Consider the following 45631-nt stretch of genomic DNA (forward strand, 5'->3'; position numbering starts at 1 on the left):
CTGAAGAAGCGGGCGGTCCCCCTCCCCCGCTTCGCGAGGGAGGATTTTAAGAAGGCCGCTCACGCCAGTACCCCCGCATAGCCTTCGCGCTCGAGCTCGGCCGCGAGTTCCGGCCCGCCCGAACGAATGATCCGCCCGGCCGACAGCACATGCACGAAATCGGGCGCGACATAGCTCAGCAGCCGCTCGTAATGCGTGATCAGGATCACCGCCTTGTCGGGCGCACGCATGATCCGGTTGATCCCGTCCCCCACGATCCGCAGCGCGTCGATGTCGAGCCCGGAGTCGGTCTCGTCGAGGATCGCGAGCTTGGGGTTGACGATGCCCATCTGCACCATCTCGTTGCGCTTCTTCTCGCCGCCCGAAAAGCCGACATTGACCGGACGCTTGAGCATCTCGGCATCCATCGACAGCGCGGCGGCCTGCTCGCGCGCGAGTTTCAAAAACTCGGCGCCCGACAGCGGCTTCTCGTCGCGCCCGCGGCGTTGTGCGTTCAAAGCCTCGCGCAGGAACTGCACGTTCGACACGCCGGGAATCTCGACCGGATATTGGAAGCCGAGGAACAGGCCCGCAGCGGCGCGCTCGTGCGGCGCCATCTCGAGCAGGTCCTGCCCCGCGAACTCGACCGAGCCCGCGGTGACCTCGTAACCGGGCCGCCCGCCAAGCACATAGCCGAGCGTCGACTTGCCCGCGCCGTTCGGCCCCATGATCGCATGGACCTCGCCCGCATTGACGCTGAGCGAGAGGCCCTTGAGGATTTCCTTGCCGTCGATTTCGGCGTGGAGGTCGGTAATTTTCAGCACGTTATTTCCCAAAAAAATGTAGCAGCGCGAACAGGATGCCAATCGTCGCCGCACCTTGTCCGACCACCCAGGTCACTAGTCTTGCCTCGGTTGCTTTCAGATCGCGCTGAACTTCCATGCGCAGCTTCTCGAGGTCGCCGTGTAGCGTATCGTCACCGAATTTCAGCTCCAGCCGGAGCTTCTCAAGGTCGGCTCTTAGTTCCAGCTTCACCCGCTCGAGGTCGGCTCTTAGTTCCAGCTTCACCCGCTCGAGGTCTGATTTCGTAGCAACCTCATCGTCGAACAGCCCAGCCAGCGCCATCGCCTGTTCGTCGGTGAAAGCCGGCTTGAGCCTGAGAACGTGCGCCATCGACATGAGCTTGAACTCCCTCCACCGACACCCGGGGTTACCCCACGCTGCCCTCCAGAGAAATCCCCAGCAATTTCTGCGCCTCGACCGCAAACTCCATCGGCAACTGCTGCAGCACTTCCTTGGCGAAACCGTTGACGATCAACGCCACCGCCGCCTCGGAATCGAGCCCGCGCTGCATCGCGTAGAACATCTGGTCGTCGGAGATCTTCGAGGTCGTCGCCTCATGCTCGATCTGCGCCGACGGGTTGCGCACCTCGATATACGGCACGGTATGCGCCCCGCACTGGTCGCCGAGCAGCAGCGAATCGCACTGGGTGAAGTTGCGCACGCCCTCCGCGGTCGGCGCGACGCGCACCAGCCCGCGATAGGTGTTGTCCGAACGTCCAGCCGAAATCCCCTTCGACACGATCGTCGAGCGCGAGCCCTTGCCGAGATGGATCATCTTGGTGCCGGTATCGGCCTGCTGGCGATTGTTGGTCACTGCGACCGAATAGAACTCGCCGACGCTGTTCTCGCCCGCGAGCACGCACGACGGGTACTTCCAGGTGATCGCGCTGCCGGTCTCGACCTGCGTCCACGACACCTTCGAATTCTTGCCCTGGCACAAAGCGCGCTTGGTGACGAAATTGTAGATCCCGCCCTTGCCGTTCTCGTCGCCGGGGTACCAGTTCTGCACGGTCGAATATTTGATCTCGGCGTCGTCGAGCGCGACGAGCTCGACCACCGCCGCATGCAGCTGGTTCTCGTCGCGCATCGGCGCGGTGCAGCCCTCGAGATACGAGACGTACGAACCCTTGTCGGCGACGATCAGCGTGCGTTCGAACTGGCCAGTATTCTCGGCATTGATGCGGAAATAGGTCGACAGCTCCATCGGGCAGCGCACGCCCTCGGGAATGTAGACGAAGGTCCCGTCGCTGAAGACCGCGCAGTTGAGCGTCGCGAAATAATTGTCGTGCTGCGGCACGACCTTGCCGAGCCATTTGCGCACCAGATCGGGATATTCCTTGATCGCCTCGGAGATCGACCGGAAGATCACGCCCGCGGCCTCCAGTTCCTTGCGGAACGTGGTCGCGACCGAGACGCTGTCGAACACGGCGTCGACCGCGACGCGGCGCTTGGGCTGGCCCTCGGCATCGAGTTCCTCGACCCCGGCGAGCATCTTCTGCTCCTCGATCGGGATGCCGAGCTTCTCATAGACGCGCAGGATCTCGGGATCGACCTCGTCGAGCGAGCCGAGCTTTGGCTTCACCTTGGGCTCGGCGTAATAATAGGCGTCCTGATAGTCGATCGGGTCCATCTGGAGCTTGGCCCAGTCGGGCGCCTCCATCGTCAACCACAGGCGAAACGCCTTCAAGCGCCAGTCAAGCATCCACTGCGGCTCGCCCTTCTTGGCTGAGATGAAGCGAACGGTGTCCTCGCTCAGCCCCTTGGGGGCGAAGTCCTGCTCGATGTCCGAATGGAAACCCCATTCGTACGTCTTGCTGACGGCTTCATAGGCTTCGGCGTTCTTGGTGGCCATCAGATCGTCTCCGCCGCGATGCGGCTGTCTAAATTCTCAGCCGCAAAGCGGCTCTCAAAAGTCTCCGAGTCTCCGCGTCTCCGCGTGAATCCAATTTTGTGTTCACGCGGAGACGGGGAGACGCGGAGAAGAAGCGGGTAAGGCGCTGCGCGCCTTTGATTCGTCATGCCGGGATCCTCGACAGGCTCGCCAGCGAGACGCCGTCGAGCGCGCCGCGGACCGCGCCGTTGACGACGTTCCAATGCGGCTTGACCCGGCAATCGCCCTCGAGCGCGCAGTCATGCCGCGCCTCATCGACGCAGGTGGTCAGCGCGATCGGTCCCTCGATCGCCTCGATGATGTCGGCGAGGCTGATCGCCGCCGCCGGCCGCGACAGGCGGAAACCGCCGCCCGTCCCGCGCGTGCTCTCGATCAGCCCACCCGCCGACAGCCGGCTGACGAGCTTCTGCACCGTCGGCAGCGGCAGTCCCGTCTCCTCGGCGAGCATCGTCGCGTTGAGCCGGCCCACGCTGCCGCAATGCCGCGCGGCGGCGGACATCATCACGACGGCATAGTCGGCAAGGCTGGAAAGACGCATCGGCTCCAATCAGATCAATTCGATCGGATTGCAAATGGGCGTACGGACGGCCCGGGTCAACCCCGGATCGCCCGAGCGGCGCGCGTTTACGTCCGGCTGATCAGCGGGCTGACGATCCCGTCGAGTGCAGTGCGGTGCGTGATCGTCAATTGCGGCAGGATACCCGGATTGGCACGGATCTGCCCCGGGGTCAGGCCAGTGAACTGCTTGATCTCGCGGATCATGTGCGATTGATCGTAAAAGCCGCGATCGACCGCATCGCCGACGCTTTCCTCGGCCGCGACCAAAGCGACCGCAGCGCGCAGCGCGCGATATTTGCGCGCGAGCAATTTGGGCGGGGCGCCGTAGAGCGCGTTGCATTTGCGCTCGACCTGACGGCGCGACAGGCCGGTCGTGGCGAGCAGATCCTCCATGTCGGGCGAAGGACTCGCGGCGAGCCATGCGTCGACCGCGCGCACGAACCCCATTGCGCCGTTGGTGCATTGGCTTTCGGCGCTGCGCACCAGGTCGCGGACCAGCCCTTCGCCGACGGCCGCGCGCGCGGTGATCCCCTGCGCCTTGCGCAACGCTGCGGCGGCGACTTGCAACCGTCCCGCGCCGAACAGGCTGGTCGCGTCGATCACGCGGTTGAGCAGGGTCGAGGCATCGGTGCCGATCATCGCCGCCCAGCCGACCGGCGTGAGGCCCATGCCGAACACCGCGATCGGCCCCTCGGCATGGACATGGACCGCGCCACTCGTCGGCCCGATCACATGGAAATCGGGCGAATCCTGCGCGGTGCCATCGGGAAAGCGATACTGCGCGCGACCGGGCAGGAGCCGGAAGCGGATCTGCGCATTATCGGCCCGCTCGACATCGTCGAACACCGCGACATCGGCGTAAAAGTCGTAGAATAGAGTAATATAGTCGGCGAGATCCGCTATCGGCACGGCATAGTCCAGCCGAATGTCCCCCACGATCGCGCGCCCCCTTTACTTGATGGCGAGCGTATCGCGTTCGTCCCATAAAGAAAAGTGGGCTGGACGGCGAACCGGCCAGCCCAAGGAAGGAAGCGCCAATTTGATGCTTCCCGGGTCGCACTTCCTCTTACGACGATCTGGCGCGATCTGTATTGGATAGACTCGCCAGCCTGCGTACCGCCGCATCTGGCATGTCGCGAGGAGGCCGGCGGTCGTTCCGGCTTTGACGCACGCGCGCTGCGCTGCCATCACGCGGCCATGCTGTTTCCCCTGCTCCGCCCCGCGCTCTTCGCGCTCGATGCCGAACGCGCGCATGAGATGACGCTCAAGCTTCTGGCCACGGCGAGTCGCGCCGGCGTCGGATTGGACCAGGGTCCGGCACGTTTGCGCACGACGGTGGCCGGACTCGACTTCGCCAACCCGCTCGGCCTTGCCGCGGGGGTCGACAAGAATGGCAGCGCGATCGACGGCTTCTTCGCGCTCGGCTTCGGCAGCGTCGAGATCGGCACGCTGACCCCGCTGCCGCAGGCGGGCAATCCTAAGCCGCGGCTGTTCCGGCTGGTCGAAGACCAAGCGGTGATCAACCGCATGGGGTTCAACAATGGCGGCATCGCCGCCGCCTTGCCGCGCGCGGTAGCGGCGAAGCGGCGCGGCGTGCTCGGCGTCAACGTCGGCGCCAACAAGGACGCGCCCGACCGCGTCGCCGATTATGCGCATGGCGTGGCCGCCGCGGCGCGCGTCGCGGATTACGTCACCGTCAACATCAGCTCGCCCAACACGCCGGGCCTGCGCGACCTGCAGCACGGCAACGAGTTGCTCGACGTGCTCGCCGCCGCCGACGAGGCACGCCGCGCGCCGATCGAGCGGCCGCGGCTGTTCCTCAAAGTCGCACCCGATCTGGATCCGTCGGCGATCGACTTCATCGCGCGCGCCGCTGCCGCGCACCACGTCGATGCGCTGATCGTCAGCAACACGACGATCTCGCGCCCAGCGCTGCGCTCGGCGCACGCGGGCGAAACGGGCGGCCTGTCGGGCGCGCCGCTGGCGGGCCTCGCGCGCCAGCGGCTCGCGGATTTCCGCGGCGCGACCGGCGGCGCTATGCCGCTGATCTCGGCCGGCGGGATCGACAGCGCCGACGAAGCCTATGCCCGCATCCGCGCCGGGGCGAGCCTCGTCCAGCTGTATACGGCTTTGGTCTATCACGGCCCCGGCCTCGCGCAGCGCATCCTGCGGGGCCTGGCGAAGCGGCTCGCCCGCGACGGCTTCGCGACCGTCGCCGACGCGGTCGGCACGCACGTCGGCTGAACGCCGGCTTCGCGCGAAGACGGCGCGCGCGCCGATCGCGTTCTTGCCTGTGCGGCGCAGCGCGCTACGGTCGAATCATGACCAGACCGCTTGTTGCTTCGCTGCTACTGCTGATCGCGCCCGCCACCGCGGATGCCGGACGCGCAGCCCCCACCCAGCCGGCCGCGCTTGGCATGGTCAGCGCAGCCGACCCGCGTGCCGCGGCGGCAGGCGCCGAAATCCTGCGCAAAGGCGGCAGCGCGACCGACGCGGCGATCGCGACGATGCTCGTGCTCAACGTCGTCGAGCCGCAGAATAGCGGGATCGGCGGGGGCAGCTTCATGCTCCATCACGACGCGGCGACCAACGCGCTCGCCGGCTTCGACGGGCGCGAGGCGGCGCCGGCCGCAGCCGACGCGAAATGGTTCTACGGCGCCGACGGCAAGCCGCTCCCGGTCTTCGCGGCGATCCCCGGCGGGCGCAGCGTCGGCGTGCCGGGCAACCTCCGGATGATGGCGCTGGCGCATCAGCGCTTCGGCAAGCTGCCTTGGGCGACGCTGTTCGGCCCCGCGATCAAGCTCGCGCAGGACGGTTTCGCCGTCAGCCCGCGACTGCACAACGGGCTCACCAATTTCGGCCGCCACATCGACCCCGCAGCCCGCGCGCTGTTCCTCGACGCGGATGGGAAACCGCTGCCGGTCGGCACGCTGCTCAAGAACCCGGCGCAGGCCGAATTGTTCGGCGCGATCGCAAAGAACGGCCCCGACTATTTCTACAAAGGCGCGGTCGCGCAGAAGATCGTCACCGCGGTCAACACCGCGGCGCAGAACCCGTCGAAGATGACGCTCGCCGATCTTTCCGGTTACCGCGCCAAGGAACGCCCGCCAGTCTGCACGAAATATCGCATCTACAAGGTCTGCAGCATGGGTCCGCCCTCGTCGGGCGGGATCGCGGTGCAGATGATCCTCAAGCAGCTCGAGCGCTTCGACATGGCCGGGCTCGGCAAGGACTCGCCCGTCGCCTGGCATCTCTTCGCCGAATCCGAACGCCTCGCTTATGCCGACCGCGACCTCTATCTCGGCGATCCCGACCTTGTCAGCATCCCGATCAAGGGCCTGCTCGATCCCGCCTATCTGGCCAAACGCTCGGCGCTGATCTCGCCCGAGCACAGCATGGCGAGCATTACCGCCGGCACCCCGCCCGGCGCACCTAAGCGCACGCTCGCCCCCAATGCCGACGTTCCCGGCACGAGCGACCTCGTCGCGGTCGACAAGAAGGGCAACGTCGCCGAGGTGACCACCACGATCGAAAGCTATTTCGGCTCAGGGCTCTCGGTCGATGGCGTGATGCTCAACAACGAGCTCACCGATTTCGACTTCATCCCCGCCAAGGACGGCTATCTCGTCGCGAACCGCGTCCAGGGCGGCAAGCGTCCGCGCAGCTCGATGGCGCCGACGATCGTCTATGGCCCCGACGGCAAGGTCCGCATCGCGCTCGGCGCGGCGGGCGGATCGACGATCATCGCGCAGGTGGCGAAGGCGCTGGTCGCCGTGCTCGACTGGAAGCTCAGCGCGCAGGATGCGATCGCGCTGGGCCTGCTTTACGCGCCCAAGCTCGACGCCGCCGCCGAGAAGGGCACCCAGCTCGATGCGATGGTCCCCGCGCTCGAGGCGCTCGGCGAGCATATCCAGATCGCGCCATTGGGTCTAAAAGCCAATGCGATCGAGCGCGTCGGCGACGCCTGGGTCGGCGCCGCCGATCCGCGCAGCGAAGGCGTCGCAGTGCGCGAGGACGGCCAGACCACGCAGATCGTCCGCGCGGGCGCGCTGCCCCGCCCCGCCGAATAAAGCGTTACCCCCCGCAGCCGAACACGGCGCGCCCTCCCCGGGAGAGTGAGTATGTCAGACGTCCGCCGCCTCGAACATTTCCCCAACCTCGTCGCGATGTTCCTCGCGCGCGCCGCCGAGAAGGGTGACGCGCCCTTCCTCTGGCACAAATCTGCCCCGGGGGCCGGCGGCCGCTGGGTCTCGCGCAGTTGGAGCGAAACCGCGCGCCAGGTCGCGAGCATCGCCGCCGCGCTGAAGGCGATCGGCCTCGCGCCCGGCGACCGCGTGATGCTCGTCAGCGAGAATCGCCCCGAATTCTGCATCGCCGATCTCGCGATCATGGCGGCGGGGTGCATCACCGTGCCGACCTACACCACCAACACCGAACGCGACCATATCCATATCCTCGAGAATTCGGGCGCCAAGGCGGTGATCGTCTCGACCGCCAAGCTCGCCCGGACGCTGCTCCCCGCCGCGATCCGCGCGAGCACCGCGCAGATCGTGATCGGCATCGAGGACCTGCGCGCCAACCAGGCGGGCGCGCTCGAATTTTACCAGTGGGACGCCTTGCTCGCCACCCATGCCGCCGACCCGTCGAGCATCGCTGCGACAGCGACGCGCGACGACACCGCCTGCCTGATCTACACCAGCGGCACCGGCGGCAGCCCACGCGGCGTGATGCAGCATCATGGCGCGATCCTCCACAACGTTCAGGGTTGCTGCACGATCATCTCGGAGGATTTCGGCTGGGACGACGAGATCTTCCTGTCGTTCCTCCCGCTCAGCCATGCGTACGAACATACCGGCGGACAATATTTCCCGATCGGGCTCGGCGCGCAGATCTATTACAGCGAAGGCCTCGACAAGCTCGCCGCCAATATCGAGGAGGTCCGCCCGACGATGATGATCGTCGTGCCGCGGCTGTTCGAGCTGCTCCGCACGCGCATCTCGAAGGCGGTCGAGAAGCAGGGCAAGCTTTCGTCCTATCTGCTCGCCCGCGCGCAGGCGCTCGGCGGCAAGAAGGCCGCGGGCAAGGCGGGCATGCTCGACAAGCCGATGGACTGGCTGCTCGGCGCGACGCTGCGCCCCAAGATCCAGCAGCGCTTCGGCGGGCGGATCAAGGCGTTGGTGTCGGGCGGCGCGCCGCTGACGCCCGAGGTCGGCACCTTCTTCGAGGCGGTCGGAATCACCGTGTTGCAAGGCTATGGCCAGACCGAGACCGCGCCGGTCATCTCGTGCAACCGCCCCAAGGCCGGGCTCAAGATGGACACGGTCGGTCCGCCGCTGCCCGACACCGAGGTGCGCATCGCCGACGACGGCGAGATCCTGGTGCGCGGCGAGCTCGTCATGCACGGCTATTGGCGCAACCCCGCCGAGACCGCGCGCGTGCTGCAGAACGGCTGGCTCCACACCGGCGACATCGGCGTGATCGACGCGCAGGGCCGGATCCGGATCACCGACCGCAAGAAGGACATCATCGTCAACGACAAGGGCGAGAACGTCGCGCCGCAAAAGGTCGAGGGGATGCTGACGCTCCAGCCCGAGATCGCACAGGCGATGCTGTTCGGCGACCGGCGGCCGTACATGGTCGCGGTCATCGTCCCCGACGCCGAATGGACCCAGCAATGGTGCGCGCGCGAAGGCGACGCCTGCAACTTCGCGCGGCTTGCCGAGAATAGCGAATATCGCGCCGCTTTGGGGAATGCGGTCGAGCGCGTGAACAAGGAGCTCGCGGTGACCGAGCGGATCCGCCGCTTCGTGCTCGCGGATGCGCCGTTCGCAATCGAGAACGAGCAGCTGACGCCGAGCTTGAAGATCCGACGGCACGTGTTGAAGGCGGTGTACGGGGCGCGGCTGGAGGCGTTGTACAAGGGGTGAGGTATCGGTTCAGGTGCGCGGCGACGCGGGCACCAGATACCCCCCCGATCGTCTTTCGCTTCGCATCCGACGTGGCTCGGTGCGTCACGGATAGGCCGCCAGGTTCAGTCCAACCGACCAAAAGCCTTCCACCATGCGCGCCGTCGCGCAGAGCGACCGAGAGATCCACGCACGACCATGGAAATCATCGCTCAGCAGAGGCGATGTTGGGCAATTTCGTCGAGGTCATGCGGCGCCGCCGACTCTCCTGATGGTCGCGTCGATGCTTACACTAAGCAGCGTCAGACTTCCGTCCCCACACTCTACGGCTGCAAAAGCAGCAAGTCCGCCGCTTCCCTAGCGTCCTTCAGAAGCGTGTTACGCGGCGCGCCGATCTGCGCATGCATCGTCAGACCGCGCGCAAGGTCGAGGACCTGGCGCGCGCGCGTGGTGACAGGAAAGTCAGCCGGGATTTCTCCCGCGCTGATCCCGTCGCAAAAACGGCGTTCCACGAGCGCGAGGCCGCCAGCCGCGGCGTCCTTCAGGAACTGCCGGACTTCCGCGTCATCGACGAGCGGCGCTACGCACACCATCAGGCATCCCGGGACGGCCCCTTCCTCGGTCGCAATTTCGACGGCATGCCGCAGGAAGCCAGCGATGGCATCGCGAAGCGCGGGCGGCGAGAAGAGCGCCTTTGCGGCACCCGCGCCCTTGCGCTCGGCATAGGCGCGGAGGACGCGCAGGAACAGCGTCCGCTTGTCCCCGAAGACCGAATACAGGCTTTGCCGTCCCACGCCCATGCCCGCGATGAGATCGTCGATCGCTACACCGTCATAGCTTTTCGACCAGAAAATCTGCGTCGCCTTTTGCAGCGCTTCGCTCTCGTCGAAATTTCGCGGGCGCCCTCGCGGCCTGCTCGAATTTGTCAGCATCTAGTCCAAAAATCCTTGACCGCGTCAATCGCCACCAATATATACGGAAGTAGTCCAGAATTAGCAAGCTGTCCCCCCGGGCTTCTGACCCGACCTTCTCTGAGCGTGGAATCAAATATGAGACAGTCAATCGCTCTCGTCACCGGCGCCACGTCCGGGCTCGGCTATGCGGCCGCCCGCTTGCTCGCGGACGGGGGTTGGCAGGAGGTCATCGTGACGGGGCGCAGCCTGTCCACGACCCAGGAAACGGCTGCTCAGCTCGCGTCGGAGACCAAAAAGCGGGTGTTCACGCCGCTGGCGCTTGATCTGAACAAGGCCGCCACCGTCAAGTCGGTGATCGCCGAGCTCGTCAAACGCGGTCGGCCGATCGATTTTCTGCTGCTCAATGCCGGATTGGTCCCGACCAAGCAGCGCGTGATCACTGCGGAGGGGGTCGAGGCTTCTCAAGCCCCGCTGGTCGGCCATCATGAACTGGCCGTCGGCTTGCTCAATGCCAATTTGCTGAGCCCCGACGCGCGGATCGTCATCACCAGCGCGGAGCCCGCCCGCGGGGGTGTCCCGATGTTCAAATATACCGACCTGCCGGCGTTCGCGGCAAAAGATTATGCGGGCGACTATACCGCGGCGGCCGAAGCCCTGATCCGCAGCGGACCAGAGGTGAAATACTCTCCCAACACGGCGTATGCCGATGCGAAGCTCATGATCGCGTGGTGGGCCGCGGCGCTGGCGCGCCGGCTCCCCGCCGGCATGGCCGTCTACGCTGTCTCGCCCGGTGCGTCGAACGCCACCAATGTCGCGCGAAACGCTGGCCCATTGTTGAAGTATCTGATGATTCCGATCGTGAACCTCATTCCCGGCATGAATCAGGCGCCGGAAGTCGCGGCCAGCCGCTATATCCAGGCGTCGGCGTTCGGCACCGACGTTTCGGGGCAATTCTTCGCGTCGGCCATGGGGAAGTTTTCGGGCCCGATGGAAGTGCAGCTTCAACCACACCTCCTCGATGGCGCCAGTCAGGAAGCCGCCTGGCAAGCCGTCGTCAATGTCACGGGCGTCGATTTGTCGCACCCGGAATGGTTGCGAGCGGTGTCCGGAACGAGCGCCGGCCGCGGCGCGCTGGCCGCCAACGCGAGTCCGCGCCCGCGAGGCTAACCGCCACAACGCCGCGAGCCGCTCGGCAACGGTGCGAGGACCATATCATAGCTATGATCAAACTCATCGTCGCCTGGCTTCCGGTCGCATTGGGCGTCGTGATGATCGGGACTGGCGCGGCCAACTTCGCCGGCCCTCCCCTGGCGCTGAAGAATTTCGCGCTGTGGGGCTATCCGGCCGGCTTTCACCGCGTCGCGGGAAGTCTGGGCGTGATGCTCGGCGTCCTTCTCATCGTTCCGGTGACGGCGCGAGTCGGAGCCATCGGGAGCACCATTTTCATGCTGGTCGCCATCGCGACCCTGATCCGCAGCCGCGACTGGGGCCACCTGCCGGGCGCTGCGGTCCTGATGGCAGCTTTGGTGGCGGCGATCGTGATCCAACATCGCGCATAATATCACCCAAAACCGTCAAAAATTAGCAACGCAATCCTAACCTTGCGAGGGAATTTCTACATGAAACGGTACCAAGACAAAAAGGTTGTGATCATCGGCGGCACCAGCGGCATGGGGCTCGCAACGGCAAAGATGCTGATCGAGGGCGGCGCTCGCGTTCTGGTGACGGGTCGCTCGCAGGCCGGTCTGGACTCCGCGAAGCAAGCGCTTGGGGCGGACGCCATCGTGGTTTCGAGCGATGCTCGGTCGTTGACCGACATCGATGCTCTCGCCGCTCAGGTGAAGACCGAGTTCGCCACGATCGACCTGCTGTTCGTCAACGCCGGCTTCAGCATCCCGACGCCGCTCGCGAACGTGACGGAGGAGATCTATGACGAGATGTTCAACCTGAACGCCAAGGGCCCGTTCTTTGCGGTCCAGAAGCTCTCGCCGCTGATCAATCGGGGCGGCGCAGTCGTCCTCACGACGTCGATCGCCAACGTCAAGGGTCTGCCGGGGCAGGCTACGTATGGAGCCGCCAAGGCTGCGCTGCGGTCCTTCGCGCGCGTCCTCGCGACCGAGCTGTTGCCGCAAGAAATCCGCGTCAACGCGGTGTCGCCCGGCCCGATCGACACGGGCATCCTCGACAAAGTGTTCCCGACCGACGAGATGCGCACGCATGTCAAGGAGCACACGCTCACCATGATTCCCATGAAGCGCTTCGGCACGTCGGAGGAGATCGCGAAGGCCGTCCTCTTCCTCGCGTTCGACGCGACCTTCACGACCGGCCTCGAGATTCCGGTCGACGGTGGCTGGTCCCAGCTCTGAGATCGATTCGGCGGCGTGGGGCCACCCTCGCCGCCGCTTCCCCGGCCCGTGATCGCGTCCACGGCGAACCATTCGCAACCTTAGCCGGTGGGGCTTCGCCGCCCTTTCACGTATCGGTCCTGCGCGGGAGGTTACATCTTGTAGCTGAGACGAACGTAGCCGAACTGTCCGGGCACGTCATAGGTCGTCGGGTCAAAATTGTTCAGGCTGCAACTGCTGCAGGCCGGCGGATCTTGGTTGAACAGATTGTTCACGCCGACGGTCAGCGAAGTGCGCCGTTCCATCCAGGACGGCGAGAAGGCGAACTGGACGTCGCCGTAGAAGCGGCTGCCAAGCCGGTTCGCGCCCGCATTCTCGGTCACGCCGCTGATATAGCGGCCGGTGAAGGACGCTGCGAAACCGCCAATCGACCAATCGATCGTGCTGTTGCCCTTGAACTTCGGGAAAGCCTGATCGGGGCTGCCGCGCTCGGTGCCAACCCGCTCGATCACGACAGCGCCGTTCGACGCGGTCAGCGTGTACTTCAACAGCCAGGTTGCATTGGCCGACAGGCCGAATACGCCGAAGCCTGTTTCCGGCGAGCGGTAGCGGAAGGTCGCGTCGATCCCGCGTGTCTTGATCCCGTCCAGATTGTCGAGCGTCGCGTCGATTTCGTTGATGAGGCCGTTGCCGGTACGAATGACCTGCGAACAGGCGGTCGGATCACCGAGCAGCGCGCAATTGTTGAGCTTCACGTTGGCGTCGAGGGCGGCGATCGCGTTGGTGACCTCGATGTCGTAATAGTTGACCTCAAGGCTGAGCGCGCGGGAGAAGCCGCTCGTCCGTGCCCATGCCGGCGAATAGACGGCGCCAAACAAGAGGCTGCGTGATCTTTCCGGCTTCAGCTTGCGATTGCCCTTGGTCAGCACCGGTAGCTGCCCGCCCTGGTCCTCGGCGTAGCTCCCATTCGCCGGCACGCCATTGGCGATGCAATTGGCGCGGACCGTCGCATTGCTCTGGAACAGGCCACCTGCCGCGCTGGTGCAGGGGTCGTTTGCGGGGAGATCGAACCGCGAGCGATCGCCGAACAGCTCGCCAAGGCTCGGCGCGCGGAAGCCGGTCGCGTAGGAGCCACGCAACAGCAGATCCTCGACGGGCTTCCACAGGCCGATCGCGGTGTAGGTCGTGCTGCCGCCGCTGATCGAATAATCGGCATGGCGGACCGACCCGTTCACTTCCAGCGAATTGAAGAATGGCCGATCCTTCAGCAGCGGGATGCGAAGCTCGCCGTAGACTTCATTGGAATAATAGCGGCCTGAAGCGGGCTTCGACGGGATGTCCGCGCCGAGCCCGGCGGCGATGATCGGATCGGGATCGAAGCTGCCGATCTGGATACGATGCTCATAACCGACCGCGAAGCCGATCGGGCCAGCGGGCAAGTCGAAAATGTCGCCGCTCAGGTTGGCGGTGTAATCGTAGAGTTGCTGGTTGCTCTTATCGCGCTCGGTGAACCCGATGTAGTTGAGCATCGCCGGCGTGATCGATCCCGCGCCGCCGAACAGGTTGAGCGGTACGCAGGCGCCGGTGCATTGCGCGACCGGGCCGAGCGCGAGCGCGACGCGGTCCGCACGAAGGTTGCCGGTGAAGCTCTGGTGCGCGTCGTTCACACCGAAGGCCGCAGTGGCGTCCCAATACCATTTGTGTTCGCCGACCGTGAACGAGCCGTCGAGCGTGGCCGAGCCGGTGAACGTGTCAACGCGCTGGTCGAAGGTGCGCTGACCGGCCTCGACGACGCGGCGGGCGATGAAGCTGTAATTCTTGTTGGGGCCCGATCCCTGCAGCGTCACCCCGAATGGATTGTACGGGTTGCTCGCGTCGACCGACAGCGTGTCGAACACGCTGCCCGCGCCGTTCCCTGCGTCGGGGCCGATGAACAGCGGCTCGAACGCCGCCTGGTTCTCCGAATTGCGACGGTTGTACGCGGCCTTTACGCGCAGGTTCACGCTCGGGCTGAACGCCTGTTTGAAGCTGAACCACGCACCATACCGCTCCGACGGCGTCAGGATGTAGTTATACGGCGCGAAGTTGAAGCGATCGGCGGCGGTGAACGTCCGCAGACTGGCAAGGGTGGGGTTGTTGTTGGGCGGATTTGCAATCGTGAAGTTTCCGAACGCCAGACCCGGAATCGGGCCTGCGTTGGTACGGGTATCGAAGCGCCCGTTCACCGCCGCGCTGCTGCACCCGCCGACCGGATCGGTACAGGCGGTCTGCCCAGGGTTCGGGAACAGCGAGATCGATCGATTGCTCGAGCGCACCGCTTCCTGCTTCACATAGGTTCCGCCAAACACGAAATTCGTGGTCGGCCCCTTAATGCCGTAGCTGAGCGCGTAATCCTGCGTGTGGCCATCGCCCTGGCGGAACGTCCCGAACTGCGCGGAAGCTCGCAGCCCGACCTGCTGTGCAACGGTGATGACGTTGACCACGCCAGCGATCGCGTCCGACCCGTAGAGCGACGACGCGCCCGACTGGAGAACCTCGACCCGGTCGATCATGTTGGCGGGGATGGTGTTGAGGTCGACCGTAGCGGGGATGCCGCTGCCGCTCGTGCCCGGCACATACCGGATCCCGTCGACCAGCACCAAGGTGCGTTTCGAACTGAGGTAGCGCAGGTCGATTTCGGCCGAGCCCGCCCCCACGCCGCCGCCGTCGGGCGGGTTGCCGAGATTGCCGCTGTTGTTGACCTTGCTGTTCAAACCGCCGCTCGCGCTGGGGATCCGCTGGAGCACGTCGGCGATCGACGACAGGCCCGTCTTTGCGACGGACGATTGGTCGATGCGCACTACTGGGCTTTCGTCGTTGAGCGGATCGCGACGGATGCGCGACCCCGTGACGACGATATCTTCCGAGCTGGCGTCTTGCTTCGGCGTGGGATCCGCCGGGAGGACTTGCGCGTGAGCCAAAGTAGGCTCGAACAACAGCGCGGATAGCACCACGCCGCAATGCAGTATCGCTTTGAAAGTCATTTTATTCCCCCTGGAAGCTCATCAAAAGTGATCCTACCGGTTGAAACTGGCAATGCCGAAATGCCGCTGGGCGGCGTTGCTCGTCGCGAAATGTTACGAACTGTTGCCGTAGCGCAACAAGACTATCGCATTGCAAAACGGTGAAGCTGACGTCGAAGCAGCGCAAAAACTAGGCGTGCACGGTCGGTCATCATGGAGCCTATTGCCGGTCATCAGAGCTATCGCATCGGCACGACGTTACAATGGCAAATGATCAGGCGCGCGATTTGCGTCCGATAGTAACTATGGCGAACTGAGCCGGACGTAGAAGGTCACGGGCGTCAACGAACGTCGGCTTTCGGGCGCTCGGATCATATTGGGAAAATGGCCAGTGAAAGACTGGCTTTGGTTCAGAGCCTTTCAGCCCATCTCAAGTGCGGCCATTCGCTCATCAACGTATCAACTTCGATTGGTCGGACCAGAGATCGCGCAGACGCGGCCAAAGCGGCACGGTCGCTGCCTATGATAGCGGTCGACCACCGGCCTCGGCTGTCGGTACCGTACGCCGTGGCGGCATCGCCTCACGATTCGTCTTCGGGCACTGCCCCAGGATTGATCGGCACGTCCCTGCACCAAGCAGGTGGAATATTGAAAAGCGCACAGATGTAGCAGTGGCGCGCATGGCTATGGTCGCTATCCAACGACGTCGCTCCCGATGCCCCCGGCAAAAGTTCATGGTAGAAGTGCCTGGAAAACGAGGGTGGCACACGTCGCGCTTGCAACAGCGCGACGCCATACCAAGCGATCTGATCTCCGTCGCCGCTGAAACACCACGCCCTTGCCACAGAGCGCCCGAAGCCCGAAGCCGAGCCATCATGCGTTGCCTCGAGGTATCCCAATGCGCAAACTTCTGATCATTCCCGCGGCGCTCGTCGTGACCGCCCCAGCCGCAGCGCACGACGCGCCCTCACAGATCCTGACGACGCCAGAGGCCAGAGACGATCTGACGTACGCGCTTCCACAGGTCGCCCGCGTCACGCATGTCGATCTTGATCTGACGGCCGACTTCCCCGCACGCGTCATGCGCGGGACCGCGGCGCTCGACATACTCGCGGCGCCAGGTGCCACCGAGATCGTCCTCGATGACAACAAGCTGGTCATCGCCAAGATTACCGATGCGGCCGGCAGGTCGCTGAAATGGTCGGTGGGACGGTACTCCAGCTACAAGGGTGCGCCTTTGACCGTCCAGATCGGGACGGCGCGGCGCATCGTCATCACCTATCAGTCCGATCCAAGCGCGAGTGCGCTCGGCTGGTTGTCGCCGCCGCTGACGGCAGGCAAGGTAAAACCCTACCTTTTCAGCCAAGGCGAATCGATCAACAACCGGAGTTGGATACCAACCCAGGACAGTCCCGGTATCCGGCAAAGCTGGTCGGCCAAAATCACCGTACCGTCGGATCTCGTCGCGGTGATGAGTGCGGAACGCCTGACCCCGGCGGGAGAGGCGGCCGCGCCCGGCTGGCGGAGCTACCGTTTCCGCATGGACCACAATGTCCCGCCATACCTGATCGCGCTGGCGGTGGGCGACATCCGCTTCACGTCGATCGATCGCCGTTCGGGCGTCTATGCTGAGCCCAGCGTGCTGGCGCGCGACGCCGCCGAGCTTTCGGATACCGGTAGGATGGTGACCACGGCGGAGCGACTGTACGGCAAGTATCGCTGGGGCCGCTACGACGTGTTGGTCCTCCCGCCGTCATTCCCGTTCGGGGGCATGGAGAATCCGACGCTGACGTTCGCGACGCCGACGATTATCACCGGCGACAAGTCGAACGTCGATGTCATTGCCCATGAGCTGGCACACAGCTGGTCGGGGAATCTCGTGACGAACGCTACCTGGTCCGACTCTTGGCTCAACGAGGGCTTCACGACCTATTTCGAGAACCGCATCGACGAGGCGCTTTATGGCAAGGAGCGCGCCGCGACACTCGCCGATCTGCTGTGGGACAACCTCCAGCGCGATCTCCAGGGCGCACCGAGTCCTGAAGCGACGCGGCTGCACGGCAAGCCGGAAGGCGTCTACGGAGAGCTGGACTACACCAAGGGCTCGACGTTCCTGCGGACGATCGAATATGCCGTCGGCCGATCCCGCTGGGACGCCTATCTCACCGGCTATTTCGAGCGCCACGCGTTTCAACCGCAGACCACGGCGGGTTTCCTAACGGATCTGCGCGCGACTCTGATCAAGGGTGATGCCGCGCTCGAAGCCAAGCTCGATCTCGACGAATGGGTCTACGGAATCGGACTGCCCGCCAATGCGGTGCACGTCCGCTCCGCAACGCTGGCGAAGATCGACGAGACGCTCGCACGCGTGTCGGGCGGCGCCCCGATCGCATCGATCGACACCTCGCGGTGGTCGACGCAGGAATGGCTGCGCTTTCTTAACGGCCTTCCGCGCCGCCAAACCGCTGCCCGGCTGGGTGAGTTGGATCGCACCTTGAAGCTGTCGACCTCGGCCAACGCCTACATCCGTTCCGCTTGGCTCGTTCTGGCAATCGGCAATCGATACGATCCGGTGATCCCCTCGATTGCACAATTCCTTCCCAGTGTCGGCCGCGGCCTTCTTATCCTGCCCGTCTATCGCGCGCTGATCGCGCAGGCCGATTGGGGGATGCCGATCGCCCGGCAAGACTATGCGCTCGCTCGGCCTGGCTATCACCCGACCATCGCGTCCGCGATCGACGGGATATTGAAAAGCGGGTCGACGCCCCCGTGATCACCGCCAGCCGAACGCACAGCAGCCACTGGTGGCGTGAACGTGGTTCCCCACAGCCATTCCCCGACGAAGGACCGCCGCTGGGTCACGATCGCCTGCATCAGCGATAAGATCTTCGAGCGACTCCTTAAGGCGATGGGAGAGCCGGAGGGTCGCGGTGCGCACCTCTTCTGCCGGCAACCCGTCATACCGCGCGCGGCCGGTCAACGGACTGTCGAGGTGAATGTCAGCCGCATGGAGGAAACGAAACGTACGCATCTCTTTCAACTATCGCCATTTGTTGGCAGCTTGGAAAAAGGCGGCAAAGGGACATCGATCATGACGGCACCGGACGAGACGATTGCGCCGCGATTCGCCGGCGAAGTGCTGATCGAGGCGGTGGTCGCACCTAAGCTCAGTTTTGCCACGCATCAGAACGACGTCCCCGTGCTGCACGAGCTGAAACTGCTCAACCTCGACGATGCGCCGATTGAAAACGTGCGGCTCAGCATCGAATCCGATCCTCCGGTATTCGCGCCCCGCGAATGGCAGTTCGATCGGATTGCGCCGGGCGGCGAGGTTCGCGTCACGCAGCGCCATCTACCGCTCAATGCGGCCTTGCTGCTGCACCTGAGCGAAGCGATCCGTGCGACGGTGACGCTGACCGCGCGGATCCACGGTGTGGAGCACAGCATCGCCGAACGCCGCATTCCCGTCGAGTTGCTCGCGCGCAACGAATGGGGTGGCGCGGGGGCGATGCCGGAACTGCTGGCGGCGTTTGCGCTGCCCAACGATCCCGCGGTCGGTCGCCTCCTGAAGGCGGCGAGCGACGTGCTGCGCCGCGCCGGCAAGCCCGACGGAATCGAGGGATACCAGTCCAAGTCGCGGACACGCGTCTACGAATTGGCATCCGCGATCTGGTCGGCCGTGTCGGGGCTGCGCCTGACCTACGCCGAACCGCCGGCCAGTTTTGAGCAAGCGGGCCAGAAGGTCCGCACACCCGGTCAAATCGTGGAGGGGGGTCTCGCCACCTGTCTGGACACCGCGCTGCTATTCGCTGCGGCGCTCGAACAGGCGGGGCTCTATCCGGTGCTGATCGTCACCGAGGGGCACGCGTTTGCGGGGCTTTGGCTGCAACCGCAGGAATTCGCGACCTTGCTCGTTCCCGATGCCGCCGCACTGCGCAAGCGGATCGCGCTCGACGAACTGCTGGTGTTCGAAACGACGCTCGCCACCGGCGCCGCGCCCGCTGGCTTTGCCCGCGCGATCTCGGCTGCAAAACGGCTGATCGACGAAGACCATGAAGCCACCTTCGTGACGGCGATCGACGTTAGGCGTGCGCGGATGCAGCGCATTCGACCGCTCGCGATGACCGATACCGGCGGCCCTGCCCGCGCAGCGACCGAGCCGGCGGTCGATCCCGCGGGGGACGCCTTGGAAGCGGCACCCGCCCTGCCCGACTTCGATCTTGGCGAGGCCCAGGCGCTGCCGACCAACGCCGAAGGACGGCTCGAGCGGTGGCAGCGCAAATTGCTCGATCTCACGACGCGCAACCGCCTGCTCCACGTCAAGCCCGGCGCGACCGCGATCCGTCTGCTGTGCCCCGATCCCGCGCGCCTCGAGGACGACCTCGCCGACGGCAAGAGCTTCCGCATCGTCGGCGAGCCCGATCTTGCCGGGGCCGCCGGACGCGACGCCGCGCTGCATACCGAACGGACCGGCGTCGTGCTCGACGAAGCCTATGCCCGCGCGGCGCTCGATCGCGGCGAGCTGTTGTCGCCAGGCGAGCCCGCCAAGCTCGATGCGCAACTCGTCGAGCTCTACCGCAAGGCGCGGCTCGATCTTGCCGAGGGTGGTGCGAACACACTGTTCCTCGCGATCGGTTTCCTGGTGTGGAAGAAATCGGACTCCGACGCGAGCCAGTATCGCGCACCGCTGATCCTGCTCCCGGTCAAGCTCGATCGCCGCAGCGTGCGTTCGGGCGTGAAGCTCACGATCCATGAGGACGAGCCGCGCTTCAATCTCACGCTGCTCCAGATGCTGCGTCAGGATTTCGAGCTCGACATCCCCGAACTGGCCGGGCCGCTGCCGCAGGACGCCTCGGGCATCGACGTGCCGCGCGTCTGGACGATCGTCCGCCGCGCGGTGCGCGACATGGCCGGGTTCGAAGTCGTCCCGGACGTGATGCTCGGCACCTTCTCCTTCGCCAAATATCTGATGTGGAAGGATCTGGCCGATCGTACCGATGCGCTGAAGGCAAATCCGGTCGTGCGCCACCTGCTCGACTCGCCGCGCGAACCCTATCCGTGCGACCTCCAGCCACCGCGCCCCGATGCACTCGACGGCGAGGTGACGCCCGCCGATCTGTTCACCCCGCTGCCGGCCGATTCGTCGCAGCTCGCTGCGGTGGTCGGCTCGGCGCGCGGCTGCGATTTCGTGCTCGACGGGCCGCCCGGCACGGGCAAGTCGCAGACCATCGCCAATATGATTGCGCATAATCTGGCACTGGGGCGCAAGGTGCTGTTCGTCGCCGAAAAGCGCGCCGCGCTCGAGGTCGTGCATCGCCGCCTGGTGGCGCATGGCCTCGGCCCCTTCTGTCTCGAGCTCCACAGCAACAAGGCGTCGAAACAGGATGTTCTGCGCCAGCTCGACGCGGCGTGGAGCACCAGCGAAGCCTCGCCGCACGCCGAATGGGAACGCCGCGCGGCTGAGTTGAAGACGAGCCGTGATGGCCTCAACCGGCTGGTCGCGGCATTGCACCGCCGCCATCCCAATGGCCTGACGCTCTATGCGGCAATCGGCCGCGTCGTTCGCGATGGCGCGAAAGGCGGCGCGCTACAGCTCGATTGGCCCCGGGAGGTCCATCACGACGCGGCGACGCTCGAGGAGCTGCGCGAGGCCGCGCGCCGGCTCGACCTGCTGCGCCCCGCCGATCCGCAGCAGCCCGCGCTGGGTACGGTGGGCCGCACCGAATGGTCGAACGCATGGGTCGCCGAGCTGCTCGCGGCGGCGGCGACGCTGGCCGCGGCCGCGGAAGCAGCGCAGACGCAGCGCGCGGCGCTGATCGGCCTGCTCGGGATCGATCTCGGCGCAGATCGGCACGGGTTCGCGGCGACCGCGGATCTCGCGCGCGCACTCACCAGCGCCGCAGGGCTCGACCTCGGCTTCGCGTTCGCGCCCGACGCCGCGCGGACGATCGAGCACGCGCGCGCCGCCCTGCCGCTGATCGAGGAATATCGCGGGGCGGCGGCAACGCTGTCGATCGCGCTGACCAGCGATGCGATCGCGACGCTGCCGCTCGATACGCTCGACGCCGATTGGACCGCGGCCAAGCATGCGATATGGCCGCTGTCGATTTTCCGCAAGAAAGCCGTGACGCGGCATCTCGACCCGCGCGGTGCGGCCGATCTCGACGTCGAATTGCCGCGGCTGCACACGCTGCAGGACGTCCTCTTACGGCTGGAACCGTTTGTGGCGGCGGCGGCGGGCGCACCCGGCTGGGCCGGTGTCGATACCGACGGCAAGCGGCTCGCGGCGGTGCTCAGCGCCGCCGAAGCGCTACGCCGCGCGATCGTCCACGCCGCCGATACGCCCGACCGGCTCGTCGCGCTGCGCGCCAGCCTCAAGCGGATCGTGACCGAGACCGCCGAGCTGCTCGGTCCAGACGCGGCGGTCGGGCGCACGCTCGGCGCGTTCGTCGCGGCGCACGATCGCTTCGAAGGCGCGCTCGAAGCATTCCAGCGGGTCGCGGCGTCGCCCGCGCCGATCGACGACCCCGATCTCGTCGGCGCCGCCCGCGCGATCGCCGCCGGCATCGCAGCGCACGCCCCGCAACTCACCGGCTGGACCGCATGGCGCCGCGCCGGACAGGCTGCGTTCGACCTTGGCCTCGCGTCGCTGGTCGCGGCGATCGAGACGGGCGCGATTCCTCCCGGCGCCGCGGCGGAGAGCTTCGAGCTCGCCTACGCCCGCTGGTGGGCCGCGGGCGCGATCGACGCCGAGCCGGTGGTGCGCGACTTCACCCTGGCCGAGCAATCCGATGCGATCGCGCGCTTCCGCGATCTCGATCGCCAATTTGCCGACCTCACCCAAGCCTATATCCGCGCCAAATTGTCCGGCGCGATCCCGCCCAAGGACGCGCAGACCCAACCCCCCGGCTTCGGCACCCTCGCCCACCAACTCAAGCTGCAGAAGCGCCAGAAGCCCGTACGTCAGCTCGTCGCCGAGATGGGGCCGGCGCTGACCACGCTCTCGCCCTGCTTGCTGATGAGCCCCTTGTCGGTCGCGCAGTTCCTGCCGCCCGAGGCCGCGCAGTTCGACCTCGTCATCTTCGACGAAGCCTCGCAGATCACCCCGTGGGACGCGGTCGGCGCGATCGCGCGCGGGCGCCAACTCGTCGTCGCGGGCGATCCCAAGCAGATGCCGCCGACCAGCTTCTTCGGACGCGGCGCGGGGGCCGAGGACGACGACAGCGAGGTCGAAAGCGACCAGGAGAGCATTCTCGAGGAGTGCCTCGGCGCCCGCCTGCCGCAACGCCGGCTGACCTGGCATTATCGCAGTCGCAACGAGAGCCTGATCGCCTTTTCCAATCACCGTTATTACGACGGCGACCTGATCACCTTTCCGGCGCCGGTCACGCAGGATGCCGCGGTTTCGCTGCGCAGCGTCGCTGGCGCCTGGGCACGCGGTAAGGCGCGCACCAATCAGATCGAGGCGGAGGCGATCGTCGCCGAAGTGGTCACGCGCCTCACCGACCCGGACTTTGTCGACGAGCGCGGCCGCCCGCTCAGCATCGCGGTCATCACGCTCAACGCCGAGCAGCAGAAGCTGATCGAGGATCTGCTCGACCGCGCGCGCCGCGGCCGCCCCGAACTCGAACCTTTCTTCGCCGAGGACGCGGCGGAACCCGTGATCGTCAAGAATCTCGAGACGGTGCAGGGCGACGAGCGCGATCTGGTGTTGCTCGGCATCGGCTATGGCCCGGAGACGCCCGGCGCGCCGGTGATGGCGATGAATTTCGGTCCGCTCAACCGACAGGGCGGCTGGCGCCGCCTCAACGTCGCGATCACCCGCGCGCGGCGCGAAATGGTGGTGTTCGCCTCCTTCCCGTCCGATCGCATCGACCTCAACCGGACGAGTGCCGAAGCGGTGCGCGACCTCAAGCATTTCCTCGAATTCGCCGAGCGCGGACCGCGCGCGCTGGGCGAAGCGGTGATGGGCTCGGTCGGCGGCTTCGAGTCGCCGTTCGAACAGGCGGTGGCGCACGGGCTTCGCGCGCGCGGCTGGGCTGCCGTGCCGCAGATCGGCGTGTCGCGCTTCCGCATAGATCTCGGCATCGTCCACCCCGATCGCCCCGGCGATTATCTCGCCGGCGTCGAATGCGACGGCGCCTCGTACCACAGTGCCGCGACCGCACGCGATCGCGACAAGGTGCGCGAGGGCGTTCTTGCCGGGCTCGGCTGGCGGCTGGCGCGCGTCTGGTCGACCGACTGGTGGCACGACGCGCCCGGCGCGCTTGATCGTCTCGACGCGTCGCTGCGCGCGATGCTGGCGGAAGCGCGCGAGCAGGACGCGCTCCGCAAAACCGAACGAGCAGCCGCCGAACCACCGGCGGATCCCGGCGGGACTGAGGGCCGTGAGGAAACGCCCGATACGACACCGGACGAGGCATCCCAGACGCTCGACCTGGGCGGCGATTACCGGCGCACTAGCTTTGCCGACCTAACGAACCTGATCGAGCCGGAGCGTTTTCACGAGCCTGCCTATACCGCGGCGCTGCGGGAGATGATCGGTCGCGTGATGGCCGCCGAGGCACCGATCCGTGACGACTGTCTTGTCGAGCGGATCGCACGCGCGCATGGCTTCCGGCGCTCGGGCAGCGCTATCCGTGATCGTTTGATGACGCTCGCGCGCGCCCTCACCCACGCGACGCGCGAGCCGGACGGCGCGACCTTCCTCTGGCCCGACAGCGTGGCGCCCGGCGCATGGGACCGAGCGCGCTATCCGGCGACGAGCGAGGACATACGAACGCTTGAGGAAATAGCATTGCCGGAACTCACCGCCGCACTGCGTGCTTGTTCGGGCGACGACCCCTTGGCGGGGGCCGCGCGGGCGCTTGGCGTGCGTCGCCTGAGCGCAGCCGGCCGTGATCGCCTCCGTCGGGCGGTACCCGCGACCGGTCATCTACGATGAGTGCGCGTTTGGGGCGCGTGAGAGCGACGCGCGGCGGCGCCAGCGGATCGGTATTTCGTGCGGACGGCGAGTAACGTTGGTACTTGGCAGGCGCCGTCAATCGAGGCGCACCTCGACCTCGGTCTCCGCGCCATCCCACTTCCCCGTAAGTCCAGGCACTTCGTCAAGTTGCCTTAAGGCGCCAAAGCGCCCGCGTTCCTCGCGATACCGAACGATCTCGAAACCGTGACCCTTGAGTTGCGAAACAGCGTCCAGTTCCTGGGCAGAGGCGGTGTTCAGATCGATCATGTCGCACCAGTGTAGCAGCGGCGGGCATTCGGCAACGCCTGTTCGGATTTGACCGATACAGAGCGCTGATGAAGTGCGGCGCAGACCCGATGTGGACGTGACCCAATCGCAGACGTCCAGCGCAACATTATCGCGACCTGAAACCGGCGCTCGTTCATCTCGCTCGCGAAGCGTCGCCGTCCGGCAAACCGCGATAGTTTCTGTAGGGTCAAGTGTCGCTTAGCCGCACTAAGCCGTAAGCGTGGCCCGAGCTCCACCTTGCCGGACGCTCCGCCGACGGCCTGATTGCCGCTCTTTGAGCAGAGCATTGATGTCAGACGAGATCGTAGAGTCAGCGGGCGAGCGGGCGGGCGGCCATACGAGTGGCCGGGTCGTACCATCAAGCCGTGGGATCGAACAGATAGGCTCAGGAGTCGTTGAGCAGATCCAGAAGATGACGGTGGCGAGCGAGAGGGCGGAGGAGAACCGTGGGGCATCGATCGTAGCGGGTGGCGACGCGGCGCCAGCCCATGAGTCGGCCAGATCTTCGTTGCGCGGTAGAGATTTCCTTTAAAGGCGAACTCTTAATAAGCGCTCTAACCTCCCGCTTACACCCAAAACCGTTTGGCCGCTTCGCCGATGATCTTGGCCGCTAGCGCCGCCACGCCCGTCAGCTGGCGACTCCGCCCTAGCAGCACGTAGTCGACCGCTCCCAACGCTGGCAATCCTGCCTCGATACCGATCGCGCGCAGCTCGTGCGGCGGGACATCCAGCAGCACCGGCGATTGCGCGGATATGCCCAACCCGGCCTGAAGCCCCGACCAGATCCCGGTCAGCGTCTCGCTCGAGCAGGCCATTCGCCACGGCAGCCCGGCGCGCTCCAGCGCCTGCAGGGCGAGCGCGGTGGTGATGCTGCCCGATGGATACACCACCAGCGGGATGCGCGCGTGCCGATCCACGACGAAATCGCGATGCGCGATCCAGGCCATCTCCTCGCGTTTGATCAACACGCCGCGTTCGTCGCCGTCGCGACGCTTTGCCAGGATGAGATCGAGGCGGCCGTTATCGAGCTTGGGATACAGCATGCTGGTCAGACCGACCGTGAGATCGATCTGCAATTGCGGCTGTTCGTGGGTCAGGCGGCGCAGCAATGCGGGCAAGCGGGTGAGCGCGAGATCTTCCGACACTCCGAGACGAACGCGCACCTGTTCGGTCGTGCCCTCGAAATAGGCTCTGGCCTGAGTGTCCAATGCGAGCGTCTCGCGGGCGAAGCCCTCCAGCACGGCGCCGTTGGGCGTGAGCGTAACGGCGTGCGTGTCGCGCAGGATCAGCTGTTGGCCGGTCAGCCGTTCGAGGCGGCGGATGTGCTGGCTGACCGTGGGTTGGCTGATGCCCAGCGCTTCGGCCGCGCCGGTAAACGAGGCCGCGTCGATCACGGCGAGGAATGTGCGGACGAGGTGCAGTTCGAGCAGCATTCCAAATCCGAATAGCAGTTATAGCGGGCGCGAGAAGACTACGCGCCTATAGATGCCGGCCAGACGCAAGCAAGATTGGAGATTGCCGGTGGAGCCGCTCTCGAGACGCAAGTTACTGGCTGCAGGGGCGATTGCCGGGGGCGCGGCCGCGGCCGCGGCCGCCCATGCGCAGACCGGTGTGTTCGGTAACCCGGATCGCCCCGCCGAGGGGCGCATCAATTCGTCGCCCATGGCGTTCTCCAACCCAGGCCCGCAGAATCCGCAGCTCGCCGAACAACTGCCCTCCTTCCAGGATCCGCCGGCAACCGACGTGAGCGGAATGGACCTGTTCTGGTCGTCGTTCAACACGGCGCACAAGCGCGTGCAGGCCGGCGGCTGGGCGCGCGAGGTGACACAGGCCGACTTTGCCATTTCCGATGCCGTCTCGGGCGTGAACATGCGGCTCGGGCCGGGCGGCGTGCGCGAACTGCACTGGCACCAGCAGGCCGAGTGGGCGGTGATGACCAATGGCCGCTGCCGCATCACCGTCCTCGATGCTGAAGGTCGTCCCGCCATTCGCGAGGTCGGGCAAGGCGACCTGTGGTATTTCCCGCCCGGCCTCCCGCATTCGCTCCAGGGGCTCGGCACGACCGGCGCCGAGTTCGTGCTGGTGTTCGACAATGGCAAAGCCTCGGAGTTCAACACGCTGCTGTTGAACGAGTGGATGGCGCACACGCCGCCCGACGTGCTCGCGGCGAATTTCGATCTGCCGGTGAGCGCGTTCCGCAACATTCCGGTCGATGATACCTGGATCTTCCAGGGACCGCCGCCCATGCCGCTGGCTCAAGCGCAAGCGGCGGTGCGCAGCCCGCTGGGCGAACCCAAGGATCAATTCACCTTCTCGACGAACGACATGCGGGCGGACAAGGTGACCCGCGGAGGCTCGGTCAAGATCATCGACACGCGTAATTTCCCGGTGTCGCAGACGATCGCGGCGGCGCTGGTGACGGTCAAGCCCGGCGGCATGCGCGAGCTGCATTGGCACCCCAATGCCGACGAATGGCAATACTATATCAAGGGCCAAGCGCGGATGACCGTGTTCAACACCGGTCCAAAGGCACAGACCGCCGATTTCAAGCCGGGCGACATCGGCGTCGTCAAGAAGAGCCTCGGCCATTACGTCCAGAATACCGGCTCGACCGATCTCGTGTTCATGGAGATCTTCAAGGACAGCCGGTATCAGGAGGTATCGCTCAGCCAGTGGTTGGCGGGAACACCGCCGGATCTGCTGGCCGCGCACCTCAACATGGACCCGAAACTCCTCGAAAAGTTCCGATCGCCCCGCGTCGTCATACCGGCGTGAAGGATTGGCATTAGGGCAGCGGTCCTTCGGTCTTCCGCTCATTGCCGGACGATCTGCGCCGCGCGCGACCCAAAAATCTTTGCGTCGTGGGTCGCACCTCAGCCAAACGGTATACGCTCGGCCTAATGTACCGCCCAGTCAGCTTCAGGAGGACCGACGATGCCCAAAAAGCGCCCCGACGGGATCAAGGATTATACTGGTCCCGCCGGTGGTTGGGGCGCGCTGAAAGCGGTGGCGGTTGCGCTCAAGGCGCAGCAGATCGTCTCGCGCGGCGCGCAAACGCTGCTCAAATCGAACCAGCCCGACGGCTTCGACTGCCCGAGCTGCGCCTGGCCCGATCCCAAGCACAGCTCCTCGTTCGAATTCTGCGAGAATGGCGCCAAGGCCGTCGCGTGGGAATCGACCGCCAAGAAGATCGGCGCTGAGTTCTTCGCAACGCACAGCATTTCGGACATCTGGCAGCGCACCGATCATTGGATCGAGGACCAGGGCCGCATTACCGAACCGCTGCGCTACAATGCCGCGACCGACCATTATGAGGTGGTCACCTGGGAAGAGGCGTTCGCCGAAATCGGCGCCGGGCTTGCCAAGCTCGACGATCCCAACCAGGCCGAATTCTACACCTCGGGCCGCTGCTCGAACGAAGCGGCGTTCCTCTACCAGCTGTTCGCGCGGTTGTACGGCACCAACAATTTCCCCGATTGCTCGAACATGTGCCACGAGGCGACCTCGGTCGGCCTCCCCAAGTCGATCGGCATCGGCAAGGGCACGGTCAGCCTCGAGGATTTCGACCATGCCGATCTGATCCTGTCGATCGGCCACAATCCCGGCACCAACCATCCCCGCATGATGGCGACGCTGCGCGAAGTGGCGCGCCGCGGCGGCAAGATCGTCGTGTTCAACCCGCTCAAGGAACGCGCGCTCGAACGCTTCGAATCCCCGCAGTCGGTGGTCGAGATGGCGACCTTCTCGGCGACGCCGATCGCGACGAGCTATCTGCAGGTCAAGGTCGGTGGCGATGCCGCGGCGCTCAAGGGCATCTGCAAGGCGCTGGTGGCGATGGACACGGCCGAAACGCCCGTGCTCGACCATGGCTTCATCGGCGAGCATACCGCCGGGTTCGACGCGCTTGTCGCCGATCTCGAAACCGCCGAATGGGCCGATATCGGACATGCCAGCGGCCTCGCCCGGAGCGATCTCGAGGAGGTCGCGCGGCTCTATGCGCAGTCGAAGGCGACGATCTGCTGCTACGGCATGGGCATCACCCAGCACCGCACCGGCACCAGCAACGTCCAGCAGATCGCCAACCTGCTCCTGCTGCGCGGCAATATGGGCCGCCCGGGGGCGGGCATCTGCCCGTTGCGCGGCCACAGCAACGTGCAGGGCGACCGCACCGTCGGCATCACCGAGCGGCCGTCGCCCGCGCTGCTCGACGCGATGCGCGACGTGTTCGGCTTCGAGCCGCCGCGCGCCGACGGCCATTCGGTGGTCGAGAGCATCGGGGCGATGCGCGACGGGCATGCCAAGGCAGTGGTGTGTCTCGGCGGCAACCTCGCGATCGCATCGTCCGACCCGCAGGCGTGCGCGCAGGGCTTCCGCAACATGGATCTCGCGGTCCACATCACCACCAAGCTCAACCGCACCCAGCTGCTGATGGCCAAGGGCAACACCTACATCCTGCCCTGCCTCGGCCGGACCGAGCGCGACAGCCAGGACGGCGGCGTGCAGGCGGTGACGGTCGAGGATTCGATGTCGATGGTCCACGCCTCGCGCGGCTTCCTGATGCCGCCGGGGGAGAATGTCCGCTCCGAGCCGTGGATCGTCGCCGGCATCGCCAAGGCGACGCTCGGCGCGAAGGGCGGGATCGACTGGGACGGCTATGTCGCCAATTACGACCGGATCCGCGACAAGATCGAGGCGGTGTTCCCCGCGTTCAAGGATTACAACGCGCGCATCCGCGAGCCGGGCGGCTTCCATTTGCCCAATTCCGCGGCGCAGCGGATCTGGCTGACCGACACGAAGAAGGCCAATTTCATCGTTTCGCCGGGATTGGAGGAGGACGAGTCGACCAAGGACCCGAGCGTCCTGCGGCTCACCACGCTGCGCTCGCACGACCAATATAATACGACGATCTACGCGCTCGACGACCGCTATCGCGGCGTGTTCGGGCGGCGCGACGTGCTGTTCATGAACGCCAAGGAAATCGCCCGGCTCGGCTTTGCAAAGGGCGATGTCATCGACGTCACCACCGCGCTGGAGTTCGCGCGCGCCGATCGTATCGTCCAGGGCCTGATGCTGGTCGAGCACGAACTTCCGGACGGCTGCTGTGCGTCTTATTATCCCGAGACGCAGCCGCTGATCGCGCTTGAGGATCACGATCCGCAGAGCTTCACCCCATCCTACAAATCGGTTCCCGTCCAGATCCGCCCCGCCGGCGCCGACGATGGCGCGGAGCGCGTGATCGAGCGTGCGGGCGTCGCCGGCCGGCGCACCTCCTTGGAAGCCTGACCCATGTACGCACCGACCGTAACCACCTTCGCCGATCGCGCCGCCGCCGAGGCCGCCGCGATCCGCCGTTCCCCGATCGGCTTCTTCGTCGGCGCGATGCTAGCCGGCGCCTATATCGGCATCGCGATGATCCTCGCGCTGAGCACCGCGGATGCGCTGCCGGCGGGGGTGCGGCCGCTGGTGATGGGCGCGACCTTCGGGCTTGGCCTCATCCTGACCGTGTTCGCCGGCGGCGAGCTGTTCACCGGCTATGTGATGTATCTCGGCTTCGGGTTGATGCGGCGCACGGTCAGCTGGGCGGACGCGACGGTGCTGGTCGTCGTGGTGTGGGTCGGCAATCTGCTCGGCGCGCTGCTGCTCTCGGCGCTCTACATCGCGGGCGGCGGCGGCGCGGTGTTCGCCAATGCAGCGACGATGTTCAACGCCTATGCCGCGCACAAGGTCGAGGCCGATGCGGTCGCTTTGCTCGCGCGCGCCGCCTTGTGCAATTGGCTGGTGTGCCTCGCGATCTGGACCGCCGCCCGCGTCCAGGGCGATGCCGCCAAGTGCCTCGTCATGGCGTGGGTGCTGCTCGCCTTCGTCGCCGCGGGGTTCGAGCATTCGGTCGCCAACATGACCGCGCTCACGATCGGCCTGTTCGCGCCCGGCGAGACGATCACCCTCGTCGGGGTCGTCCGCAATCTCGCGCTGGTGACGCTCGGGAATATCGCGGGCGGCTTGCTGTTCGTCGTCGGCGCTTATGGGCTGGCGGCGAAGACCGATGCCGAGCGAGTTCGCCGTTGATCGCGTTGCTAGCTGAGGTCGTACTTGCGTCACAGTTCACTGTTTCCGGCAGATTTCGCTTGCAGGGGCAATATGATTTGCCCCGCTCGAAGGTGTTGAATGGGGATGATTTCCGGTTGCCGCCGGCTTCGATCTTTGATGGAGAGTTCGCTTGGATCACGGCACGAAAGACCCACACCATAACGTTCAAGACGCCCAGCGCGCTTTCCACGAACTCACATTCGTTCACCTCTGTGAACGCAGCGATCGGCACGACCGACTGCCGCCCGAACAGCTGGAGCTGGTGCATTAGGGAGCATCAACCCGGACGCTCGGCTCATACAGACGATCCGTTTTAGCTCGAGTATGTGTCGAACTTGACGTCGGATTTGATGAAGGGCTGGACCCGTAGCCGTTTTCCCGTCGCTTGGAAGATGGCGTTAGCCAAGGCGGCACCGACCGGCATGACCCCGATCTCACCGAAATTGCCAGGCTTCTCGCCGAAATTGATGATCTCGACCGTCGTGTCCGGCGCTTCGTTCATACGGATCAGACGGTAGTCATTGAAATTGTGCTGCTCGGGCGCACCGCCCGCAAGCGTGATCTCTTCGTAGATAGCGTTGCCGATGCCGAAGATGAGACCGCCCTCGATGCAGCGCTCGGCAAGCATCGGATTGATGACGAGACCGGAATCGCAGACCGCCGTGACATGCTCGACCTTGATGCCTTGCGGGCCGTTCGAGATCTCCACGACTGCGGCGAGCCTGCATCCGTAGAACGCGGCCTGGTAGTAGGCGACGCCTTGGTAACGCCCTTTCTTGACGTTACCCCATCGCGAGAGTGTCGCTACGCGGTCGAGCACTGCGGTGCTGCGTGCATCCTTGCTGACGCGGGCACGGCGATAAGCAAGCGGATCGGTCTTCGCGGCATGCGCCGCCTCGTCGATCATCGTCTCCATAATGTACCCGTTGTGGGTCTCGCCGTTGCCGCGGAATGCACCGATCCGCACGGGATGCGGGACGACCTTGTAGGTGCCGACCTCGTTTGGAACACCATATGGCCCCGCGATAAGATTGAACATCGGCAGGTCCAGCGGCTTCATCTTGGCGTACCACCAGTCGAACATGGAACGCCATGTGCCGTCGGCGGTGATCCTGGCGTCGAACGCGACCGGTTGTCCGGTCGCATCCAGCCCCAGCTTCGCGGTCGCCATGACGGCGGTTCGATGCTGGTCGATCCGGATGTCTTCCTTGCGGGTCCAGATCACCTTGACCGGCTTGCCCACGGCCCTTGAAAGCAGGACCGCTTCGGTTACATGCTCGGGTCCCGAACGCCGACCGAAGTCGCCCCCCTGATATTCGTTGTGTACCACGATTGTGAGAGGATCGATGCCTAGTGCCACGCCCGCGCAGCGTGAATCGATGGTCGGCGACTTTGTCGAAAGCCAAAGCTCGCAATGCTCCCCGACGACCGACGCGGTACAGGAGACAGGCTCCATGCAGGCATGCGAGAGGAGGGGGAAGGAGAACTCGCCCTCAATGATCGTCGCCGCCGACTTCATCGCGATCTTGGGTGCGCCATGGCCGCCAGGCACAGGGTCGCCGGGAACCTCCAGCCCTTTCTTGAGAGCAGCCCTCAGGACCGCGGTCGACACCATGGCGTTGGGGACATCCGTGTATGTCTCGCTCACCTCGTCCAGTGCCATGACAGCTTGCCAATATTGGTCAGCGATCACTGCAATGCCCTGTGGGATGGCCATGACGCGCCGAACACCGGGCATATTTTTCGCCTTGGCGGCGTTCAAGGTTGCGATCTCTGATCCCCGAGCCGGACCGTGGCGGACCGCTGCGTAGAGCATGCCGGGCACCTCGGCGTCGATCCCGTAGCGGGCGGATCCATCGCACTTGGACGGGACATCGACACGGTCGAGACGTTTGCCGACAAGGGTCAGCTCCGAGGTGGCGCGGAGTTTCGGCTTCACCGGTACGGGTTGCCTAGCCGCCGCCTCAGCCAGCGCGCCGAAGGAGAGCCGTCGCGCCGATGCTTTATGCATCACGAACGAGTCCGCGACGGTGCAGGTTTCCGGGGAGACGTTCCAGCGCTTCGCCGCGGCTGCGACGAACATTTCGCGGGTCGCCGCGGCCGCGTTGCGCATCGCGTCGTAGAAGCTGGAGATCGACGTGCTGCCGGCGGTCAGGACCAGCCCCTCGTAAAGGGTGGGATTGACGAACTCCGGTCGGCGCTCGGTGGTGAACTGCACCCGCATGAGCGACCAGTCAGCCCCGAGCTCGGAAGCGATGACCTGCGGCATTCCGGTTGAAACGCCTTGGCCACCCTCCGTTTGTGCGATGATGGCGGTGACGGTATTGTCTGTGCCGATCGCCAAAAACGCGTTCAGCCTCCGGCTGTCCATCGCGCCGATCGGAGCTGCGATAGGCGATGCCATTGGGTGCCTGACGGCACCGCCTCCCGGCACCATCATCGCGCGCACCGGGACCTCGAATGCCAGGACGAACGCGGCTGCGCCGGCGCCTAACAAGACGCTGCGACGCGACGGCGAGCCGCGTTCTTCGATGGGGTCGGCAACGTCTGATGCACCATCGGTCATGGTCGGGCTTTCGAGCGGGGTCATGCTAGCGCCTTGGCGGCGTCGGCGATTGCAGCCCTGATGCGAGGATAGGTTCCGCAGCGGCACAGGTTCCCGCTCATCGCGACATCGACATCTTGGCGGGAGGGACTGGCATTCGTGTCGAGCAAGGCGACTGCCGACATGATCTGGCCTGATTGGCAGTATCCGCATTGGGGGACGTTATTGGCAATCCACGCAGCTTTGACGGCGTCCGCGGCGCGACCCGAGACGGCTTCGATGGTTGTGACTTTTGAGCTGCCCAGTGCGGAGATGGGGAATGCGCAGGATCGGACGGGCTTGTTGTCGATGTGTACCGTACATGCCCCGCACAATGCTGCTCCGCACCCGAACTTGGTCCCCTTGAGCCCTAGAAGGTCGCGTACCGCTCATAGAAGCGGGGTCGATGGGTGCGCGTCGATCGTGTGATCGTCGCCGTTGACGTTGACCTTCATGGCAACTCTCGTTTCTGCCCGTCGGCTCTTGGGAGGGCGAGGTTTGTAAAGGTCATGATTTTGGGCACGCTGCGCCGGTATCGACCCATGCCTTGATGATCGCGCCCATCTGCTTCTGGGTGCCGGGGGCGGGAATGCGGCCACCTCCGGGGTGCCAACCCCAACCGACCAGATCGTCTTCCGAGAAATGCGTGATGAGCGCGGTCAGGCTTTTCCCGCCATTCCGCTTCGGATCCTTGATCTGACGGCAAATCTGACCCAGCGTCTTGCCCTGCCAAGCCATGATGGCCGGTGCCAAACCCCATTTAGGGTTGCCAGGAACGCCAGCGGGATCGACGTTGGCGTCGCCGTGACAGGTCTTGCAATGCACGCCTCCGATCGGGCCGTGGCCGTCGGGACCGCGCAGCGCCAGCGGCTGATGCGGGATCATAGCGTCGGTCTGGGTGGGGCGATCGGTTCTCGGGTGACAGTTCATGCAGCGTGGCGACTGGATGACCTTGCCGGCTTCCTGGAACAGCGCGACCGAGCGGGACTGCTTGCTTGCGATGCCGACGAACTCCGACGGCGATCTAAGTTGGATTGGGTTTGCGGGGGGCGGTGGGCGGACCGGCTCTTGCCCGTGTCCGCTGCCGCTATAGACCGCGACGCCGAACAGCGCGCAGCAACCGGCGAATGCCAGCGAGGATGCAGACACCTTCATGTGCACTCTCCCGCTGCATGATCATTGACAGCGGCCGCTACGAGCAGGGTCCTGACCATATTGGTGTTCCTTTCGCAGCGGCGTCCTGCCGTTGAGCTGACGGTCGGTCAGGTGTGGAAGGGGACCCAGAACATCTTAACTTCGACGTCGAGCATTCCCGACTTCACCGTGGGGTCATCAGTCGCAATCTTAGTAGCTGCGGCGAGATCGTCTGCCTTGAAGATCGTCATCCCGCCATTGTCGAGCTCACCGTTGAGCCCGCCGGCTTTCAACATGAAGGGTCCGCTGAGGACGGTCTGTCCCTTGTCCTGCATCTCGGCCATGTAACCGACATGTGTCATGAACTCGGGCTGCTCGTTATACTTGACGCCTTCTACCCAGTTCGGACCGGGCGTTTGGAACGCTACGAAATAGTGGGGGCCATTTTCATCAACCATCGTTATTACTCCATACGAGGCTCGCCAGGGGGCGAGAGCTTGTGATTTGTTGAGCCGCACGACCCGCGTTCAGACTGCGAGGAGACGGTCCGGAATTCGATTGCCAAAACCGTGGTCGACAACGGGTCGCATATGGAGTTCCAAGCGACGAGTTAAAGTGGAGCGTTCGCACCACAATTCACTAGATGGGCTACAAGAGACCATCCTTCAAGGCACTTTGATGCGAGCGCTCCAAAAGTGCGGTAGGGCGGTTTGTGAATAGGGCGGCGTCATCTCAGGCAGTGGCGCACATCCTGACGCGCGTCAGCCGACCGGCCACGCACGCATCGCGTGACGACCAACGTCCAGCAGTTGCTCGGTCGATTTGCCGTCGCGCGCACCGACGGCCATTCCACGGAACACGGCTTCGAAAAGGGCAGCTAGCCCTGCAACGTCGGTGTCAGGTGGAAGGTCACCATCTGCAATACCGGCTTCGAGTCGAGCACGAACAGCGCCTTCTGCCGCGTTCCTGCTCGTTCTCATCGCGTGCCGTATTGAATTCAGCGTTGGATGGAGATGCGTGCCTGCCAGAGAAATCATACAGCCGGCCGGCAATCCCTTTTGGGTGAATTGAACGGCACTGGCCTCGAGCAACCGTTCCATGACAGCCTTCGTGTCACCGGGCCCATTGAGGATCGATCCGAACCATACGCTGGTCCGCGTGATGTAGTGATTGATCGCTTGGCTGTAGAGCGCTTCTTTGCTTCCAAACGCATTGTAGAAGCTCGATGCGCTGATGTTCATAGCCGCAATGAGCGCGTCGAACGAGGTGCCCTCGAAACCTCGGTCCCAGAATAGCGCCATCGCTGCCTCAAGGACCGCATCCTGATCGAAAATACGAGGGCGCCCCCGACTACGTTTGGACACAATTTCGGTTTCTGGGCTCATCGCTCCAATATGCGATCCGACGATCTCATATGCAATCCAGACTGGCTGCGCGCTTCACCAAATTTGAATGCGATCCGGCGGTTGGCGATACAAGCGGTCGGATGGCTTCACGCTGAAGGCCGTATACCAGTCATCGATGTTGCGGACGGTCTCATGAACCCGAACGTCGCCTGGGCTGTGCGGATTGGTCAGAAGCGACGAGCGCAGAAAGCTTTCGGTCTGCTTCTCGCGCCACATCTGCGCATATCCCAAAAAGACGCGCTGGTCGCCAGTGTACCCGTCGATGATCGGGGCGACCTTCCCCTCCAGACTGAGATGATAGGCATCGATCGCAATCAGCAATCCTCCGAGATCGGCGATGCTCTCCCCTACGCTGGCTGCACCGTCGACATGAAGGCCCGGAAGCGGCTCGTTCAACGAATACTGCGCCGCAAGTTTCTTGCTTTGAGCCTCAAAATAGGCGGCATCACGTGCGCTCCACCACGTGCGCAAATTGCCATTGGCGTCATATTTGCGCCCCTGGTCATCAAAGCCATGGGTCATTTCATGTCCCATGGCGGCCCCCAACGCACCGTAGTTGATAGCGGCGTCAGCGCTTGGATCAAACATCGGAGGATGGACGAAGGCGGCGGGGATCGCGACGAGGTTGAGCTCGGGCGCGTAAGATGCGCCGACATATTGCGGGGGTATCTGCCAGCGGCTGCGATTAACAGGACGGCCCAGCCGCTCGGTCTGCCGATGCCATTCGAAAGCCCGGCTCCGCACTGCGTTGCCGAAGAGATCGCCTGGTTTGATATCGAGTAGCGTATAATCCGCGAAGACCCCTGGCGAACCGATTTCGATCTTCATCGCCGCCAATTTCTTCTGCGCCTCGGCTTTGGTCGTGGCACTCATCCATGTGAGCCTACCAATGCGCGCTGCAAACGCCTGCCGCATATTTTCGCCCATTGCCTTGGTGGCGGCACTGGTATCCTGCGGGAAATAAGAAGTGAGGTAGAGGCGGGAGACATCATCGACGACGATGGTATTCACGGCGTACAGCGCCGCCTGCCATTGCGGTTGGGGTTCCGACCAGCCTTTCAGTGCCATGAGGTGAAAGCGATCACTCGCATCAACGAAGCGGTCAGGCAGGAGATCGGCCGCTCGATCTACGGCTTTGAATGCCATCCATGCCTTTAGGGTTTCGAGGGACGCGGATGCGTAGACAGCCGTTGCTGCCTTGAGCCGCGATGGGTCCTCGACAATCACATTCCCGACCGGCCGAAGGCCGGCACCGCTGAAGAAAACGTCCCATGGGATACCGGGGGCTAGCGCTCCCAGTTGATCGACGCGATACGGATTGTAGGCTCGGACGGGGTCGCGCGAGGGAGAAGTCTTTGCGCTAGCTCCGGCAAGCGCGGTCTCGAAAGCAATGACCATGTTCGCGGCCTGATCGGGCTGCTGCCAGCCCGCCATGGCCAGCATATGGAGAACATAAAGCCGGTAAGCAGCTTTCGTCGCATCGAGCTTCGGGTCGCTGTAATAGCTATTACCCGGCAGCCCCAAGGACGAAACCGATAGACCAATCACGTAGTGACGCGTGTCCATCGCGTCGGCGTCGATTGCTATCCGAAACGGAGAACCGCTGAAGCTGCCGAAGCTCGCTCCCATCTGCCCCACGAGCGCAGCCTTCGATGGAGCAGCACGGATAATAGCGAGCAGCGGGGTAAGAGGCTCGACTCCGCGTCGTTCGATCGCAGCGCGGTCCTTGTAAGCGCGATAGACGAGGGCAACTTTTGATCTGTTGGTGGTGTCATTGGCGGCAGCCTCGATGAGCGCTCTGGTCGCCACTAACGCGGCTTGGTCGAGGTCGTCCGTTGGGCCTGCGCGAAAGCTTCCCGGGCGGATCGGCGTGTTCTTTAGCCAGCCACCATTCGCATATCCGTAGAAGGTATCGCCTGGCCTCTGGCTGGTGTTGCGGCCGGCGAGATCGAAGCCCCAGGTTCGCGTGTGGCCCGGCGGCATCGCCGCCACGGAAGTAGCGAGCAACGTGACAAACATACCGGCGCGCAGCGCCGAGCCGACCAACAATGACCGCCTCGAGCGATTCCGCCCGAGGCGAGTATGTCGCATGCCGTCGATCGTCACGACAGTGGCTCCAGAACGGCATCGCCGAACAAGACATTCAATAGCGGCTTGGAGCGCTCGTTCTCAGGCTCGTTGATCGCACGGAGCGTTCGGAACGCGGACAGACCACGAAGCCCCGCCTGAGTGGGCCGTCCGCCAAACACCATCGTGTAAATCTCGTCCGGATAGGTCGTCGCAGCAGCAATGAGGCGCGCGGCTTCAAATATCGTCTGTGCCATCCTCACCGATCCAGTGAAACGGCGCGCGTTGGCTGCGCTGTCGAAGGCCAGCTCGATATAGGCGTCATATTGTTGGCTGATGGTGCGTTGATGATCGACATTCGGCGTCGGCCACGCTGCCGCATCGTAAGCCTCGAGGAGATGAAGCCGCGCCTTTAGCACGTTGGTGCCCTCGCTGATCGTTGTCATCAGCGTATCGCGAACGAAGGCGCGGAACTCCGTCGCGGGCGCACTCTCGGCGCGGCGCAGGAATACAAGCACCTGATAGTCGCCGGTCGGGCCCTGTGGGGCGCGGTCGATTGTGCGGTCGACGATGGTTGCCGCGTTGCCGGGCCCGGTCGAATACATGTACGTCCCTTTCAGGACATTCTGTTCGTCCAGGACCATTTGCCCGACCGCCGCACTGCGGATGAGCTTTTCTCGATCTGCAGACGTCTCGAACGTGATTTCGGCCAATCCAACGATTGCGTCCCCTGCGGACGGCGTCTGGTCGATCGAACTCGAACCCTGAAGAAAACCGTCGATCGGTGTGCCCAGTCGGTGTTGAAAATACTCGAATGCCCCCTCTGCCCTCGCAGCGAGAACCCCGTGGATGTCCGACCAGTAATCATAGAAGATGTCGAGCGAGATGTCGTCTCTGCGCGTGATCATGACTGAGGTCGAAAGGTCCGATACCCGTGGTTTTTCCAACATCTCTGCGTCCGATCTCAAATCGAGGCCAGACCGGTTTTCGATCTGGGACGTCGTAGGTATGGAATGGAAATAAGCCGAGCAGCGGATGTCGAGTAGAGGTCGGTTTAGGACGCTACGTTCTAGCGATGAGACAGTGGCCTCGAATTATCTGCATTCATCAATTATGGATGCTCTTTTAGAATGCGCATCATCCCGCTGATAGAACAGTGAGGACTGCTTTTAGATGCTACCGGGGAGCAGGGCGTAAGGCCATTTTGGCTTCAGCAGCGGCGCTTCAGTCGCCAGCATGGAGCATTCGACATGACCAAGACCCTCGACGGCAAAATCGCACTGGTGACCGGCGGCTCGCGCGGCATCGGTGCCGCCATCGCCCGCGAACTCTCCGACCAGGGCGCACACGTTGCAATCAGCTACGCATCGAGCGCCGACAAGGCTGACGCTATCGTCAAGGAGATCGAAGCCAAGGGCCTGAAGAGCGTCGCTTTCAAGGCCGACTCAGCCGATACCGCACAGGTGAAGAAGCTGATCGCCGACGTCGTTGCCAAGTTCGGTCGGCTCGACATCCTCGTCAACAACGCGGGCCTTTTCCACTATGGCCTAGTGACCGACAGCACGCATGAGGACGATCTCGACGACCTATATGCGGTCAACACCGATGCGGTCATGACGGGCATCCGCGAAGCAGGACGCGTCATGGGCGAAGGCGGCCGGATCATCTCGATTTCGACCGGCCTGTCGACCCGGACAGGAGCCGTCGGCCTTGCCGATTACGCGGCAAGCAAGGCAGCGATCGACGGCTTCACGCGCGGCGCTGCGCACGATCTCGGTGGTAAAGGCATCACCGTCAACGTGATCGGCACTGGCCCGGTCAATACCGAGATGAACCCGGAGGACGGGCCGATCTCCGACTGGCTGAAGGGTCAGACCCCGCTGGGACGCTACGCACGCGTCGAAGAGATTTCGGCTGCGGTCGCGTTCCTGGCATCGCCCCGCGCGAGCTACATCACGGGCAGCGTAATGGCAGTGGATGGCGGCATCGGCGCCTGACATCAGCTGGACGGCCGATCGGAACAGCGTTCCGGTCGGCCGATCCTAGCCGTTCGGCGAGCTGGAGCATAAGTCCCCCAGCAGCAGATCGTCGCTGAAGGCGCAAGCCAGGTGGTTGATGAATGCACGCACCGCAGGAGGTTGCCCGCGGCTGCCGGTGAAGACGAGATAGACCGAGCCCTGCTCGCCGCTCCAGCGCGGCAGCACCCTGAGAAGCGATCCGTCCGCCAGCTCGTGGCGACAGCTATGATCGGGGAGAAAAGCGATCCCCGCTCCGCCGATCGCGGCACTCCGCAAGGTGAAGATATCGCCGCATACCATGCGCGGCAACAACGGAACGCTGACGGTCCTTTTCGCTGGTCCCCGCATCGTCCAGGTATCCGCCTGGTCGGTGAAACTCAGCGTGGAGAGGTTCGCTAGGACCGAAGGATCAGCATCGAGCGCGACCGTTCGCGCGATCGCCGGCGAAGCGACGAGGATGCGCACGTTGGACGCCAGCGTCCGCGTGGTCAGGCTCATATCAGTATCGGGACTGGTGCGCACCCGCAGCGCGACGTCGATCCGCTGCTCGATGAGATCGATTACCGCATTGGTCGATGTGATGTGGAGGTTCACCAGGGGGAATTGAACGAGAAAGTCGGGCAGGATGGGGGCAATCGCCTGGAGCATGCCCGGCGGGCAACTGAATCGGATCGTCCCGCTCGCCTCGTCCCTAAACCCGGCCGCAGTCGCGCGCGCGGCCTGCACTTCGTCCATCATTTTGCGGCAGCGATCGTAGAATTGCTCGCCGACGTCCGTCACCCTGAACCGCCGCGTTGAGCGTTCGATCAGCCGGACGCCCAGCTGTGCTTCGAGGTCGGCGACCTTCCGGCTGAGCTTTGACTTAGGTTGGCCAATCGCGCGGCTTGCCGCCGCGAAACCACCGTGGGCCACGACCTCCGCGAAATAATAAAGATCGTTCAGATCCTCCATTGGCGCTCTCGACCGGTCATCGACATGACGAATGGGGAATCTCGAACAGTGGTCATGAGACGAGCTGCGCTCTAGAAAGCGCCGGCCCCGCCGGCCTCCATCCCAAGAGCCGGCGCGCGTTCGTAGCGCGCACTCGACAATTGGTCGCCAGCGCCACCTGAGGCCACATTCCCAGTTCTGCTTTGGCGGCGTCCAGATCCCAGGACACCGTCTTGCCTCCGAACCCGAGCGAATGGCTTACGGCAGCGGCAACCTCCTTCAGCGACAGTTCGCCATTTTCGGCGTAAAAGAACGAGGCCGACGGCGCGTGTTCGAGGACCAGGCCAAAAAGCGTCGCGAGATCCTCCACGAACACGTTGGACCAGATGTTCGCGCCTTCGCCGATATAGGCGCCGGCGTTCAGCTCGCGCGATTTAGCCGCGATCTTCGGGATCTGGTCGCTATCCCGGCCAAGGCCTCGTCCCAAACCATAAACCATTGTGGGGCATATGACCGCTGTACGGATGCCATCGGTTATGCCGGCACGGCGGACCGCATGATCGACCGCGATGCGTGGAAGTCGGTGCGGCATAGCTACAAAAGGAGCATCGTCTTCGACGATGGTGTCGCTCGCATAGGCACCCTTCGCGTCGTCGACGATGATGCTCGACCCGCTCGTGTGCACGAGCATTTTCCCGCTTCCTGCCAGCGCGCCGATCAGCGTCCGCACCACGCCGATATGGTCGGAATCCGACACGTTGATCGTGGCATCACTCGATTTCGCCGCATCTTCGAGAGCGGTCCGATCGTCGAAACCGCCAAGGACGGCCTCTATTCCGAGCGACCTTAGGCCGGCAGCCCTCTCGCCGGTTCGCGCAAGACCGATCACGCTATGACCCGCGTCGCGCAGGGCTACAGCAACGGTTCCGCCGATATATCCTGTAGCACCGACAACGAAGACTTTCATGCAGCTTAATCCCTGTGACGGTGCGCGACCAATAACGATGCACAGCATCGGCTACTCGATAAAGTGGAAGTCTGACTGGAAGCCAAACTCCCGAACATCACCGCGTAAAGTCGACCTTCTCCTCGGTAAACATGACGAGCGTTTTCGAGGTGTCGAGAAACTTCTTGTCGTCCTCCTGCACTACGGATACCCATTTTTCCGAGCCAAGCATTTCTTTGAGCGCCGAGAAGTCCTCGACCCATACTTCGGCGACGCCATCGAACGGGGCAGCAGTGGCACCCTCGGGGACACCACCGATATTGTGCTGCTGTGTATAGCGGATGGTGTTATTCATGACCTCGGGGACGGTGTGAACAGCAGGCCAGTGGACATTTTTCCAATGGTCGGCAAACTCCTCGAACGTCAGATCGGGGCGGCGGGTGAGAAACAGGCTCATCTTAATCATGGCGCGGTCCTTGTTTACGTAGAGTGCGTGCTGTCGCGAGGGAGCATCGGTGCCGCGCGATCACGGCACGAGCTTCAGCGTGCGAAGCGTGTCGAACTGTCTGATGAAACTGGCATGGGTGTCGATGCAGTCGGCGAAGCCGGCTTGTCGGATCTTGATCGTGCTTTGCACGAGATCGTAGTCGATCCCGAGGACGCCATCGAGAAACGGCCATGCCGCTATCTCTTTCCAGGGGGTCTGCCTAAGGCCGTGCTTAGCGACAATTCGCTCCCACACAGGACCTTTGTCTTCCATCTGCGTGACCAACGACATCGGTTGCGGCTCGGCCGGCGCTATGTCGAAATAGGAGGCGATGTCCCCCCATAGATGCTTCCAACGATAATGGTCGCCGTTGGTGACGTTGAAGATCTCGTTGCGCGCCGTCTCCGCGCCCAACGCCCATAGTGCAGCGTCGCCGAGGATGCCGGCATCGGTCACTTGATGCAGTGCCGACCAGGCACCGACGGTACCGGGGAAGCGCAACGGCACGCCCTCTTCCCGGCAAATAGCCGCATAGACGGCGAGCCCGGTCGCAAGGTTCATAGGGGAGCCGAGGCCCACGCCGAGAATGCCGTCGGGCCGCAGTATAGACCAGCTGGCGCCGTTGCGTGCGGACCATTCCCGCAGCGCATCCTCCTGATCATCGTAGAAGATTGGCCCGAGAATTCGGTGATCGGACTCCTTCGCCGGCGTCTTGTAGGGACCGAGGTGTGGACCGTAGGATTTTCCCCCGCCGATGAGCACCACGCGGCCGGGCGGCGTGCCCGCTTCATATAGAGCTTCCAGCGTGTTGATGAGCATCTCGACGTTAGGCGCGACGTTGAGCGCCATGCTGGGTCGTTCGACATAGGCTGCGAAGACGAGATCGGTTATCGCAGGTACGTTCGCGAAGGCCGTTTTTGCGTTAGTAGCGGACAGGAGGTCAACGCTGACGTGCTCAGGCGACAAGGCACCTGTCAATCCGTGCTCGGGGCTTGCCCTGCGGCCGGCGGTCATCACCTTCCAGCCCCCGTCGCGAACTGCGGCGTTGACGATCGCACCGCCAGCCACGCCGTGGCCGCCAATGACGAGGAGCCGACGGTTCGCCAAGTCGGAACGGCCCTCGCTGAAGCTCTGTTCAGTCATATTCGAAATCCGATGCACTTTATATGGAGCGAAAGCTTCAGAAATGTTTATTTGGTGCCGCCTGCGCATCGATCAAGCTTTTTGATGCGAATTCTCCAAAAATCGGATGTCTTGGTGCGTTGGGGCGGCGAACAGATCCGTGGGCCTCGAGCGTCCTCGCGAGGATGGGAACGACACTGCGCTCGTAATTATGGACACGGCATTGGAACGACACCTGATGCAATCTAGGCTCGGCTAATTTGCCCGAGCGCATATTGGCGCTTGCAGCAACAATCCCGACGTTCAGGCTCAATTATGCGCTCGCGGTGCTGGCGTCGCGATATTGCCGATCCCGCTAGGTGACGCGACCTCAGGCCTGCAGCGAATTGACTTTGGCGAGACGCCGCTAGGTCGAGACACATGGCACGGATATCATCCAGATCTAGGCAGCGTGTCGGGCTCATGGGCGAACCGACGGTCGATCCACCGGCTCAGGATCGTTGGCCCCGACGGCGCGGACAGTTCCGCGATCGCCTTCACTGAATATGCTCAGTCGAAGTGTTCGGTGTAGGCGAGGACCAGTTCGGCCACGCGGGAGTAGCGGTATGCGAGCTCAGGCCGATCCTTCCGGTCGTGGCCGGCGGCGACCGCGAGATCGGACAGCGCTTCCCATCGGGCGACGTTCTCGTCGCCGAGCTTTGCCGACACCTCGATCGTCTGCTCGAAATGCTCCCGCGCCTCGGGCATGTAGTGAGGAGCACCGCGCGGGGGACGTCGACGAACGTGTCGGCGACGGTCCATACGGTTTCAACCGGTCGCATCGACGGCCTCGTATTCGCCTTCAAAGCCATTATCGGCGAACAGCAGCGAACGCGCATCGCCTATACGACACGCCGCGGCCTAAAGGGCAAGGCACGCCGCGGCGGTGTGACCGGCGAGAAAGTTCTGGGTTACCGACGCGAGATCACCGGACAGGATCCGGGCGGGCACGCCGTTGACCGGCTCGCAATCGACGTTCCGCAGTCCGAGCTGGTCCAGCGCATCTTCAACCTCTATTCCGAGGGACAGAGCCTGAAGCAGATTTGCGCGATCTTGAACCGGGATGGCATCCCCGCCCCTCGCGCTCAAGAGCGTGGAAAATACAACGCCGGCGTCTGGAACCCGACGACTCTGTCGGGCGACCCGAGCCTCGGCGAGGGCATCCTAAACAACGAGATTTATATCGGGCGCCGCATCTTTAACCGTCGGATCTGGGTCGAGGTACCCAACGACAATCGCGGCTTTTCTCGCCGCCCGCGCCTCAACCCCGAAACCGAGTGAATCATCAGTGATCAGCCCGAGTTGCGCATCATCGACCAGGCACTGTGGGATGCGGTGAAGGTCCGTCAGAAGGAAGCGCGCGCCGCGCGCGAAGCGAAGTACAAGCTGACGGGCAATCCGCTGGCGGGCGCAAAGCGCCCTGCCCCCTACTATCCGGGCTCGTCACATGCGGAGCTTGCGAGGCGCCCTTTCTCGCGATCGGTGCCGGCCGCTGGCGCTGCAAGAGTCATCGCACCGGGACCTGCACCAACGGGTCTATCACACCCAGGAACTCGAAGAGCACGCATTGGCCGGCATCCGCGACCGGCTTCTGACCCCGGAAATCATCGGTCGCTTCGCGGCGAAGCTCCAGACGGAGCTCGAGGCGATGCATCGCGCCAACCATGCAGATCGCCATCACGTAGAAGGCGAGCTCGTCGAGACGCGCCGGCGCGTCGCCAAGCTCGTGTCGCGGATCGAGGAAGACGACGATGCGCCGCGCGCGCTGACCGTCCGACTGAAGGAACGGGAGACGATAGAGGCAGGTCTGGAGATTGCTCTGGCCGAAGCACCTGAGCCGACGGTCGTCCGGCTGCCGGCGAACTATGAAGCCGTCTATAGCCGGGCGGTCGCCGAGCTCGAGACACATCTGTCCTCAAGCGATGGCGCAGTCGCTCGGCAAGCGATCCGACCACTCATCGAGAAGATCGTTGTGCAGCCCGGCAGCGCGCGCGGCGGGAAGAGTCGCCCGATTCAGCTTTACGGCGACCTGTACCGCATGCTGGCGTTCGCGGAGAGTGCGTGTAGCCAGAACGCACAAAAGCCCCGTCCGGTGAGGGACGGGGCTTTTGTGATACCGT

Annotated in this window: 37 protein-coding genes and 1 pseudogene; 15 read left to right on the forward strand and 23 right to left on the reverse strand. The window is 64.3% G+C overall.

Going from position 1 to position 45631, the window contains the following annotated elements:
* Positions 1-59 precede the first annotated feature (59 nt).
* The 5 genes from sufC to RH90_RS18170 all read right to left on the reverse strand — a co-directional run bounded on the left by sufC (position 60) and on the right by RH90_RS18170 (position 4207).
* Positions 60-803 (reverse strand): Fe-S cluster assembly ATPase SufC, encoded by a 744-nt coding sequence (gene sufC, locus RH90_RS18150; RefSeq protein WP_010187770.1) that lies wholly within the window; start codon positions 801-803, stop codon positions 60-62.
* A 1-nt stretch (position 804) separates the two neighbouring features.
* On the reverse strand, positions 805-1158 hold the full coding sequence (locus RH90_RS18155) for a hypothetical protein (RefSeq protein WP_010187773.1): 354 nt from the start codon (positions 1156-1158) through the stop codon (positions 805-807).
* Between the two features lie 31 nt (positions 1159-1189).
* Positions 1190-2674 (reverse strand): Fe-S cluster assembly protein SufB, encoded by a 1485-nt coding sequence (sufB, locus tag RH90_RS18160; RefSeq protein WP_010187775.1) that lies wholly within the window; start codon positions 2672-2674, stop codon positions 1190-1192.
* A 163-nt stretch (positions 2675-2837) separates the two neighbouring features.
* Entirely contained in the window at positions 2838-3251 is a 414-nt protein-coding gene (locus tag RH90_RS18165; RefSeq protein WP_010187783.1) for an SUF system Fe-S cluster assembly regulator, read from the reverse strand.
* 86 nt (positions 3252-3337) lie between these two features.
* Positions 3338-4207 carry a helix-turn-helix domain-containing protein gene (locus RH90_RS18170; RefSeq protein WP_010187784.1) on the reverse strand — a complete coding sequence of 290 codons (870 nt, stop codon included), beginning with the start codon at positions 4205-4207 and terminating at the stop codon, positions 3338-3340.
* A gap of 261 nt (positions 4208-4468) precedes the next feature.
* Between RH90_RS18170 and RH90_RS18175 the strand changes: the two genes are divergently transcribed.
* The 3 genes from RH90_RS18175 to RH90_RS18185 all read left to right on the forward strand — a co-directional run bounded on the left by RH90_RS18175 (position 4469) and on the right by RH90_RS18185 (position 9198).
* A complete protein-coding gene (locus RH90_RS18175) occupies positions 4469-5515 on the forward strand; it encodes a quinone-dependent dihydroorotate dehydrogenase (RefSeq protein ID WP_010187785.1) in 1047 nt (348 codons plus the stop codon).
* 77 nt (positions 5516-5592) lie between these two features.
* Positions 5593-7341 (forward strand): gamma-glutamyltransferase, encoded by a 1749-nt coding sequence (gene ggt / locus RH90_RS18180; protein ID WP_010187786.1) that lies wholly within the window; start codon positions 5593-5595, stop codon positions 7339-7341.
* Positions 7342-7392: 51 nt separating this feature from the next.
* Entirely contained in the window at positions 7393-9198 is a 1806-nt protein-coding gene (locus RH90_RS18185) for an AMP-dependent synthetase/ligase (protein ID WP_010187787.1), read from the forward strand.
* Between the two features lie 302 nt (positions 9199-9500).
* Here the strand turns inward: RH90_RS18185 and RH90_RS18190 are convergent, their stop codons facing one another.
* Positions 9501-10109: a TetR/AcrR family transcriptional regulator gene (locus RH90_RS18190; RefSeq protein WP_010187792.1), complete on the reverse strand. Its 609-nt coding sequence runs from the start codon at positions 10107-10109 to the stop codon at positions 9501-9503.
* A gap of 117 nt (positions 10110-10226) precedes the next feature.
* Here RH90_RS18190 and RH90_RS18195 point away from each other — a divergent pair, with 117 nt between their 5' ends.
* From RH90_RS18195 to RH90_RS18205, 3 genes are read left to right on the forward strand one after another with little or no spacing between them, the layout of a single operon-like run.
* Positions 10227-11258: an SDR family NAD(P)-dependent oxidoreductase gene (locus tag RH90_RS18195; RefSeq protein WP_010187794.1), complete on the forward strand. Its 1032-nt coding sequence runs from the start codon at positions 10227-10229 to the stop codon at positions 11256-11258.
* A gap of 53 nt (positions 11259-11311) precedes the next feature.
* Positions 11312-11650: a DoxX family protein gene (locus RH90_RS18200; protein WP_010187795.1), complete on the forward strand. Its 339-nt coding sequence runs from the start codon at positions 11312-11314 to the stop codon at positions 11648-11650.
* A 60-nt stretch (positions 11651-11710) separates the two neighbouring features.
* A complete protein-coding gene (locus RH90_RS18205; RefSeq protein WP_010187796.1) occupies positions 11711-12457 on the forward strand; it encodes an SDR family oxidoreductase in 747 nt (248 codons plus the stop codon).
* Positions 12458-12588: 131 nt separating this feature from the next.
* On the opposite strand, the gene RH90_RS18210 is transcribed toward RH90_RS18205, so the two are convergent.
* The gene (locus tag RH90_RS18210) at positions 12589-15459 is read right to left on the reverse strand and encodes a TonB-dependent receptor domain-containing protein (protein ID WP_010187797.1); all 2871 of its coding nucleotides are present in this window, start codon (positions 15457-15459) and stop codon (positions 12589-12591) included.
* Positions 15460-16336: 877 nt separating this feature from the next.
* Between RH90_RS18210 and RH90_RS18215 the strand changes: the two genes are divergently transcribed.
* The gene (locus tag RH90_RS18215) at positions 16337-18211 is read left to right on the forward strand and encodes a M1 family metallopeptidase (protein WP_010187798.1); all 1875 of its coding nucleotides are present in this window, start codon (positions 16337-16339) and stop codon (positions 18209-18211) included.
* Positions 18212-18529: 318 nt separating this feature from the next.
* Complete coding sequence (locus RH90_RS18225) at positions 18530-24382, forward strand: DUF3320 domain-containing protein (protein WP_010187801.1); 5853 nt, start codon at positions 18530-18532, stop codon at positions 24380-24382.
* A 96-nt stretch (positions 24383-24478) separates the two neighbouring features.
* On the opposite strand, the gene RH90_RS18230 is transcribed toward RH90_RS18225, so the two are convergent.
* The 3 genes and pseudogenes from RH90_RS18230 to RH90_RS18240 all read right to left on the reverse strand — a co-directional run bounded on the left by RH90_RS18230 (position 24479) and on the right by RH90_RS18240 (position 26124).
* Positions 24479-24670: a helix-hairpin-helix domain-containing protein gene (locus RH90_RS18230; RefSeq protein ID WP_010187803.1), complete on the reverse strand. Its 192-nt coding sequence runs from the start codon at positions 24668-24670 to the stop codon at positions 24479-24481.
* A 423-nt stretch (positions 24671-25093) separates the two neighbouring features.
* Positions 25094-25190: pseudogene (locus RH90_RS23560) on the reverse strand (IS5/IS1182 family transposase); the annotation flags it as partial.
* Positions 25191-25257: 67 nt separating this feature from the next.
* Complete coding sequence (locus tag RH90_RS18240; RefSeq protein WP_010187808.1) at positions 25258-26124, reverse strand: LysR substrate-binding domain-containing protein; 867 nt, start codon at positions 26122-26124, stop codon at positions 25258-25260.
* A gap of 52 nt (positions 26125-26176) precedes the next feature.
* Here RH90_RS18240 and RH90_RS18245 point away from each other — a divergent pair, with 52 nt between their 5' ends.
* The 3 genes from RH90_RS18245 to RH90_RS18255 all read left to right on the forward strand — a co-directional run bounded on the left by RH90_RS18245 (position 26177) and on the right by RH90_RS18255 (position 30757).
* A complete protein-coding gene (locus RH90_RS18245) occupies positions 26177-27466 on the forward strand; it encodes a cupin domain-containing protein (protein ID WP_051124711.1) in 1290 nt (429 codons plus the stop codon).
* A 159-nt stretch (positions 27467-27625) separates the two neighbouring features.
* Entirely contained in the window at positions 27626-29974 is a 2349-nt protein-coding gene (locus RH90_RS18250; RefSeq protein WP_010187812.1) for an FdhF/YdeP family oxidoreductase, read from the forward strand.
* Positions 29975-29977: 3 nt separating this feature from the next.
* Entirely contained in the window at positions 29978-30757 is a 780-nt protein-coding gene (locus tag RH90_RS18255) for a formate/nitrite transporter family protein (RefSeq protein ID WP_010187813.1), read from the forward strand.
* A 334-nt stretch (positions 30758-31091) separates the two neighbouring features.
* Here the strand turns inward: RH90_RS18255 and RH90_RS18260 are convergent, their stop codons facing one another.
* The 7 genes from RH90_RS18260 to RH90_RS18285 form a co-directional block, all read right to left on the reverse strand.
* Positions 31092-33368, reverse strand: a complete 2277-nt coding sequence (locus tag RH90_RS18260) for a xanthine dehydrogenase family protein molybdopterin-binding subunit (RefSeq protein ID WP_010187814.1) — start codon at positions 33366-33368, stop codon at positions 31092-31094.
* The gene (locus tag RH90_RS22710) at positions 33365-33697 is read right to left on the reverse strand and encodes a (2Fe-2S)-binding protein (protein ID WP_332306568.1); all 333 of its coding nucleotides are present in this window, start codon (positions 33695-33697) and stop codon (positions 33365-33367) included. The genes RH90_RS18260 and RH90_RS22710 overlap by 4 nt, the downstream gene beginning before the upstream one ends.
* 172 nt (positions 33698-33869) lie before the next feature.
* Entirely contained in the window at positions 33870-34517 is a 648-nt protein-coding gene (locus tag RH90_RS18265; RefSeq protein ID WP_010187815.1) for a hypothetical protein, read from the reverse strand.
* A 107-nt stretch (positions 34518-34624) separates the two neighbouring features.
* Entirely contained in the window at positions 34625-34954 is a 330-nt protein-coding gene (locus tag RH90_RS18270) for a YciI family protein (RefSeq protein WP_010187816.1), read from the reverse strand.
* Positions 34955-35257: 303 nt separating this feature from the next.
* Positions 35258-35881 carry a TetR/AcrR family transcriptional regulator gene (locus RH90_RS18275; protein ID WP_198283421.1) on the reverse strand — a complete coding sequence of 208 codons (624 nt, stop codon included), beginning with the start codon at positions 35879-35881 and terminating at the stop codon, positions 35258-35260.
* A gap of 54 nt (positions 35882-35935) precedes the next feature.
* Positions 35936-38008, reverse strand: a complete 2073-nt coding sequence (locus RH90_RS18280) for a M13 family metallopeptidase (RefSeq protein ID WP_081476972.1) — start codon at positions 38006-38008, stop codon at positions 35936-35938.
* Positions 38005-38877 (reverse strand): hypothetical protein, encoded by an 873-nt coding sequence (locus tag RH90_RS18285; protein ID WP_010187820.1) that lies wholly within the window; start codon positions 38875-38877, stop codon positions 38005-38007. The genes RH90_RS18280 and RH90_RS18285 overlap by 4 nt, the downstream gene beginning before the upstream one ends.
* A 342-nt stretch (positions 38878-39219) precedes the next feature.
* Between RH90_RS18285 and RH90_RS18290 the strand changes: the two genes are divergently transcribed.
* Positions 39220-39966: an SDR family NAD(P)-dependent oxidoreductase gene (locus tag RH90_RS18290; protein WP_010187822.1), complete on the forward strand. Its 747-nt coding sequence runs from the start codon at positions 39220-39222 to the stop codon at positions 39964-39966.
* A gap of 45 nt (positions 39967-40011) precedes the next feature.
* On the opposite strand, the gene RH90_RS18295 is transcribed toward RH90_RS18290, so the two are convergent.
* From RH90_RS18295 to RH90_RS23570, 6 genes are all read right to left on the reverse strand, one after another.
* Positions 40012-40938 carry a LysR substrate-binding domain-containing protein gene (locus RH90_RS18295; protein WP_010187824.1) on the reverse strand — a complete coding sequence of 309 codons (927 nt, stop codon included), beginning with the start codon at positions 40936-40938 and terminating at the stop codon, positions 40012-40014.
* 52 nt (positions 40939-40990) lie between these two features.
* Positions 40991-41884, reverse strand: coding sequence for an NAD-dependent epimerase/dehydratase family protein (locus RH90_RS18300; RefSeq protein ID WP_010187826.1), 894 nt, complete (start codon positions 41882-41884; stop codon positions 40991-40993).
* Positions 41885-41981: 97 nt separating this feature from the next.
* Positions 41982-42329: an EthD domain-containing protein gene (locus RH90_RS18305; RefSeq protein ID WP_010187827.1), complete on the reverse strand. Its 348-nt coding sequence runs from the start codon at positions 42327-42329 to the stop codon at positions 41982-41984.
* A gap of 60 nt (positions 42330-42389) precedes the next feature.
* Complete coding sequence (locus RH90_RS18310) at positions 42390-43493, reverse strand: SDR family oxidoreductase (RefSeq protein WP_010187828.1); 1104 nt, start codon at positions 43491-43493, stop codon at positions 42390-42392.
* Between the two features lie 37 nt (positions 43494-43530).
* On the reverse strand, positions 43531-43785 hold the full coding sequence (locus RH90_RS23565; protein ID WP_157134624.1) for a hypothetical protein: 255 nt from the start codon (positions 43783-43785) through the stop codon (positions 43531-43533).
* A gap of 236 nt (positions 43786-44021) precedes the next feature.
* Positions 44022-44219, reverse strand: a complete 198-nt coding sequence (locus RH90_RS23570; protein ID WP_010187831.1) for a hypothetical protein — start codon at positions 44217-44219, stop codon at positions 44022-44024.
* Positions 44220-44255: 36 nt separating this feature from the next.
* On the opposite strand from RH90_RS23570, the gene RH90_RS18320 reads away from it, so the two are divergent.
* The 3 genes from RH90_RS18320 to RH90_RS23580 form a co-directional block, all read left to right on the forward strand.
* Entirely contained in the window at positions 44256-44792 is a 537-nt protein-coding gene (locus tag RH90_RS18320; protein ID WP_010187832.1) for a recombinase family protein, read from the forward strand.
* Between the two features lie 44 nt (positions 44793-44836).
* On the forward strand, positions 44837-45106 hold the full coding sequence (locus RH90_RS24780; RefSeq protein WP_157134625.1) for a zinc ribbon domain-containing protein: 270 nt from the start codon (positions 44837-44839) through the stop codon (positions 45104-45106).
* Positions 45079-45631 (forward strand): hypothetical protein (locus tag RH90_RS23580; protein WP_010187833.1); only part of this gene is annotated, 553 nt, incomplete at its 3' end. The genes RH90_RS24780 and RH90_RS23580, both read left to right, overlap by 28 nt.

Origin of the sequence: Sphingomonas sp. PAMC 26605, from assembly GCF_000241485.1 — a bacterium.
Lineage (GTDB): Bacteria > Pseudomonadota > Alphaproteobacteria > Sphingomonadales > Sphingomonadaceae > Sphingomonas.

Bases quoted from the DNA above. Each gene is read 5' to 3' on its own strand.
- RH90_RS18155 (WP_010187773.1), bottom strand. From the start codon at position 1,158: ATGTCGATGGCGCACGTTCTCAGGCTCAAGCCGGCTTTCACCGACGAA.
- sufB (WP_010187775.1), bottom strand. From the start codon at position 2,674: ATGGCCACCAAGAACGCCGAAGCCTATGAAGCCGTCAGCAAGACGTAC.
- RH90_RS18165 (WP_010187783.1), bottom strand. From the start codon at position 3,251: ATGCGTCTTTCCAGCCTTGCCGACTATGCCGTCGTGATGATGTCCGCC.
- RH90_RS18175 (WP_010187785.1), top strand. From the start codon at position 4,469: ATGCTGTTTCCCCTGCTCCGCCCCGCGCTCTTCGCGCTCGATGCCGAA.
- ggt (WP_010187786.1), top strand. From the start codon at position 5,593: ATGACCAGACCGCTTGTTGCTTCGCTGCTACTGCTGATCGCGCCCGCC.
- RH90_RS18185 (WP_010187787.1), top strand. From the start codon at position 7,393: ATGTCAGACGTCCGCCGCCTCGAACATTTCCCCAACCTCGTCGCGATG.
- RH90_RS18190 (WP_010187792.1), bottom strand. From the start codon at position 10,109: ATGCTGACAAATTCGAGCAGGCCGCGAGGGCGCCCGCGAAATTTCGAC.
- RH90_RS18195 (WP_010187794.1), top strand. From the start codon at position 10,227: ATGAGACAGTCAATCGCTCTCGTCACCGGCGCCACGTCCGGGCTCGGC.
- RH90_RS18200 (WP_010187795.1), top strand. From the start codon at position 11,312: ATGATCAAACTCATCGTCGCCTGGCTTCCGGTCGCATTGGGCGTCGTG.
- RH90_RS18205 (WP_010187796.1), top strand. From the start codon at position 11,711: ATGAAACGGTACCAAGACAAAAAGGTTGTGATCATCGGCGGCACCAGC.
- RH90_RS18210 (WP_010187797.1), bottom strand. From the start codon at position 15,459: ATGACTTTCAAAGCGATACTGCATTGCGGCGTGGTGCTATCCGCGCTG.
- RH90_RS18215 (WP_010187798.1), top strand. From the start codon at position 16,337: ATGCGCAAACTTCTGATCATTCCCGCGGCGCTCGTCGTGACCGCCCCA.
- RH90_RS18225 (WP_010187801.1), top strand. From the start codon at position 18,530: ATGACGGCACCGGACGAGACGATTGCGCCGCGATTCGCCGGCGAAGTG.
- RH90_RS18230 (WP_010187803.1), bottom strand. From the start codon at position 24,670: ATGATCGATCTGAACACCGCCTCTGCCCAGGAACTGGACGCTGTTTCG.
- RH90_RS18240 (WP_010187808.1), bottom strand. From the start codon at position 26,124: ATGCTGCTCGAACTGCACCTCGTCCGCACATTCCTCGCCGTGATCGAC.
- RH90_RS18245 (WP_051124711.1), top strand. From the start codon at position 26,177: ATGCCGGCCAGACGCAAGCAAGATTGGAGATTGCCGGTGGAGCCGCTC.
- RH90_RS18250 (WP_010187812.1), top strand. From the start codon at position 27,626: ATGCCCAAAAAGCGCCCCGACGGGATCAAGGATTATACTGGTCCCGCC.
- RH90_RS18255 (WP_010187813.1), top strand. From the start codon at position 29,978: ATGTACGCACCGACCGTAACCACCTTCGCCGATCGCGCCGCCGCCGAG.
- RH90_RS18260 (WP_010187814.1), bottom strand. From the start codon at position 33,368: ATGACCCCGCTCGAAAGCCCGACCATGACCGATGGTGCATCAGACGTT.
- RH90_RS18265 (WP_010187815.1), bottom strand. From the start codon at position 34,517: ATGAAGGTGTCTGCATCCTCGCTGGCATTCGCCGGTTGCTGCGCGCTG.
- RH90_RS18270 (WP_010187816.1), bottom strand. From the start codon at position 34,954: ATGGTTGATGAAAATGGCCCCCACTATTTCGTAGCGTTCCAAACGCCC.
- RH90_RS18275 (WP_198283421.1), bottom strand. From the start codon at position 35,881: ATGAGCCCAGAAACCGAAATTGTGTCCAAACGTAGTCGGGGGCGCCCT.
- RH90_RS18285 (WP_010187820.1), bottom strand. From the start codon at position 38,877: ATGATCACGCGCAGAGACGACATCTCGCTCGACATCTTCTATGATTAC.
- RH90_RS18290 (WP_010187822.1), top strand. From the start codon at position 39,220: ATGACCAAGACCCTCGACGGCAAAATCGCACTGGTGACCGGCGGCTCG.
- RH90_RS18295 (WP_010187824.1), bottom strand. From the start codon at position 40,938: ATGGAGGATCTGAACGATCTTTATTATTTCGCGGAGGTCGTGGCCCAC.
- RH90_RS18300 (WP_010187826.1), bottom strand. From the start codon at position 41,884: ATGAAAGTCTTCGTTGTCGGTGCTACAGGATATATCGGCGGAACCGTT.
- RH90_RS18305 (WP_010187827.1), bottom strand. From the start codon at position 42,329: ATGATTAAGATGAGCCTGTTTCTCACCCGCCGCCCCGATCTGACGTTC.
- RH90_RS18310 (WP_010187828.1), bottom strand. From the start codon at position 43,493: ATGACTGAACAGAGCTTCAGCGAGGGCCGTTCCGACTTGGCGAACCGT.
- RH90_RS23570 (WP_010187831.1), bottom strand. From the start codon at position 44,219: ATGCCCGAGGCGCGGGAGCATTTCGAGCAGACGATCGAGGTGTCGGCA.